The sequence below is a fragment of the Microbacterium sp. FW305-3-2-15-F-LB2 genome, assembly GCF_058787255.1.
Map to the genome: position 1 here is coordinate 3260364 of NZ_JBYSZO010000001.1, position 55685 is coordinate 3316048.

Sequence of the window (55685 nt, forward strand, 5' to 3'; positions counted from 1 at the left end):
CGCACGGGGTGGACCGCTCCGACGGCGGGGTACCCGACCGGCAGGCAGTGGATCGACCGCTACCTCGCTCCGCTCGCCGCCGAACTGGGCGACCGCGTGCGATACGACTCCCGCGTCGTGGGCGTCTCGCGCCTCGGCCGCGACCGCCTGATCGACGCGGGCCGCGCGGACCAGCCGTTCACCGTGCACGTGCGACCGGCCGACGGCGAGGAATTCCGGCTGCAGGCACGTGCCGTCATCGACGCGTCGGGAACATGGTCTTCGCCGAACCCCGCGGGTGCGGACGGCCTGCCGGCGCTCGGCGAGAGGGCCGCGGACGGCCTGCTGACCTACCGCATCCCGGACTTCCGCGACCGCGAGGGCTTCGAGGGGAAGCACACCGTCGTGATCGGGTCCGGGCACTCCGCCCTCACGGCGGTTCTCGCGCTCGCACGGATGGCCCGCCGCGACCCGAGCACCACGGTGACGTGGGCGCTGCGCCGCGCCACCGCCGGCAACGCCTTCGGCGGCGGCGACGCGGACGAACTCCCCGCACGTGGCGCCCTCGGCATCCGGGCGAAAGAAGTCGTGGATGCCGGACTGGTGTCGCTCGCGACGGGCTTCCGCGTCGAACGCGTGAGGGTGGATGCCGGTCGGCCGACGCTGATCGCCGAGGACGGGCGCACGCTCACCGCCGATCGCGTGGTGGTGCTGACGGGGTTCCGCCCTGATCTGTCGTTCCTGTCGGAGCTGCGTCTGGAGTTGGACCCCACGCTGCAGGCTCCCGTGCGCATCGCCGCAGAGATCGACCCGAACGTGCATTCCTGCGGTTCCGTCGCGGCGACCGGCGCGGCCGACCTCGCACAGCCCGAGCCCGACTTCTACCTCGTCGGGGCGAAGTCGTACGGGCGGGCACCGACCTTCCTCGCCCTCACCGGGTACGAGCAGGTGCGGAGCGTCGTGGCAGAGCTCGCCGGCGACCATGAAGCGGCCCGTCGCGTGGAGCTGGCACTCCCCGACACGGGCGTGTGCGGCGGCGCGGGTCTCTTCGATGCGTCCGGCGCCTCGCTGGGCGGCGCGTGCTGCGCCCCTCCCGCGCGGGTATTGCAGATCGGCCGCGCCCCGGCATCCGTCTGACCGATCGACCCGCGAGACTTCATCGCGCCGACAAGTCCCTTGCAGCCTGCAAGGGAGACGTCAGCGCGATGAAGTCTCGGCGAACCGCGGCGAACCACGGCGGGCCACGGCGAACCTCGGCGGCGAACCGCGGCGGCGAACCGCGAGGGGCCGGGGGCCTCAGAACACGTACTCCATCAGCTCGACGCCGAGCACGCGGAAGGCGTCGTGCGCGCGCAGGCGGTGGGCGATCGACAGGTCGTCGAAGTTCACGATCATCGAGAACGCCACGCCGGCGCGCGGCCCGCCGAGCACACCCGCCTCCGCCCGCACCCCCTCGGAACGCCCCGTCTTGTTGATGAACAACAGGCCGTGTCGGTCGTTCTCGTGTGCGAACGGATCGAGGCCGGTGGCGGATGCCACGAGCGACAGGTCGTGATTCAGGCTCAGCCACTCGGCGACCTGGGCACTCACCCCCGGTGACACCACCGTGGAGTTGACCAGCCCGGCGAACACTGCCGCCATCTCGCGCGCGGTCGACAGCGCGACGTGCGGCGCGTCGTCGGGTCCGCGGTCGTCGCGGAACCGGTCGAGCAGCGCCGTACGGCGCAGGCCGAGCTGTTCGATACGGGAGCGGACCGCGGGCAGCCCCACCCGCTGCAGCAGCGCGTTGGCCGCGAGCGCATCGCCGGTCGAGGCGGCGAGCACCGCCACGTCCGAGAGCGGGAGCGCCGGTGCCTTCAGGTGCTGCCACACTCCCCCGGCGGACGCCGAGTCGACGGTCGAGCGATCGACGATCTCGAGCGCGTCGACGCGCCCCGCCTCGATCGCCGCGGCCACCTCGATGAGCAGCGGCACGACGCCGAGCCCCGCGACGGGAAGCGTGACGAAGTCGTCTCCTTCGAGCACCGCCGAGCCGCCGTCGAGGTCGTCGATGCGCACCGAGACCTTGGCACCGGATGCCGCGAGCTCATCGAGCGCCCGGAGCGTCGCCGTGAACGACCGGCGACCGGCGGCCGCCCTCCGGGGCAGACGTCGGGGTCCTTTTCGGGCCGACCCGCGGAGGGCCGGGGCGTCGCGTCGCGACGACTCCACGGGCCCTCCGGCGGGTTCGGGTGTTGCGGGCTCGGGAACCGGTGGCATGCCCACGAGCGTGGCTCCTTCCGGGTCAGGAGAGCAACAAACGCGACCTCACCAAATGGTGACGCGCTGGTCTGCGTCCAACCAGAGGGCGTCGCCCTCGGTCACGTCGAACGCACCGTAGAACGCGTCGATGTTCCGCACGATCTGGTTGCAGCGGAATTCGTTCGGCGAGTGGGGATCGATCGTCAAGAGGCGGATCGTCTCGGCATCCCGCCCCTTCTGCTGCCAGATCTGCGCCCAGCTGAGCAGGAGCCTCTGGATGCCGCTGAACCCGTCGACCGAGGGACCGTCGGCGGGCTCGTCCTCGCCGAGAGAGAGTCGGTACGCGCGGATCGCGATGCCCAGGCCTCCGAGATCGCCGATGTTCTCGCCGATCGTGAGGGCGCCGTTGACGTGGTGCTCGGGGCTCAACCCTTCGGGGACGAGCTCCTCGTACTGGGCGATGAGCGCCTTCGTCCGCTGCTCGAACGCCGCGCGGTCGGCGTCCGTCCACCAGTCGCGCAGCGACCCGTCGCCGTCGAAGCGGCTGCCCTGGTCGTCGAATCCATGGCCGATCTCGTGACCGATCACGGCGCCGATGCCGCCGTAGTTCGCGGCGGCATCCCGGTCGGCGTCGAAGAACGGGTACTGCAGGATCGCCGCCGGGAACACGATCTCGTTCATCAGCGGGTTGTAGTACGCGTTCACCGTCTGGGGCGTCATGTACCACTCGTCGCGGTCGATGGGTTGCCCGACCTTGGCCAGCTGACGGTCGTGCTCCCAGACGTGCGCACGTCGGACGTTACCGACGAGGTCGGCAGCGTCGACCTCGAGCGCGGAGTAGTCCTTCCACTTCACGGGGTAGCCGATCTTCGGCGTGAACGCGTCGAGCTTCGCGAGCGCGCGCTCCCGCGTCTCGGGCGTCATCCACTCCAGCCCGGTGATCGACTCACGGTACGCCTCGATGAGGTTCGTCACGAGCACGTCCATGGCATCCTTCGCCGCGGGCGGGAAGTGACGCTCGACGTAGACCTTGCCCACGGCTTCGCCCAGCGCCGCCTCGACGAGGCCGACGCCGCGCTTCCAGCGCTCGCGGTTCACCGGGACACCGGTGAGCTGCGTCCCGTAGAACGCGAAGTTCTCGGCCACGAACTCCTCGGACAGGAACGCCGCGGCCGAGTGCACGATCGCGAAACGCAGCCACGCCTTCCAGTCCTCGATCCGGTCGTCGACCAGGAGCACCGAGAGGGACTCGAGGAAGCTCGGCTGGTAGACGACGACCTCGGCGAAGGCGTCCTCGTGGCCGGGCGCGACTCCCTCGCGCCACGGCACGAGGTCGATCCCGGCGAGGCCCACGGTCTCATCCCACGAGCGGAGGTTGTAGGTCTTCACCGCGTCGCGGCTGTCTTCCCGCGACCAGTGGTGCGTGGCGAGATCGGTCTCGAGCGCGAACACGCGATCGGCGGATGCCGCGGGCTCGGCGACACCGGCCAGCTCGAACATGCGCTCGATGTGCGCCCGGTAGGCGGTGCGCGTCTCGGCGAAGTTGTCGAGGCGGTAGTAGCTCTCGTCGGGCAGCGACAGGCCGCCCTGGTAGATCACCGGCACGTAGCGCGTGGGGTTGCCGGGGTCGGGCTCGACGAAGAGGGTCAACAGGCCGCTGACGCCGTCGCGCTCGAGTTCGCCGACGAGCCGGAGGAAGCCGGGCACGTCGCTCACGGCGTCGACGCGCGCGAGCTGGTCGCCCAGCGGTGCCGCTCCCGCCTCCTCGATGCGGGCGGTGTCCATGAAGCTCGCGAACAGGTCGCCGATCTTTCGGGCTTCGCTGCCCGGTTCGGCCTCCTGCGACTCCTCCACGATGGTGCGCACGTCCTTCTCGGCCTGCTCGGCGATGAGATGGAAGCTGCCCCATCGGGCTTTGTCGTCGGGGATCTCGGTGCGCTCAAGCCAGCGGCCGTTCACGTGGCGGAACAGGTCGTCCTGCGGGCGGATCTCGTCGCTCAGTTCTTCGAGCGCGAGACCGGAGCGGGGGGTCTCGGTCATGGAGACAGGATAATTGCCCCGGCTCCGTCCCGGCTCCGGATGACCTGTCGCCGTCCGCGACGAAGGAAGATCGCGCCGCCCCCCCAGCCCGGGGCGTCGACCCCGCGGGCCACCGCACGGATCTCCTTCGGAGTGTTCCGGATGCCACGGCCACCCCGCCCGTGTCGGCGGCCCGCCGTAGGCTCGAACGGTGACCACACCCGCACCGGCGACCCTGAACCGCGCGATCATGCGGCTCGCCGTACCCGCGCTGGGCGCCCTGGTCGCCGAGCCGTTGTTCCTCATCGTCGACGGCGCCATGGTGGGTCACCTCGGGGTGGCGCCGCTGGCCGGCCTCGGCATCGCCAGCGCCGTGCTGCAGACCGCGGTCGGGCTGATGGTCTTCCTCGCGTACTCCACGACCCCCGCGGTCGCCCGACGCTACGGCGCGGGCGAGTTGGGGCGAGCGGTCTCGGTCGGCATCGACGGCATGTGGTTCGCGCTCACGATCGGGGCGGTGCTCGCCCTGGTGGGCGTGCTGGCGACGCCGGTGCTCGTCGGCGTGTTCGGTGCGGCACCCGACGTCGCCGAGAACGCCCGCGTCTACCTGTCGATCTCGATGTGGGGCCTACCTGCGATGCTCGTGGTGTTCGCCGCGACGGGGCTGCTGCGCGGCATGCAGGACACCGTCACGCCGCTGTGGATCGCGGGGCTCGGCTTCGGCGCCAACGCGCTGCTCAACGCCCTGTTCATCTACGGCTTCGGCTGGGGCATCGCCGGTTCGGCGGTGGGCACGGTCGTCGCGCAGTGGGGGATGGTGGGCGCCTACGTCGTGATCGCAACGCGCCTGGCGCGGAGGCACGCGGCGTCGCTGCGCCCCGAAGCCGGCGGACTTCGCGGCACGGCGCGATCGGGAGGGTGGCTGTTCGTTCGCACGCTGAGTCTGCGCGCCGCGTTCCTCGCGACGGTGGCGGTGGCCACCGGGGTCGGCTCAGCGGAACTCGCCGGATGGCAGATCGCGTTCACGATCTTCTCGACCGCCGCGTTCGCGTTGGATGCGCTCGCCATCGCGGCGCAGGCGCTCGTCGGCAAATCACTGGGCGCCGGCGACGTCGCCGGAGCGCGTCAGGTCCTGTCCCGCACGGTGGCGTGGGGCCTGTGGTTCGGGGTTGCCGTCGGGGCGCTCGTGGCCGCGGCATCCGGAGTCCTCGGTCTCGTCTTCACGGGTGACCCCGAGATCGCCGCCCTCATCCAGCCGGCGCTCCTCGTGCTCGCGGTCGCCCAACCTCTGGCGTCGTTCGTCTTCGTCCTCGACGGTGTCCTCATCGGCGCCGGCGACGCGCGGTACCTCGCGATCGCGGGGCTGCTCAACCTCGTGCCGTACGTCCCGGCGCTCGTTCTGGTGGCGATGTTCGCGGGCGGGGGCGCCACGGGCCTCGCATGGCTCGCCGCCGCGTTCTTCGGCGTGTACATGCTCGCCCGCGCCGTCACCCTCGGACTCCGGGTTCGTGGGAGAGCGTGGATGACATCGGGTGCCTGAGACGCGCACGCGCCTCGGGGGACGCGGGTGCCTCGACAGGGGCGAGCCATCGCCTGCACTCATGCCCGCAGATCATGTCCGTTCACGACGTGCGCCCGCGTTCCCGCACGGACTTCGCGAGATCTTCACACGCCCGTCACCGGGAGTCCCTATCCTGGTCGCATGCGGGGGCATGTGGTGGCGACGGTGATCGTGGCCGCCGCGCTGATTCTGGCCATGGCCATTTTCTGCGCGGGCGGCTTTTATTTCGTCGAGTACGAGGTGTGGGATGCCTCGACGTCGGCGTACGTGTATCGCAACAGGCCGTTCTCGGGTGCGGTATTCGGAGTCTCGGTGATCCTCAGCGCCGCTGTTCTGTACGCCGCGGCGCTGATGCTCCTGCGGACGGGTCGGGTCCACGGATCGCGCCCCCTCGACGAGTGCCCGCAGCGCACCGAGGTGCACTGACCGTGGGGTTCACGCCCAGCGTCGACACCACTCGTACATGACGACGGCGGCCGCGGAGGCCGCATTGATCGACCGCGTCGACCCGTACTGGGTGATCTCGATCACGCTCGACGCGGCGGCGAGTGCGTCGGGAGAGAGTCCCGGCCCTTCCTGACCGAACAGCAGCACGCAGGCCTCGGGCAGCTCGGCCCGATCGACCGGAACCGATCCCTCGACGTTGTCGATCGCGAGCACGGGGAGGCCCTCCCGGCGCGCCCACTCGACGAACGCGGCGACGTCCTCGTGGTGCCGCACGTGTTGATACCGATCGGTGACCATCGCGCCCCGACGGTTCCAGCGCCGCCTGCCGATGATGTGGACCTCGGCCGCGAGGAAAGCGTTGGCGCTGCGGACGATCGACCCGATGTTGAGGTCGTGCTGCCAGTTCTCGATCGCGACATGGAACGGATGCCGCCGCGCATCGAGGTCGGCGACGATGGCATCCATCGTCCAGTACCGGTACGCGTCGACGACGTTGCGTCGATCACCCTCGGCCAGCAGCTCGCGGTCGTAGCGCGGGTCGTCGGGCCACGCGTCCGGCCCGCCCGGCCACGGCCCCACCCCGTGGAGGGGCGCGGGTGCGTCATCCCCCGGCGTCGCGTCGTCAGGCACCGGTGTCGCGTCTTGGGCGCCCGGCGTCGCGTCTTCGGCGCCCGGCGTCGCGTCTTCGGCGCCCGGCGTCGCGTCTTCGGCGCCCGGCGTCGCGTCGTCAGGCACCGGGGTCGCGTCGCCGTGGGTCACCGGTCCAGGCTATCCGCGGCAGCGGCGCGGCGTTCGGTCGCGCCAAGTTGCACCACCGAACCACCGCACGCGCACTTCCCCGCGACCCAAGCCTCACCCAGCTCCGCTCCACCGCCTCCATCGCGCCAAGTTGCACCACCGAACCACCGCACGCACACTTTGCCGCGACCGAAGAAGTCACCGGCCGCGGCGCTGACCTCGTGCCATTCGGCGCGACGGAACCCCCAGTCGTGCCATCCGGCGCGACGGAACCCCCAGTCGTGCCATTTGGCGCGACGGGACTCCGCGCAGCACCACGTGACGCGACCGTGCGCGACTTCCGACGACATGCCTCATTTTTCGGTGGCCCGAAATATCGCTAAGGTTTCGGCATGCCGAAAACAATGGATGCCGCGCCCCCGCGCCGCGCCACGCGCCGTGCGGCATGGCTGCTCGGGCCGGCGATGGTCGCGGGCGTGGCCTACCTCGACCCGGGCAACGTCGCCAGCAACATGACGGCCGGGGCCGTCTTCGGCTACCTGCTCGTGTGGGTAGTGGTGCTCGGCAACGTGATGGCGTGGCTGATCCAATATCTGTCGGCCAAGCTCGGCATCGTGACGGGCGAAAGCCTTCCGCAGCTGTTGGGCCGTCGCATCCAACGCCCCTGGCTGCGGCGGGCCTACTGGGTGCAGGCCGAACTCGTGGCGATGGCCACGGACGTCGCCGAGGTCATCGGCGGCGCGGTCGCGCTCAACCTGCTGTTCGGCATCCCTCTGCTGTGGGGCGGGGTGATCACGGGAGTCGTCTCGATCGCGCTGCTCCTGGTGCAGTCGCGCCGGGGGGCGCGCACGTTCGAGACCGTCGTGATCGGACTCCTGCTCATCATCGCGGTCGGCTTCACCGCGGGTCTCTTCTTCGCGCCGCCCGACCCGGCGGGCGTCGTCGGCGGGCTGCTCCCCCGGTTCGACGGTGCGACGTCGGTGCTCCTGGCCGCATCGATCCTCGGCGCGACGATCATGCCCCACGCGATCTACGCCCACTCGGCGCTGAGCCGCGACCGTTTCGCGCCCGCCGAGCCCACCGCGGCCGCCGACCTCGAGGCCGCTCGGGGCGTGTCGACCCGGCGACTGCTGCGGGCGACGCGGTGGGACGTCACGATCGCCCTCGCCGTCGCGGGCACCGTGAACCTCGCGATCCTGCTGCTCGCCGCCGCGAACCTGACGGGAGTCGCCGGTACGGACAGCCTCGAGGGCGCCTACGCCGCTCTGCGCGACGGACTCGGGCCGCTGGTCGCGACGTTGTTCGCCGTCGGGCTGCTCGCGAGCGGACTCGCCTCGACGTCCGTGGGGGCGTACGCGGGCGCCGAAATCATGCATGGGTTGCTGCGCATCCGCGTTCCGCTCCTCGTGCGCCGCCTCGTGACGCTCATCCCGGCGCTGCTGATCCTCGGCGTGGGTCTCGACCCCACGGTCGCCCTGGTCCTGAGTCAGGTCGTGTTGTCGTTCGGCATCCCGTTCGCTCTTATCCCCCTCGTGGTGTTGACGTCCCGACGCGAGCTGCTCGGAGTGCACCGCAACCGCGCGCTCACGACCGCGGCGGGTGTGGCGGCGTCGGTGTTCCTCGTCGCGCTGAACGCCGTCCTCCTGTGGCTGGTGTTCACCGGAGGTTAGGCTGGGCGCGTGGAATCGCCCGTGGCCGACGACTATCTCAAGGCCATCTACCACCACACCGAGTGGCAGGACGACCCGATCACCCCCTCGCAGCTCGCCGCCGTGCTGAGCCTCGCTCCCTCGAGCGTCACCGAGATGGTGAAGAAGCTCGCCGCGCAGGGGCTCGTGAGCCATCGCCCGTACGGTCCGGTGTCGCTCACGCCTGCCGGTGCGCGGCGGGCGGCGTCGGTCATCCGCCGCCACCGCCTCATCGAGACGTGGCTCGTGCGCGAATTCCACTACTCGTGGGACGAGGTCCACGACGAGGCCGAGATCCTCGAGCACTCGCTGAGCGACCGTCTCCTCGAGGGCATCGACGAGCGGCTCGGACGCCCGCGGTTCGACCCGCACGGAGACGCGATCCCGGATGCCACCGGCGCCGTGCACCGTGAGCCGTTCGTGCTGCTGCAGGACGCCGCATCCGGTCATTCGGGACGCGTGCTGCGCGTCAGCGACCGCGATCCCGAGCTGCTTCGCGCGCTGGTGGCGCTGCGCATCGACGTCGGCCACGAACTCGAGGTCGTCTCACCCGACGTCGTCCGCGCCGACGGAGTCGAGGTGCCGCTGCCCGAGGGCGCCGGCGCCTCGGTCTGGCTCGCGCGCTGAGCGCCCCGCGCACGACGCTCCGCCGTTACGCTGACCCCACCGGCTCCCGCGGAGCCACCGAGGGGAGGCATCCATGACCAGCACCGTCGAGGTCCATCGACCTCTCCCCGTCACCGTCGCTGTCGTGCTCGTCTACGTCGGGGGGCTGGCGAACACGGCGCTGGGCGTCCTCGTCCTGCTCTCCCGGTACCAGGTGGATGCCGAAGAGGTGCTGCCCGTGTCGCTCGTGGGCGCCGCCACCATCTTGCTGGGCCTGCTCACCGTCGCCGGGGGCTCCTCGCTCGCCCGCGGCAGCCGCTTGGCGCGGAACCTCCTCACGGCGTACCTGTCGCTGCTCGTGATCCTGCAGGGGCTCGCTCTCGCCCTCACGGAACTCGAGCCGACGATCGTCATCGCGCTGCTGGCCGCGGTGGCGGTGCTCGCCGCGGTCTGGATCCCGCCGACGGCGCGGCGCTACTTCCGGCCCGACACCGTCCCGGTGACGGAGCCCTCACCGATGCTCTGAGCCGCGTCGGCGTCACGGCGAGCGGATGCCGGCATCCGGAGCATCCGCCGCACGAAGCGACGGTGCGCGAACCGCACGATCTCGATCGCGCCGACGGCCGCGATCACGACACCCGTCACGAGCCACGCGCCGGCTTCGCCCGGGTCCTGCAGCTGGAAGAACTGTCCCAGCGCCGGGATCGTGAAGATCGCTGTGAGCGCGATGAACATCGCTCCGATGACCAGCACTTTCACGCGCGTCACCGGGCGCGAGAGCACGGTCAACACCCAGATCGCGACGATCGCGAGAATGATCGTCGCGCCGGTACGCAGTTGCTCGACGCTGAGCCCGAGGGCCATCGCCGCGCGCGTGTACAGCGTCAGCGCGACGGCGATGACGAGACCGGCCGGGATCGCGAAGCTCAGCGACCGGCGGAGGAAACCCGGCACGTATCGCTGCGTGTTCGGAAGCAGCGCGAGGAAGAAGGCCGGGATGCCGATCGTCAGGCCGTCCGTGATCGACAGCTGGCGAGGCAGGAAGGGGAACTCCATGACGAGAGCCCCGAACAGCACCGCGAGGCCCGTCGCGTAGACGGTCTTCGTCAGGAACAGCATCGAGACCCGCTCGATGTTGGCGATGACCTGACGCCCCTCGGCGACCACCGAGGGCAGGTGCGAGAAGCGGCCGTCGAGCAGCACGAGGCGCGCGACCGCCTTGGTCGCCGCGGCGCCGGAGTTCATCGCGATGCCGATGTCGGCGGTCTTGATCGCGAGCGCGTCGTTGACGCCGTCGCCGGTCATGGCCACCACGTGTCCGCGGGCTTGCAGCGCCGAGACCATCCGCTTCTTCTGGTCGGGCGTCACGCGCCCGAAGACGGTGTGCTCCTCGAGGATGCGCCCCAGCTCGACATCGTCGTCGGGCAGGCCGCGTGCGTCGTAGCCCTCGTCGACGTCGAGTCCGACCTCGCGCGCGATCGCCGCGACCGTTCGGGGGTTGTCGCCCGAGATGACGCGCACGGCGACTCCCTGTGCACGGAAGTACGCGAGTGCCTCGGCGGCGTCCGGCCGCACGGCCTCGACGAAGGTCAGCACGGCGACCGCGATGGCGCCGGAGGGGAAGCGTTCGGCCGCGACATCGGCGTCGTCGAGCGCTGCGTCGGTGTGAGCCAGCACGAGGGTGCGACGCCCGGACGACGCCAGGCGGGTCACGGCCGCGCCGAGCTCGCTCGTGGCATCCGCGGCGGTGTCTCCGAACACCATCTCGGGCGCCCCGAGCACCCACGTCCCGGGCGCCGCGCCCTCGAACGAGACCGCGCTCCACTTACGGGCGGACGAGAACGGTATGCGCTGCGCCACCGTCAGCGGCGCCGCGACAGGAAAGGGCTCGCGCAGACACTGGGCGGTCGCGTTCGCGTCCTCCGCCGCGCCATACCAGGCGAGCGCGTCGCGCCACCCGCCGACCGTCTGCATCTCGAGGGCGGCGTCGAAGCGGATCTCGCCGGCGGTCAGGGTGCCTGTCTTGTCGAGGCAGATGACGTCGACGCGCGCGAGGCCCTCGACGGCCGGCAACTCGTTGACCAGCACCTTCTTGCCGGCCAGGCGGGCCGCGCCCACGGCGAAGGCGATGGACGTCATGAGCACGAGACCGAGCGGGATCATCGCCGTCAGCGCCGCAATCGTGTTCACGACGGCTTGCGACCACGTGCCCTGCTGCCACGCCTCGACCCATCCGCCGGCGACCATCATCTGGGCGTTCAGGACGAGGAGCCCGATCGGCCCGATGCCCCACCCCACCCACCGGAGCACGCGGTCTATCGAGGTCCGCAGCTCGCTCGAGACGAGCTGGAACCGCTTCGCCTCGGCCGCGAAGGCGTTGGCGTACGACTCCGCCCCGACGCGGGTGACCCGCGCCGTCCCCTCGCCCGCCACGACGATGGATCCCGACAGCGCCTCGTCGCCCGGCCTTTTGTCGACGGCATCCGACTCGCCCGTGAGCATCGACTCGTCGATCTGCAGCGCGCGCGTCTCGACGACCACGGCGTCGGCGGGCACCTGGTCGCCCGCGCGCAGCACGAGCAGGTCGTCGCGGACCACCTCGGCCGGGGCGATCTCGGCGTCGACGCCGTCGCGGCGCACGCGCGCACGGGGGGCGTTCAGCAGCGCGAGGCGGTCGAGCGCCGCCTTGGCGCGGAACTCCTGCACGCACCCGATGACCGCGTTCGAGAGAGAAGCGACGCCGAACAGCGCGTCTTGCCAGCGGCCGAGGACCAGCAACACCAAGAAGCACGCCGCGACGATCCCGTTGAACAGCGTGAAGACGTTGGCGCGCACGATGTTCCACGCCGACCGGCTGCTGTCGGCGGAGAACGCGTTGGTCTGGCCGGCGGCGACCCGCTCGGCGACCGCGGCGGCGGTGAGTCCTCGCGCGTCGCCGACGTCGACGGTCGCCTGCTCCATGCGTTCACTGTAGGGGCAGGGCCCGACATCGCGGGGGCGGATTCAGGATGCCGCGCGCCGCACCCTCTCGAACGGCCACCGCACGTGCGTCGCGGTCTCGCACGCGAGCCAGAGATCCGTACCGAGGGCGCCGTCGCGCGTCCGCCGCGCGGGAGTCGCCGGACGCGGGGTGCCGCGCACGACCTGCGCCGGCCCGTACATCGCACCGCCCTCGGCGAGCGGATCGGTCAGCGCGCGCACGAGAGCCCAGGCGCCCTCGTCCTTCGACTGTGTGAACGGCGCCTGCAGGTTGTCGACGAATCGCGTGAGGCGCGTAGGCTCGTTCACCCCGCGGATGCCACGAGTGCGGCCGCTCGTGGAGTACCCGGGGTGCGCGACGAGGCTCTCGACGGGCACGCTGTGCGCGCGCAGGCGGCGGTCCGCCTCGAGAGCGAGTGCCGTCGTGGCCGCCTTCGACTGCACATAGGCGCGCCAGGGCGTATACCCCTCGACGAGCTCCGGGTCGGTGGGAACGTGCTTCCAGAGCGAGGTGGACATGCTGCCCACCCACACCATGCGCCCGCGCGCGGTGGCCAGAGGCTTCAAGAGTTCGCCGCCGAGTGCGAAGTGCCCGAGCACGTTGGTGGCGAACACGCGCTCGTGCCCGCCCGCCAGCTCGCGCGTCTTGGGCGGGTGCACGATCCCGGCGTTCATGAGGAGGCCGTCGAGTCGACCCCGGGCGCGGACGGTCGCCGCGGCCGCCCGCACCGAGCCGAGGTTGCTCGTGTCGAGCAGGAGCGTCTCGATCGAGGCATCCGGATGCGTTCGACGCACGGCCGCCTTCGCCAGAACGAGCCGGTTCGGGTTGCGGCCCGTCAGCAGCACATGGGCACCCGCGCCGGCGAGCTGCTCGCATGAGAAGTAGCCGAGACCGCGGGTGGCCCCGGTCACGAGGTACGTGCGGCCCGAGAGGTCGGGAAGGTTCCGGGGGTCCCACTCGTCGCGCGCCACCCTTCGACCCTAACCAGATCCCTCGGCCCCGTCACGGGTGCATTCCGGATGCGGAATACCGATCTCGTGAACTTTTTCGCTCGGTCGTGTGACGAAGGCTCGTGTCGCTACGTCTGAGATGTGAGCACACCGGCTCCGCCGCGGCCATCACTCGGCGCGACGAACGTCATTTCAGGGAAGGAACCGATCATGGGTCTCGACGACAAGATCAAGAACGCCGCACAGGACATCGTGGGCAAGGCGAAGGAAGCGATCGGTAACGCCACCGACAACGACAAGCTCGCCGCCGAGGGCAAGGCCGACCAGGTCAAGGCCGACGCGAAGAAGGCGGGCGAGAACGTCAAGGACGCGTTCAACAAGTAACGCCTCGCCGTGAAGGGCCGCCGCGCTTCGCGCCGGCGGCCCTTTCCGCGTCCACCCCCTCGCCGTGTCGGACCCCGGCGATAGGCTGAGCCCATGCGAACCCGTGGCGACGTGGAGTGCTGGCTCACCGACATGGACGGCGTGCTCGTCCATGAAAACACCCCTGTGCCGGGTGCCTCCGAGCTGCTGGCGCAGTGGCGGGCAGAAGGAACCCCATTCCTCGTGCTCACCAACAATTCGATCTTCACCCCGCGCGATCTGAGCGCTCGCTTGCGCTCGTCGGGTCTCGTGGTGCCCGAGTCCTCGATCTGGACCTCGGCACTCGCGACGGCGGATTTCCTGCAGTCGCAGATGCCGGGCGGCTCCGCTTTCGTCATCGGCGAGGCGGGGCTCACCACCGCCCTCCACGAGGCCGGCTTCATCATGACCGAGACCTCGCCCGACTACGTCGTGGTCGGCGAGACGCGTAACTACTCGTTCGAGGCCATCACCAAGGCCATCCGCTTCATCCGCGACGGTGCCCGCTTCATCGCCACGAACCCGGATGCCACGGGCCCCTCCCACGAGGGCGTGCTGCCCGCGACAGGCGCGATCGCCGCCCTCATCACGAAGGCCACCGGCAAAGAGCCGTACATCGTGGGCAAGCCGAACCCGATGATGTTCCGCTCCGCCCTGAACCGCATCGGCGCGCACTCCGAGAACACCGGCATGATCGGCGACCGCATGGATACCGACATCGTGGCCGGCATCGAGGCGGGGCTGCACACGGTCCTCGTGATGACCGGCATCAGTGACCAGAACGAGATCGAGAAGTACCCGTTCCGGCCCGATGAGATCCTGGCATCCGTCGCCGATCTCGTCCGCGACGAGCCCATCGAAACCGACCTCGCCGACGGCGAAGAGGGTCTGAGCGAAGGCCTGTGACATGGGTGTGCTCGACGACGGGGTGAAGGTCGCGGCGATCGACGCCGTCGAGTGGAGCCTGTGGCTCGAAGAGAACCACACCGTGTCGAAGGGCGCGTGGCTGCTGCGCGGCCGCGGAGCCGAAGCGGGCCGCTACATCGAGTACGAGGATGCCATCTGCGAAGCGCTGCGCTTCGGGTGGATCGACGGCCCCGTTCGCGTGTTCGATGAACTCAGCTCGGGGCTGTGGTTCGCGCCGCGCAAGCCGAAGAGCGGGTGGGCGGCCACGAACAAGGCCCGCATCGCGCGGCTGGAGGCGGAAGATCGGCTGCGTCCCGCCGGCATCCGCGCGCTCGAGGTGGCCCGCGCCAACGGCGCATGGGAGCTGCTCGACGGACCCGAGGCGGGTATCGAGCCGCCCGAGCTCACTGCGGCGCTGAACGCCGTGCCCGCCGCGCGAGCGAACTGGGACACGTTCCCCCCGTCGAGCCGCAAGTTCGGACTCACGCAGATCGCGATGGCAGTGCGACCGGAGACGCGCGACTCGCGGATCGCGAAGATCGTCGCCGACGCCGCCCAGGGGAAACGCCCCGTCTGATCGGAGAGGATCGACCCGTGGACGATCGCACACTCTGGCTGGGAACGGCCTTCCTCATCACCGCCGGCACGCTCGTGGCGTTCATCGTGCAGTGGCGCCGCTCCCGGCGGGGCAACCGCCGCGACCCGTTCGACGGCCCGGGCGACGACGGCGACTGACGGCTGGCAGCGGCGGGGCGAGGCGCCGATGCACCATGGCGGTAGGGGCTCGGTATCCCGCGCCGGCACCGCACACCGGCCCCGCCGCACGCGCGGCAGGCGTGACGGATTACTGCGGCTGCAGGCCCAGGTCGTCGAGGTCGATGGAGGCCAGCCACTGCAGGCCCTCGGCCTCGATCGCGGCCTGCGCGCCGGTCTTGCGGTCGACGATCACGGCGACCGCGACGACTTCGGCGCCCTCGCGGCGCAGGGCCTCGACGGCCTTGAGCGCGGACTGACCGGTGGTCGAGGTGTCCTCGACGACCACGACGCGCTGGCCCGCGACATCCGCGCCCTCGACCTGGCGGCCGCGGCCGTGGTCCTTGGGCTCCTTGCGCACGACGAACGCGTCGAGCGGGCGACCGGCGTGCACCGACTCGTGCATCACCGCGTTGGCGATCGGGTCGGCGCCGAGGGTGAGCCCACCGACGGCGACGACGCCGTCGAGGTCCTTCACGAGGTCGAGCACGAGGCGGCCGATCGCGGGGGCGGCGCGGTGGTCGAGCGTGAGCTTGCGCATGTCGACGTAGTACGTCGCCTTCTTGCCGCTCGAAAGGGTGAAGTCGCCGTGGAACACCGCCTCGGCGTTGATGAGGCCGATGAGGGCCTGACGGTCGGCTTCGAGCTCGGGCGTGGAGGCGGCAGTCACGGCGACGATTCTATTTGCCTCCATGGACAACATCTGCCGTGATCAGAGCAGATCAGCCTCCTCCGCCACGTCAGGCCCGGGCGCACGCAAGAGCATGTCCCCGGCCGAAAGTAGGCTGGATGCCATGCGCTTGGCCACCTGGAACGTCAACTCCGTCCGCGCCCGCGTCGCCCGCACCGTCGAGTTCGCCGTGCGCGAGCACATCGACGTTCTGGCGATGCAGGAGATCAAGTGCAAGACGGAGCAGTTCCCGTACGCCGCGTTCGAAGAGGCCGGGTACCACGTCGTCGCCCACGGTCTGAACCAGTGGAACGGCGTCGCGATCGCGAGCCGTGAGCCGATCGAGGACGTCGAGATCGGCTTTCCCGGAATGCCCGGGTTCGAGAAGGGCAAAGAGGGTCCTGACCTTCCGAAAGAGGCGCGCGCGATCGGCGCGACGATCGACGGTGTGCGGGTGTGGAGCCTGTACGTGCCGAACGGCCGCGGGCTCGACGACCCGCATTATCGCTACAAGCTCGACTGGCTCGAAGCCCTGCGCCGCCACACCGAGGACACTCTCGCAGCAGACCCGGGCCTGCCCCTGGCCCTCACCGGCGACTTCAACATCGCGCCGACGGATGCCGACAACGGCGATCCCACGGTGATCGAGGGCGTGACCACCCACGTCTCGCCGCCCGAGCGCGCCGCGTTCGCGGCGTTCGAATCCGCGGGGCTCACCGACGTCGTGCGTCCGCTCATCCCCACCGGCTACACGTACTGGGACTACAAGCAGCTGCGCTTCCCCCGCAACGAGGGGCTGCGGATCGACTTCATCCTCGGCTCCCCGGCGTTCGCCGACGCGGTGCAGGGCGCCGAGATCCACCGTAACGAGCGCAAGGGCGAGGCCCCCAGCGACCACGTGCCCGTCGTCGCCGACCTCGACCTCTCGCGGAACGAGGACGACGACGATCTGCCGATGATCTTCGGCTGACGGCATCCTCAGAACTATTCTCGTCGCCCTGTCGATTCCGGTGAGTGCCGTTCGACGCGATAGTAGGGGCAGGCATTCGCTCCCCGAAGGCGCTCGACCGAGCACACGACGAGAAGAGTTCACGATGAAGTACATGCTGATCATGCGCGGCACGGACGAAGCGTACGCGGCCTACAAGAAGATCCCCTTCGAGCAGATCATCAACGACATGGGCGCGTACAACGAGTCCATGATCAACGCGGGTGTCCTCGTCGCCGGCGACGGCCTCGCGGAAGACATGAGCCAGAACTTCGTCGTCGAGTTCGGGGGCGAGGAGCCCGTCGTCACCGACGGCCCCTACGGGGAGACGCACGAGCTCTTCAACGGGTTCTGGATCATTGAGGTGTCCAACCGCGATGAGGCCATCGAGTGGGCCCGACGGGCGCCGCTCATCGCCGGCAACAAGCTCGAGGTGCGCCGCGTCACCGACGAGACCGATTTCGCCGCCTTCGCCGACAACGAGTACATCCAGAAGGAAGAGGGCTGGCGCGAGGAACTCTCCGGGCGGTGAGCCCCGACACCGACCTCTCGCGCCGCGTCGCGGCGATCTGGCGCATCGAGGGTGCGCGGATCGTCGCGGCGCTGGCGCGTGTGGTCGGCAACCTCGGTACGGCCGAAGACCTCGCGCAGGACGCCCTCGTCGAGGCCGTCGAGCAATGGGAACGAGACGGCGTGCCGCGAAACCCCGGGGCGTGGCTCACGGCGGTCGCGAAGCGCCGCGCGATCGACGGGTGGCGGCGCGAGCAGCGCCTCGGCGAGAAGTACCGCCTCCTCGCCGCCGATCTCGACGAGGTGGCCGACGACGTCTGGGAGCCCATCGACGACGACGTCCTGCGCCTCGTCTTCGCCGCTTGTCATCCGGTGCTCTCGCGCGAAGCGCAGGTGGCGCTGACGCTGAAGGTGGTGGGCGGGCTCGACACCGATGCCATCGCGCGCCTCTTCCTCGTGCCCCTGCCGACAATGCAGCAGCGGATCGTCCGGGCGAAGAAGGCGCTGAGCGCGGCGCGCGTGCCGTTCGCCGTGCCCGAGCCCGCGGAGTGGCCCGCGCGGCGCACCGCGGTACTGACCGTCGTGTACCTCATCTTCACCGAGGGCTATGTCGCGAGCACCGGCGACGCGGTCCTGCGCACCGAGCTCGCTCATGAGGCCCTGCGGCTCGGGCGCGTTCTCTGCGGGCTGCTCCCCCACGAGCCCGAGGTGCTCGCCCTCTCGGCCCTCATGGAGCTGCAGGCCTCCCGCTTCGCGGCCCGCGTCGATGCGAACGGGGATGCCGTGCTCCTGGCCGACCAGGATCGGCGGCGCTGGGATCGCTCGGCGATCGCTCGCGGCTCCCTGCTTCTGGACCGGGCTGATGCCCTCGGCCGCGGACGGGGTCCTTATGCGCTGCAAGCGGCGATCGCCCTGTGCCACGCCCGGGCGGAGAGTGTGGATGCGACGGACTGGGATCGCATCGTCCTGCTGTACGAGATGCTCGGGCGCCTCAGCCCGAGCCCCGTGGTGGACCTGAATCGTGCCGTGGCGGTGTCGATGGCATCCGGTCCCGCCGAGGCTCTCTCGATCGTCGACGCCCTCGCGGAGAACGGCGCGCTCCGCGGATCCCACTTGCTCCCGTCCGTGCGCGGCGAGCTGCTCGCGCGCTCCGGGCGCACCGAGGAGGCGCGGGCACATCTGCGCGAGGCCGCCGCTCTCACCAGCAATGCCCGGGAGGCCGCCCTCCTGCGACGAAAGGCCGACGCCCTCGGCGCGTGAGTCGCGCGATCCTCGGCGCGGCGCGGCCGGCGGGGCACCAGGCGAACGGCATCCCGCCTCATCTCCGTCCCGCGGGGGAGGTGGAGGCGCTGATGGCCTTCGTACGCTTCCGGGGAGAGGAGCGAACTCCATGACATCCCCGAACGAGGATCAGCGGGACTCCACGGCGGTCTGGTACTTCATCGCGGCGGTCTTCCTCCTGACTCTTCCGAACCTGCTCTTCGCCGACCTGCACGTCGGCTTCCGCATCGCGATCGCTCTCGTGGGCATCGGCGTCCTGTCCGTCGGATTCGTGCGCTTCCGGCACGAGGTCGCGGAGCGGCGTGACCCTCCCGATCAGGGAATCCCGCCTCGCGGGGACGACTGATCGCCGACGTCGCTCGCACGAGAGCCGACGCCATCGTGCGCCCGGCGGGCCCGGACGCACGACGGCGGGGCCGGGGAACGCCCCGACCCCGCCTCGTGCGAAACCTCAGGCCGCGGGAACCTCCGCGGGAGCGGTGCGCTTCACCAGGGTCACGAGTGCCTCGATGATCGAGCGGAGGAACGCCGCGGTGCCCTCGTCGTTGACGGTGCCGTCCTCGTCGAAGAGGCCCGGCGTCGACTGGATGTAGCCCTCGGGCTGACCGAGCACGAGAGCGTTGTAGTGCAGGAGGACCGAGCGCAGGTGCTGCTGGCCGGCGGCGGTGGCGATGCCACCCTGGGACGTGCCGATGACCGCGGTGGGCTTGTCGTTGAATGACGCCTCGCCGTAGGGGCGCGCCGACCAGTCCAGCGCGTTCTTCAGCACGCCCGGGATCGAACGGCTGTACTCCGGGGTGACGATGAAGACCGCGTCGGCATCCTCGATCGCGTTCTTGAAGTCCGTCGCGACCTGAGGGAAGTTCTCGTCGTAGTCGGGCGAGTAGAACGGGAGGTCCTTGATCGGGATCTCCTTGAGCGTCACGCCCTCGGGCGCGACCTTCTCGAGCGCCTTCGCCAGGCGACGGTTGATCGAGGTGCTGGAGATGCTTCCGACGATGTAGCCGATCGTGTATTCGGTCACGATGATCCTTCCTGTGGTGCCGGGGGCGCGGGGGCGCCCGGGTGCATTCATGTGCAAGCTTTTCGTTCCGCGGCCCATTCCCCGCGGGGGTTGACTCCGTCTCGAGGGGGATGCCGAGCAGGCGGAGCCCCCATAACGTGGAGGGATGCCGAATCTCACCCGCGCGCAGTGGCGCAGCGACATCGTGCTCGCGGCGGTGCTGTTCGTGGGCGGGCTGCTCAGCGCGGTGCTGTCGGCCGTCGCGGGACTCTACGGGGATCAGCAGGCCGAGTTCGTCCTCGCGGTCGTCTACGTCGCCGTGCTGTCCGTCCCGCTCGCGTTCCGGCGACGGTGGCCGTCCATCGTGGCCGTGATCGTCTCGGCGGCGTACTTCTTCGCCGTGACCCTGCGGGTCCCCGAGGTGTACGCGGGCAACATCGCGATGTTCATCGCGATCTACACGGTCGGCGCGTGGTCGACGAACCGTCGCCGGGCCACGATCGTGCGGGTGGCCATCATCCTGGGGATGTTCGCCTGGTTGTTCGTCGTGATGTTCCAGGACGCCACGATGCCGGTGGACCAGGTGCCCGAGGGCTTCCCGTCCCGCACCGGCGCATTCTCGCCCTTCGTCGCCTCACAGCTGCTCGGGCTGGGGATCAACGCGCTGTTCTTCGGCGGCGCCTACTTCTTCGGTGAGCGCTCATACCAGCAGCGCCTTCAACGCACAGCGCTCGAGGAACGCACCGCCGAGCTCGAGGCCGAGCGCGAGATCACGGCCGCCCAAGCGGTGGCGCTGGACCGGGTGCGGATCGCGCGCGAACTCCACGACGTCGTCGCGCACCACGTCTCGCTCATGGGCGTGCAGGCGGGTGTCGCCCGCTCGGTGATGGACCGCGACGCCGAGAAATCCCGCGAGGTGCTGAGCGGCATCGAAGAATCGGCGCGGACATCGCTGCGCGAGCTCCGCCAGCTGCTCGAGACGTTGCGGACACCGGATGCCAGTCACGGAAGCGAGCCGAGCACCGACACCGCTCCGACGACCCACGGGCTGGCATCCATCCCCGCGCTCGTCGCGGAGACGTCGGCGGCGGGACTCCCGACGACGTTCGCCGTCATCGGGGAGCCGGTGGCCGAGCCGTCCCCGGTCGTGCAGGTCAACCTGTTCCGTATCGCCCAGGAGGCGCTCACGAACGCCCGCCGGCACGCGGGGCCGGATGCGACGGCCGACGTGCGCGTCCGCTACGAGGGCACGACCGTCGAACTCGAGGTGACAAACACGGGTCGCCGCGGCTCCGGTGCCCCCGGTCTCGGCCAGCGCGGTATGCGGGAACGCGCCGCCGTGTCGGGCGGCAGCATCGAGATGGGCCCGCGCACCCGCGGCGGGTATCTCGTGCGGGTCCGGGTGCCGCTGGTCGACGCGGAGGTCCAGCATGCCTGAGCTGCGCGTGCTGCTCGTCGACGACCACGCGATGATGCGGGCGGGGTTCCGCACGATCCTTTCGCTCGAGGACGACATCGAGGTCGTCGGCGAAGCGGGGACGGGCGTCGAGGCGATCGCGGCCGCTGCGGCGCTACGACCCGACGTGATCTGCATGGACGTCCAGATGCCCGACATGGACGGGCTCGAGGCCACCCGGCGTATCGTCGCCGATCCCGCCTCTGCCGCCGCCGTCCTCATCGTCACGACCTTCGACCGCGACGATTACCTGTTCGACGCTCTCGCGGCCGGAGCCAGCGGCTTCCTGTTGAAGAACGCCGGGCCCGAAGAGCTCGTGGGCGCGGTCCGCGTGGTGGGCGCGGGCGATGCCCTGCTCGCACCGGAAGTCACGCGCCGCGTCATCGCGCGGTTCGCGGGACAGGGCGGCGGTGCGCCCGCCCGCGAGCCCTCGACCCCGCCGGCCGAGGGGCTCGTCCTCGCCGAACCCCTGACCGAGCGCGAAGCCGAGGTGCTCAAGCTCGTCGCCGAGGCACTGAGCAACGCCGAGATCGCGGCGCGCCTGTTCATCGGTGAGGCCACGGTCAAGACGCACGTGTCGAACCTGCTGCAAAAGCTCGGCGCACGCGACCGGGTCCAGGCCGTGGTGCTGGCGCACCGCCACGGCCTGGCCTGACCGCACCGCGCGACCGCGGCGGGCCCGGACTCCCCCTCAGGGAGGAGGGGCGCAACCCGCCCCGGGACGGATGCCGCGTCGTGTCGGCCTCCGTAGCGTGGAGTCCATCACCAGAAAGGGGTGGACCGTGCTCGAACTGAACGGCATCACCAAGAGCTACGGCGGACGCCGCGTGCTCGACGACGTGAGCTTCACCGTGGCCCCGGGGCGGCTGACCGGCTTCGTCGGCGGCAACGGCGCGGGCAAGACCACGACCATGCGGATCGCGCTCGGCGTTCTGGGCAAGGATGCCGGCACCGTTTCCATCGACGGGGCCGAGCTCACCGCCTCCGACCGACGCCGCTTCGGCTACATGCCGGAGGAGCGCGGCCTCTACCCGAAGATGAAGGTGGCCGAGCACATCGCCTACCTCGCGCGTCTGCACGGGTTCGGCAAGGCCGAGGCCACCGCCAAGGCCACCGCGCTCCTGGAGCGTCTCGGCCTCGGCGAGCGCCTCGGCGACCTGGTCGAGACGCTGTCGCTCGGTAACCAGCAGCGGGCCCAGATCGCCGCCTCGCTCGTGCACGAGCCGGACGTGCTGATCTTGGACGAGCCCTTCTCGGGACTCGACCCCCTCGCCGTCGACGTCGTGGCGGGCGTGCTGCAGGAGAAAGCGGCAACCGGCACGGCGGTGTTGTTCTCGTCGCACCAGCTCGACGTCGTCGAGCGGCTGTGCGACGACCTGGTCATCATCGCGGCGGGCACGATCCGCGCGGCGGGGAGCCGCGAGGCCCTCCGCGCGCAGCACGCGACCCACCGCTACGAGCTCGTCTCGGGCGGGGACGCGGGGTGGCTGCGCGACCGGCCGGGGGTCACGGTCATGGACTTCGACGGTGGGTACGCCGTCTTCGACGCCGCCGACGACGCTGCGGCGCAGGCGGTCTTGCGCGAGGCGGTGGCCCGCGGCGACGTCGCGAGCTTCGCGCCGCAGCGACCGAGCCTCGCCGACATCTTCAAGGAGGTCATCCAGTGAGCACCACAGCGACGTCGCAGGGAACGACCCGCGGTACCCCCAGCGAGCTCAAGAGCGTGTGGCTCGTCGCCGAGCGCGAGATCGGCTCGAAGCTGCGCAGCAAGGTCTTCGTGATCTCGACGGCGATCCTCGTCGTCGCCGCCCTCGCGTCGGTATTGTGGGGCGGTTTCGCCGCGCGCGACGCCGGGGGCAGTGGCATCCCCGTCGCCGTGACGAACCAGACGCAGCCGGCTCTGTCGGGGCTGGCCGGAGTCGACGCGACGGTGGCTGACTCGGACGACACCGCCCGCGCGCTCGTCGAGGACGGGACGGTGGATGCCGCCCTGGTGTCCGGGTCGACCAACCCGGCGTTCGACTACACCGTCGTGGTCAAGGACGGGGTGCCCGCCGCGCTTCTCCAGCTGCTCAGCGAGACCCCGGAGGTCGAGACGATCGACCCCGGCGCGGGTGCCGCGGATGCGCTCCGCTACCTCATCGCGCTCGGCTTCGGCATCGTGTTCTTGATCGCGGCGAGCACCTTCGGCGGCACCATCGCTCAGAGCGTCGTCGAGGAGAAGCAGACGCGGGTCGTGGAGATCCTGATCTCGGCGATTCCAGTGCGGGCCCTGCTGGCCGGAAAGGTCTTGGGGAACACGATCCTCGCGATGGCCCAGATCGTTCTGCTCGCGGCGGTGGCGGTGATCGGGTTGGCGGTCACCGACCAGGTCGGGGTGCTCAGCGCCCTCGGCGCCCCGATCGCGTGGTTCGCGATCTTCTTCCTCTTCGGGTTCATCCTGCTGGCGTCGCTGTTCGCCGCCGCGGCCGCGATGGTGTCGCGCCAGGAGGACATCGGCGCCACGACCACCCCGATCACGATGCTGGTGATGGCGCCGTACTTCCTCGTGATCTTCTTCAACGACAACCCCGTCGTGCTGACGATCATGTCGTACGTGCCGTTCTCGGCACCGGTGGGGATGCCGCTGCGGATGTACCTCGGTGACGCCCAGTGGTGGGAGCCGGTGCTCTCGCTGCTGATCCTCATCGCCTCGTGCATCGCGGCGATCGCGATCGCCGCCCGCATCTACCAGAACTCCCTGCTGCGCATGGGGGCCCGCGTCAAGCTGGCAGAGGCGCTGCGGGGCTGACCGGCTCGGGCCCGGTCACCGGCGGGATGGATGCCACGGCTTCTGGCATCCATCCCGCTTTCCGTCACTCCTCGAGGACGGCGAGGACGTTCCCCGCGGGGTCGCGGAACCAGGCGATCAGCGGGCCGCCCTCGCGCATGATTCCGCGCGAGTCGGTGGGGAAGTCGGCGTCGTCGTAGATCTTCGTCTCGACGCCGCGCGCGTGGAGGTCGTCGACGGCGGCCTCGACGTCTGCCACGGGGAAGTTCAGCACCGTGAACGTGGCCGGGACGTGATGCGGTTTGCCATAGACGAGCACGCTCCCCCCGGATGCCAGATGGAGTCGGAGGAAACCGGACCCCTCGAGCACCTCCACGCGCAGGCCGAGGGTATCGGCGTAGAAGCGGTGGGCGGCGTCGAGGTCGTCGACGGCGAAGCCGGAGAAGGCCCCCTCGGAGTGGAACATGGTCGTGCCCTTTCCCTAGTTCGGCCTCACATAGGCCGTGACGCTCTCGGACAGTCGGATCGGGGTGCCCGCGACGGTGTCGTCGGCCGGGTCGTCGATGGCGACGGTGAGCTTTTCGTCCACGCCGAAGACCGCCGCGCCGGGCTGTGCGCCGCTGGCGCACCCCGCCGACCAAGGCCGATTGTCGCTGGAGGTGAAGACCGCGACGCAGCGACCGTCGCCGTCGTCGGGCAGGGCGAGGTAGATACGGAAATCGCGGATCGTGGCGATGTAGCGGATGCTCGCCGGGTCGATGCCGCTGTCCGAAAGGATGTCGCCGGAGATCACGTCCTCCGCGGTCTGGACGAAGGCGAGTTCGGGCAGGTCGGCCGCGGACGAGTCCGCCGATACCGGAGCGTTCGCCAGCCCGTACCCGGTCGCGACGCCGAGACCGACCAGGGCGACCGCGGCGAGGGCCGTGAGGATGCCGCGGAGGACGGGGCGGGAGGTGGAGCGAGGCGGCTCGTCGGCTCCTGACGCGTCGGTCTCGGGGTACCGCGGCTCGGCCCCACCGGCGAGAGGGGGCTCGTTGACTCGGGTCGCCGTGCGGGCGCGGTCCTCGAGCGCGCCCAGCCGCGCGATGTCGTCGGGCGTGGGTGCACTCCCCCGCCCGCCGTACACGCGCTCGCGCAACCGTGCGAGCTCGACGTCGTCGTCGCTCATGCGACGACTCTAGGCGCGTGTCGGACCTCGCGGCGTGCGCTCAGCGATCTGCAGCGGCTCAGTGGCATCCGCCGAAACCCACTGACTTTGCGCAGATCACGGAGCTTGTGCAGCGCCAGCCGGGGCCGCCTGCGCCGCGGCACACCAGCGGCCGCCCCGTCAGTCGCTGACGTACGCCGTCACCGACTCCGAAAGCCGCACGGGCGTGCCGCGGACCGACATGCGCGACGTGTCGCCGAGCGCGATATTCAGGTTCCTGTCGACGCCGAACACCGCACCGTCGTCGAACGGTCCCCCGGTCGTGCATCCCGCCGACCACGGCTGGTCGTTCACGACGATGAGGGTCACCACACAGACGCCCCCTCCCCGTTCCCGCTGAGCCAGGAAGACGCGGAAGCCGCGCATCACGGCGATGTACCGGGTGCTCGTGGGGTCGATGTTGCTGTCGTCGATGATGCTGACCGGGATCACGTCGTCGTCCGTCTGCGGGAAACGCAACTCCGGATATGGCGCCCCGGAGGTCGGTGACGGCGTGGGCGAGGCTCCGACGAACGCGGGCATGCCGACGCCGGCGGCGTACCCCGCCCCCAGCAGCACTCCCGCCGCGGTGAGTGCCGCGATGACTGCGAGCGCGCGGTGGGGGTGGGCCCTGGCATCCGTCTGGCCGTCCTCGACGGGCTGCGGCAGATCCGTCGGGACGGTGGGCGGAGCGGACGCTCCGGATCGGGGCTGCGTCTCGGGAGTCGGAGCCGGCGAGCGCCGGGCGCGGATCCCCTCTTCGAGGGCGGCCAGCCGGGAGATCTCCTCCGCCGTCGCCGGGGTGTCATTGTCGCCGTACACGCGCTCGCGCAGGCGGGTCAGCTCGACGTCATCGTCGCTCATGCCCCGACTCTAGAACCGTGGCGACCCGGGTGGGGCGGTTGTCAGGAAGCCGTCGCCCCCAGGGCGTCCGCCGCGCCGACCAGCGCGAGATGCGACAGCGCCTGCGGGGTGTTGCCGGCTTGCCGCTTGCCTCGCGGGTCGTACTCCTCGGACAGCAGGCCGACGTCATTCGCCACAGCGGTCAACCGGCGCATCAGGGCGACGGCGTCGTCGCGGCGGCCCGTGTGCGCGTACTGGCCGACGAGCCAGAACGAGCATGCCAGGAACGGGTACTCGTCGCCCGCGAGACCGTCGACGCCGGTCGTGCGGTACCGCAGCAGCCAGCCATCGGGCATGAGGGTCTGCTCCATGCGCTCCACGGTGGCGAGCATCCGCGGATCGTCGTACGCGCAGAACCCCACCTGCGGGAGGATCAGCAGCGAGGCGTCGACCTCGTCCGTGTCGGCGTGCTGCGTGAACCACCCGCCGACGTGCACCCCGTGCGCGTCGATGTCGGCCCGCACGCGGTCGCGCATCTCCCGCCACGTGTCGACCTCGCCGTCCAACCCGTTCTGCTCGACGGCCCGGATGCCACGATCGAACGCCGCCCACACCATCGCGCGCGAGTGGGTGAAGAAGTGCGGGTCGCCACGCATCTCCCAGATGCCGTTGTCGGGGCGGTCGAACCACTGCGTGAGCTGGTCGAGCAGCGCCCGCTGCAGCGCCCACGAGAACGACGTCTCCTCCACGCCCGCGTCGCGCGCGGCCTCGAGCGCGACCATGACCTCACCGATGACATCGGCCTGGTACTGGTTGACCGCGCCGTTGCCGATGCGCACCGGCTGGGCACCGTCGTACCCGGGGAGGCTCGTGATCTCGCGCTCGGGAAGGTCGCGCTCCCCCGCGACGCCGTACATGATCTGCACATCGGCGGGGTCGCCGGCGATCGCGCGCAGCAGCCACGTCCGCCACCGGTGCGCCGCGTCGAGGTACCCGTGGTCGATGTACGCGCTCAGGGTGAGGGCGGCGTCGCGGAGCCACACGTAGCGGTAGTCCCAGTTGCGTTCGCCTCCGAACGACTCGGGGAGCGACGTCGTGGCCGCGGCGACGATGCCCCCGGTCTCGGCGTGCGTCAGCGCCCGCAGAACGAGGAGCGAGCGGGTGACGAGCTCGGCGTGCTCGCCCGCCGCCTGCACGCGCCGCGCCCACGCGGCCCACCATTCGACGGTGTGTTTGAGCGTGGCATCCACGTCGATCGGGGCGGGCGCCGGACGCCACGACGGCCCCCACGACAGCACCGAGTCCACGCTCTCCCCCGCCACGGTCGTCCACAGCGCGCGGTGCGCGGTGTCGACGGCGATCAGGCGCGGACCGCGCAGGATCACGGCATCCGGGCCCGCCACGGCGAGGATCGCGTGCTCGTGACCCTGACCGACCTGACGGACCCACGGCACCGCGCGGGCGTAGTCGAACCGGAACCGGACCTCGCTGACGAAGTCCACCTCGCCGGAGATCCCGACCACGCGCCGGACGAGCGCCTCGATCCCCTCGTCGATCGGCATCGCGTCGTGCACCTCGGCGACGCCGGTCGACGTCTCCCAGCGCGTGACGAGCACGAACGTGTCGTCGTCGTAGCGGCGGGTGACCGTGGCATCCGGGTCGGTCGGACGCAGCGACCACGCCCCGTGCGACTCGTCGCCCAGCAGCGCGCCGAACATCGATGCACTGTCGTACCGGGGCAGGCACAACCAGTCGACACTGCCGTCCCGGGAGACGAGGGCGGCGGATCGACAGTTGCTGAGGACGGCGTAGTCCTCGATCGCGGTACTCACCCTCGTGATTGTGGCAGGGATGCCGGCTTCACGGCCGAGCATCTCGCTAGCGGCATCCGTGTGCCCGCTGCAAGCGACCGTGAGTGTCGCAGGGGAGCGCTACGGTGGCCCCATGCCTGCGGACACCACCCTCATCATCCTGGGCGCTTCGGGCGACCTCACCTCGCGCCTCCTGCTGCCCGCCCTCGGGCAGCTGCTCACGCGCGAGCCGAACCGCTCGCTGCGGTTGCACGGCGCAGGCATGGAGGACTGGACCGACGACCACTGGCGTGACGTCGTGCGCGCGTCGTTCGCGACGATGGGCGCGGAGGGAGCCTTCGACAAGGTCGCCGACACCACCTACACCCGGGCCGACATCACGAAGGCGGCCGACCTGCAGGCGCTCCTGGATGCCGCGGAGGGCCGGCCCGCGCTGTACTTCGCCGTCCCGCCGGCAGTCGCCGAGAAGGCCTGTGTGGCGCTCGGCGACGTCACGATCCCCACGGGCACGATCCTGGCGCTCGAGAAGCCCTTCGGCACCGACGAGGCGAGCGCCCACGCCCTCAACGTGCAGGTCGCGCAACACGTGCCCGAGAACCAGGTGTTCCGCATCGACCACTTCCTCGGCCGGTCGACGGTGCTGAACCTCCTCGGCGTGCGCTTCGCCAATCGCCTCGTCGAGAGCGTGTGGTCGGCCGACGACATCGCCGCGATCACGGTGGACTACCCCGAGAAGCTCGGGCTCGAGGGACGCGCGGGCTACTACGACCAGGCGGGCGCCCTGGTCGACATGATCCAGAGCCACCTGCTGCAGGTCATGGCCTTCGTCACGATGGAGCCGCCGGCCTCGCTCGACCAGCTCGACCTCCGGGATGCCACCGCCGCGGTGCTGCGCGCCACCCACGTGTGGGACGACGACCCCGTGAAGAACTCTCGCCGCGCGCGCTACACCGAGGGCACGATCGGCGATCGGCACTTCCCGTCGTACGTCGACGAGCCCGGGGTCGACCCGTCGCGCCAGACCGAGACGCTCGCCGAGATGACGGTCGAGGTGCGCACGGCCCGCTGGCAGGGAGTCCCGATCGTCCTGCGTTCGGGTAAAGCTCTGGGGCCGGATGCCGGTGACCCGGCGGTGACCGTCACGTTCAAGCCCGTGCGGCATCTGCCCCACGGCTTCGTCGGCGAGAGCGACCCCTCGGTGCTGACGTTCTCGCTCGGCCCCGACACGATGAGCCTCGGACTGAACGTCAACGGCGCCGACGACCCGCTCGAACTCGAGCGCGTGACGCTCGCGGCCGACCTCGGCGAGGGCGGCATGAAGGCCTATGGCGAGGTGCTCTCCGGCATCCTGGACGGCGATGCGATGCTCGCCGTCCGTGGTGACGCCGCCGAGCAGTGCTGGCGGATCGTCCAGCCGGTGATCGACGCGTGGCGTGCCGACGAGGTGCCGCTCGACAGCTACCCCGCGGGGACCGCGGGGCCGGCGGACTGGAGTCTGTGACGGGCGGGAGTCTGTGACGGGCGGGAGTCTGTGACGGGCGGGAGTCTGTGACGGGCGGGAGTCTGTGACGGGCGGGAGTCTGTGACGGCGACTTTCTCCGTCACACGGGAACACCGGGGTCCGTAAGCGCGTTCGATGGACTGGGTCAACGGCGCCCCGGCATCGTTCTTACCCCCAGGAGTACCCCATGTCACACGTTCTCGACCGCACCGCTCAGACCGACGTCCCGATCCTCGACGTCCTGGCCGAGCGCTGGAGCACCCGCGTCTTCGACGCCGAGACCCCCATCGACGAAGAGGCACTGCGCGCCGCCCTCGAGGCAGCCCGCTGGTCGCCGTCCGCCAACAACACGCAGCCGTGGCGCTTCCTGCTCGCCCGCCGCGGAACCGATGCGCACGCGCACGTCGTCGACGCGCTCGTCGGCTTCAACCAGGGCTGGGCTCCGACGGCGGGTGCGCTGCTGGTCGTCTTGGCCGAGACCGTCGACGCCGAGGGCAACGCCCGCCCGTGGGCGACCTACGACGCGGGTCAGTCCGCCGCGTTCTTCACCGTCGAGGCCCACGCCCGCGGCCTCGCCACCCACACCATGGGCGGCTTCTCGGGCGATGCCCTGCGTACCGCGTTCGACATCGACCCGCGCTTCACGCCCGTGACCGTGATCGCGGTGGGCGCCTTCGGCGATCCCGCCGCCGCAGACGAGGCCGTCCGGGCCCGCGAGTCCGCTCCCCGCACCCGCCGCCCGATCGCCGAGTCGCTGCTCCTCGACGCCTGACGCCCCTGCGGTCTGAGGCATCCATCCGCCCCCGCGCCCCGTCGCGCGCGTCCCGCGCCCAGGTCACAGGATCTCGCCGAGATCACTCGCTTTTCGCCGAAACGTCCGGTGATCTCGGCGAGGTCATAGGATCTCGCGGTTGACCGGCACCCCACCGGCCCAACGCGACGATGACCTCGCGCAACGCCTCGCCCCGCTCGGTCAGGGCGTAGGCGCGGGTGTTGTGCTTGAGAGGGAGCCGTCGCAGGACCCCCGCCTCCTCGAGTTCGCGCAGCCGCACCGCGAGGATGTTCGTGCCGACGCCGAGGTCGCGCTGCAGGTCGCCGTAGCGCTGAGGACCGTCGAGCAGCCGCGCCACGATGAGCAGCGCCCAGCGCGCACCAACGACGTCGAGGGCCGCGGCGAGATCGCTCACTCGGCCGCTTCGGCGTCCGGCTTCATCCAGAACGGTGAGTAGTGGTAGCCGTCGGGGTCGTCGAACTGGCGCTGGTACATGAAGGGGTAGTCGTCGGTGTCGCCTATGCGACCGCCCGCCGCGCCCGCGCGCTCGACGAGCTCGTCGACGGCCTCGCGGCTGCCGAGGTCGAACGACACCGTGATCTTCGACGGGGTGTCGGGCCCGCCGATCAGGTCTTCGGTGCCGCCGACGGCGGCGTACATCTCCCGCGAGCCGAGCATGACGTACTGCTCGGGCGCGATGGCGAAGCACGACACGTTGTGGTCGGACATCTGCTCGTTCAGCGTCCAGCCGAGGGCGGTGTAGAACGCGGTCGCCCGTTCGACGGACTCGACCGGGCACGTGAGGAAGAGGCTCATGGCCGTGATACTTCCAAAAGTGAAGTACGCCGTCAAGACCCCGTCAGCGCTCGACCAGCACGCCGTCCGCGTCCGCCCACACCTTCCGTCCCGGAGTGAAGACGACCCCCGCGATCGTGACGGGCACATCGACCTCGCCGACGCCGTCCTTCGCGCTCTTGCGCGGATTGGAGCCGAGGGCCTTCACGCCCAAGGGCAGGGATGCCATGGCCGCGCGGTCGCGTATCGCGCCGTGCACGATGACCCCGGCCCACCCGTTCTCGACCGCGGACGCCGCGATCAGGTCGCCGACCAGCGCGGACTCGAGCGATCCTCCGCCATCGACGACGAGCACGGCCCCCTCGCCGGGCGTCGCGAGCACCCGCTTCACGAGGGCGTTGTCGCGGTGACAGCGCACTGTGCGGATGGGGCCGTCGAAGGCCACGCGGCCCCCGAGGTCGAGCAGTTGCAGGGAGAGCGAGTCCAGTTCGTCGCCGCGCTCGTCGTAGAGGTCGGCCGTCGCGATCGTCATGCGGCCAGGGTAGCGACGCACCCCACGACGGCACGAAGAAGGGGATGCCACGCACCCGGCGCGGCATCCCCTCTCAGCATCCGTCTACTCGACGATCTCGGCCTCGATGACGTCGTCGTCGAGGTCGCTCTGTTCGGCGGCGGGACCGGCGCTCGTGAGCACCAGGGACTCGCCGTCGCTCGCGACGTCGACCTTCACCACATCGCCGTCGTGGACGCCGCCGGCGAGGATCGCCATCGCGAGGCGGTTCTGCACCTCGGACTGGATCAGGCGGCGGAGCGGACGGGCTCCGTACACCGGGTCGTACCCGCGCTCGGCCAGCCACGACCGGGCATCGGGCGTGACCGCGAGCGTCAGACGGCGTTCGCGGAGGCGCTTGTGCAGCGCGTCGACCGCGAGCTCGACGATCTGGGCGAGGTCGTCCTCGGTGAGCGCCTGGAAGATGACGATGTCATCGAGACGGTTCACGAACTCGGGCTTGAACGCCTGCCGTACCAGCGCCTGCACCTGCTCGCGCTTGGTCTCGATCGAGAGCGTCGGGTCGATGAGGATCGGCGAGCCGAGGTTGGAGGTGAGGATCAGGATGACGTTGGTGAAGTCGACCGTCCGCCCCTGGCCGTCGGTCAGCCGACCGTCGTCCATCACCTGCAGCAGGATGTCGAACACTTCGGGGTGCGCCTTCTCGACCTCGTCGAGGAGCACGACGCTGTACGGGCGTCGCCGCACGGCCTCGGTGAGCTGGCCACCCTGCTCGTAGCCGATGTACCCCGGAGGGGCACCGACGAGCCGGGCGACGGAGTGCTTCTCGCCGTACTCGGACATGTCGATGCGCACCATGGCGTGCTCGTCGTCGAACAGGAAGTCGGCGAGCGCCTTGGCGAGCTCTGTCTTGCCGACACCGGTCGGGCCGAGGAACAGGAACGAACCGACCGGGCGGTTCGGGTCGCTGATGCCCGCACGCGAGCGCCGCACCGCGTCGGACACCGCCTTCACGGCATCCCTCTGGCCGATCAGGCGCTTGCCGAGCTCGCGCTCGAGGTGCAGCAGCTTCTCGGTCTCGCCCTGCAGCAGACGACCCACCGGGATGCCGGTCCACGCGGCGATGACAGCCGCGATGTCCTCCTCGGTGACCTGGTCGTTGACCATGCGGTCACCGGCGGGCTCTTCGCGTTCGGCCGTCATCAGTTCGCGCTCGAGCGCCGGGATGTCGGCGTACAGAAGCCGCGACGCGCGCTCGAGGTTGCCCTCGCGCTGGGCGCGCTCGGCATCCACGCGGGCGGCGTCGAGTCGCGTCTTCAGGTCGCCGACGCGGTTGAGCGACGCGCGCTCGCGCTCCCAGCGCGCCTGCAGCTCGTCGAGCTTCGACTGCTCGGCGGCGAGGGTCTCGCGCAGGGCCGCCAGACGCTCCTTCGAGGCCGCGTCCTTCTCCTTCTTGAGCGCGAGCTCTTCGAGCTTCAGGCGGTCGACGTGCCGACGCAGTTCGTCGATCTCGAGCGGGGCCGAGTCGATCTCCATGCGCAGCCGCGACGCGGCCTCGTCGATGAGGTCGATGGCCTTGTCGGGCAGCTGGCGCGACGGGATGTACCGGTTGGAGAGGGATGCCGCGGCGACCAACGCCGCGTCCGCGATCGCGACCTTGTGGTGCGCCTCGTACCGCTCCTTGAGACCGCGGAGGATCGCGATCGTGTCTTCCACGGTCGGCTCGCCGACGTACACCTGCTGGAAGCGGCGCTCGAGGGCGGCATCCTTCTCGATGAACTCGCGGTACTCGTCGAGCGTGGTCGCGCCGATCAGGCGCAGCTCACCGCGGGCGAGCATCGGCTTGAGCATGTTGGATGCCGCGACCGAACCCTCACCGCCACCCGCGCCCATGAGCACGTGCAGCTCGTCGATGAACGTGATGATGCGTCCGTCGGACTCGGTGATCTCTTTGAGGACGCTCTTCAGGCGCTCCTCGAACTGGCCGCGGTACATCGCACCGGCGACGAGCGCCGAGATGTCGAGAGCGACGAGCTCTTTGTTCTTGAGGCTCTCGGCGACGTCGCCCGCGACGATGCGCTGCGCGAGGCCCTCGACGACAGCGGTCTTGCCGACGCCGGGCTCGCCGATGAGGACCGGATTGTTCTTGGTGCGGCGGGTGAGCACCTGGCTGACGCGCCGGATCTCGCTGTCGCGCCCGATGACGGGGTCGAGCTTGCCCTGACGGGCCCGGTCGGTGAGGTTGATGCCGAACTGCTCGAGGGCGCTCCGCGCGTCCTCCTGCCCCGGCTGCTGGGTGGCGTTCATGGTGTCTCCTGGAAATCTTTCGCAAACTTGAGTTGCGTTGACTCAAGTTTAGCAGCGCGGGATGTGCGTGGCAATGGGGGCAGCGTCGCCGCAAGGCCGCGCCGACCACGCGGCCTTCGTCGCGGCGCACGCCCTGGCCCGCGCCCCTCGGAACCCGCGAGACTTCATCGCGCCGACAAGTGCAGCGCAGGCTGCAAGGGACATGTCGGCGCGAGGAAGTCTCGCGGACCAGGTCAGGCCGGCACGGCCTCGAGGGATGCCACGGGCTCGAGGGATGCCGCGGCCTCGAGGGATGCCGCGGGCTCATCCGCGCACGAGAACCGGGCGCGGTAGGCGGTCGGGGTGAGTCCCATCGTGCGGGCGAAGTTCTGCCGCAGCACGGCCGCGGAACCGAAGCCGCACTCGGCGGCGATGCGATCGAGGCCGAGGGTCGTCTCCTCGAGGAGGCGCTGCGCGTGCAAGAGTCGCTGTCGCGCCAGCCATGCCGCGGGTGTGGCACCGAAGTCGGCCTTGAAGCGGCGCGCGAACGTGCGCGGCGACATGTGTGCGCGTGCGGCGAGCCGCTCGACCGGAAGGTCGGCGTGGAGGTTCTGCAGCATCCACTCGGTGACCGGCGCGAGAGACAGCGACGTGTCGACGGGGAGGGGCGCGGCGATGAACTGGGCCTGGCCGCCGTCACGCTGCGGCGCCACCACCATCCGCCGCGCGATGCGGTTGGTGAGCTCGGCGCCGAGCTCCTGGCGCAGGAGGTGCAGGCACGCGTCGAGCCCCGCAGCGGTGCCCGCACTCGTGATGATGTTGCCCGCCTGGACGTAGAGCACGTCGGGATCGACCTCGATCCGCGGGTACATCCGGGCCATGGTCTCGGCGTATCGCCAGTGCGTGGTGGCACGGCGACCGTCCAGCACGCCGGCGTCAGCGAGGACGAACGAGCCGCTGCACACGCTCAGCAGCCACGCGCCCCGTGCGTCGACGCGACGGACGAGCTCCGTCACGCGCTCGTCGATGGCACCCCATTGAGCCCGCGGCACGGGCGCGAGCACCAGGACGTCGACGTCTTCGGCGGCATCGAGGCCGAGCTCGACATTGATCGAGAAGCCGATGTTCGACGGTACGACCCCCGGGTCCGGACTCACGATCCGGAAGTCGAAGTTCGGGATGCCGTCATCGCTGCGGTCCAGTCCGAACGCCTCGCACGCGAGACCGAACTCGAACGGCGCGAAGCCGGGCTGGACGACGACGGCGACCGAGCGCATGAATCCTCCGGGTGGCAGAAATACGACGAATGACGTCCATCATGCCACTCGTGGGCATGATTCGTACAGACGTAGCTTATCTGCCATGGCATACTTCATCGCTCTCGGCATCCTGTCCCTCCTCGGTATCGTCGCAACGCTGTGGCTGATTCGTACCGACGGCTACGGCCGCATCCCCGTCGACCCTCGCCGCCTCCCCGGTGGGGCGGACAGTCACGCCGCTCGCGCGCCCACCGCATCCCACGATCGCGCGACGTTGGGGACGGACATGTCGCATGAACGCGCCAGCGCGACCCCGACCGCGCTCCCCTCCGTGCGTCGCCCTCAGCGCGACACGGCGCGGGCGTAGACCTCGACCATCGCGGCTGTGCGCGACGACTGCCGGAACCGCTCCCCGATGGTGGGATCCACCGCGACCGGCGACCCCGCCGCGATGTCGGCGGACGCGCGACGCAGCGCCTCGGCGAGCGCCGGGACCGTGGCATCCGGAACACTCCAGACACCCGCGCCCAGTTCAGCGGCGATGTCCGGGTCGCTGACGACGGCCGGCGTCCCGAGCGACGCCGCCTCGAACACCGTCATGCCCTGCGTCTCGAAGCCGATCGACGTCTGTACGACCGCGTCGGCCTCGGCGAGACGCTCAAGCGTCTGGGCGTACGGCATCCGGCCCGAGAACCGAATGGATGCCACCGGCCGCGAGCGCTCCACGAGGCGTCGCGCCGTGCGGAGCTGCGCTCCGCCGCCGATCACCTCGACATCCGCGTCGATTCCGGACGCGGCGACCGCCTCGAGGAAGGGCAGCAGCCGCTTCTCGGGACTCATCCGGCCGATCCACACGAAACGCGGACGTCCCGGGCGGCGTCCGGCGGGACCGGCGGCAAGCGCCGCATCGAGGATGTCGTCGTCGATGCCGTTCCACACGACGTCGACTCCCGAGGCCGTGCCGACGCCCGGGGCGGGCGCGCGGCCGCTCCCCGACGCGCTGCCGACCCCGGACGCTGAGCCACCGGCCGGAAGGGCGCCGTGCGCCTCGAGGCGTCGGGCGAAATGCGCCGAGGGTGCCGTGACCGCGGTCGAGAGCCGCGCGAGGCGCCGTAAGTAGGCCCAGCCGTCGTGGCCACCCTCGCCGCCGCGGCCCGGAATCGCCGGGCGCAGAGCGCGCCGCGCCCACGCGTTGAGCACTCGCAGCACCAACCCCGGAAACGGCGCCGTCGCCTCGATCCCGACGTCGACGCGGTTGTGCATGGTGTGCACGACGGGCAGCCCGTGCCGCGCGGCGTAGCGGTGGCCGATGAACGCTCCCCAGAAGTCGGCTTGCACGTGCACGACGTCGACGGGGGGACGGCCCGCCATCGCGGCATCCACGAAACGATCGGTCCGGATGCCGGGCCACGACAGGGCGTACTCCCGGTCGGGGGTGACCGGGATCGACGGGAGATCGACGTAGGCCGTGTCGGCGGGGGCGGGACGGTGAATCCGCGGGGCGACGACGGTGACGGTGTGCCCGGCGCGCTCGAGGAACCGCCGCTGCAACCGCATCGACACTTGCGCACCGCCCAGCGACTCCACGTGCTGGTCGGCGAACATCACCACGTGCACGGGGTCACTCCGGCAGGGGGCGTCCGCGGTACAGTGCCTCGAACGTGTCGAGTGTGCGGCCGATGTCGTGCACCTTCACCCCTTCGAGCGAGGCCTGCTGCATGCGGCGGCGGTCGTCGGGCGAGGCGGTGAGGACGTCGGTCAAGCGCGCGGCGAGCTCTTCGACGTTCCCGGGCTCGAACAGGTAGCCGTTCTCGCCGTCGTGGACCAGGTGCGGCAGGGCGACGGCGTTCGCGGCGACGACCGGGAGACCGGATGCCATCGCTTCCATCGTCGCGATGGACTGCAGCTCGGCGATCGAGGCGATGGCGAAGACGCTGGCCCGCGTGTACAGGGCGCGTAGCTCTTCTTCGGAGGCGTGCCCGTGGAACGTGACGCGGTCGGCGACACCCAGCTGCTCGGCGAGCTGCTCGAGGGTGCGACGCTGGTCGCCGCCGCCGACGATGTCGAACGTGGCGTTCAGTGCGGGATCGAGCTGAGCGAGCGCGCGGAGGACGATGTCGATCCCCTTCTCGGTCGTGAGGCGTCCGACGAAGAGGATGCGGTTCGCGTCGCGCGGCTCGAAGTCAGGGGTGTAGTTGGAGCGGTCGATGCCGCACGAGACCGGGATGACGCCCGTGATGTCGATCGTCGACTCGAGGAAGTCCGCCGCGCGGCGCGTGGGGGTGGTGACGGCGCGCGTGAGGGCGAACGTGCGCTGGGCGTCGGCCCACGCGAGCTTCACGAAGATGCGGTCGAGGGAGTCGGGGAGCGTCGTGAAGTCGAGGATGTTCTCAGCCATCACGTGGTTCGTCGCGACCACCGGGATGCCACGCTTCCGCGCCTCGCGCGCGAGTCCGCGCCCGATGATGATGTGGGACTGGATGTGGACGACGTCGGGCTTCACCTCGTCGAGCACCCGCCGGGCGTAGTGCTTCGACCGCCACGGCAGGACGAACGTGAGCCAGTCGTGCGGCAGGAACCGCCAGGAGGGCAGCCGATGCATCGTCATCGGCTCTCCCTCGATCACTTCGGTGAAGACGCCGGTGTTGCGGTGGCCGGCGCTCGGGGCCATCACGTGGACGTCGTGGCCGCGCGCCACGAGCCCCGCGGCGAGGCGCTCGGCGAAGCGTGCCGCACCGTTGACGTGCGGGAGGAAGGTGTCTGCTCCAATGAGGACCGTCAGAGGGCGGTCATCCGAAGATGAGGGGGCGGGCGTCGCAGGAGTGGTCACGGGTGGTGAGGCCTATCTGTGCGGCGGAACGGGTCGCACTGTGCGGTGCATGCGCCCCTCAACTGTACCCGAGGGGGTTCGGGGGACCCCGGATGCCGAGGCGCTGAGGCATGGGCGATACCGGGACGCGTCCGGTTCCGGGGTGGCTGCCTTGGGCACGCGCCGCGTCGTGTTCGGGCGGGTCGCGCGCCGCGTCATGTGTGGAGCGGGGCACGCGCCGCGTCGCGTTTGGGGCGGAATTCTCCGTTGGGGCGGAGAAATCACGCCCCAAACGAAGAATCCCGCCCCAAACCCACCGCCGCGAGGTCAGCTGCGCGCGACGCTCGGGTCGAGTTCGGGTGCGGCCGCCTCGTCGCCCGCGGCGCTCTCGAACTGCGACTGGTACAGGCGCCAGTAGGCGCCGTGCGCCGTGATGAGCTCGTCGTGCGAGCCCTTCTCGACGATGTCGCCGTGCTCCATCACGAGGATGAGGTCGGCGTCGCGGATAGTGGAGAGCCGGTGCGCGATGACGAACGACGTCCGGCCCTCGCGGAGCGCGGCCATCGCCTGCTGCAGCAGCAACTCGGTGCGGGTATCGACAGACGAGGTCGCCTCGTCCAGGATCAGCACCGACGGTCGCGCGACGAACGCCCGCGCGATGGTGATGAGCTGCTTCTCGCCCGCGGAGACGTTCGCGGCATCCTCGTCGAGGACCGTGTCGTACCCCTCGGGCAGCGAGTGCACGAACTGGTCAACGCGGGTGGCCACGGCGGCCTCCACGATCTCGTCGTCGGTCGCCGACTCGCGGCCGTACCGGATGTTGTCGCGGATGGTGCCCGCGAAGAGCCACGGATCCTGCAGCACCATTCCCGTGCGAGAGCGCACGTCATCGCGGCGCAACTCGCCGATGTCTTGCCCGTCGAGGAGGATGCGTCCGCCGTCGAGTTCGTAGAACCGCATGATGAGGTTCACCAGCGTCGTCTTACCGGCACCGGTCGGGCCGACGATGGCGACTGTCTGGCCCGGCTCGACACGGAACGACAGGTCACGGATGAGCGGCCGATCGGGCGTGTACGAGAAACGGACCGACTGGAACTCGATGACGCCGCGTCCTTCGACATGCGCGGAGGCGTCCGCAGCATCCGGCTCCTGCTCGTCGGCGTCGAGCAGCGCGAAGACGCGCTCGGCCGAGGCGGTGCCGGACTGGACGACCGCGGCCATGCCGCCGAGCTGCGACAGCGGCTGCGTGAACTGCTGCGAGTACTGGATGAACGCCTGCACGTCGCCGAGGCGGATCTGGCCGCCGGCGACCATGAGACCGCCCAGGACCGCGATGCCGACGTACGTGAGGTTCCCGACGAACATCATCCCGGGCATGATCATGCCCGACAGGAACTGGGCGCGGAAGCTCGCCTCGAACAGCTCGTCGTTCTCGACCTCGAACTTCTCGCGCGCGTCTTTCTCGCGGCCGAAGACTTTCACGAGCGCGTGACCCGAGAACGACTCCTCGACGCGGGCGTTGAGGCGGCCGACCTTCTTCCACTGCTCACCGAAGGCCTTCTGCGAGCGCGGGCCGATGACGCCGAAGATCACCGCCATGAGCGGCAGCGAGACGAGCGCGACCAGCGCGAGCTGCCAGGAGATGCTGAACATCATGATGAGCACGCCGACCACGGTGAGCACCGAGGTGAGGGCGCTCGAGAGCGACTGCTGCATCGTCTGAGTGATGTTGTCGATGTCGTTCGTGACGCGCGAGATCAGCTCGCCGCGCTGCACCTTGTCGAAGTACGCCAGCGGCAGACGGTTGATCTTGGCCTCGACGTCTTCGCGGAGGCGCCACATGGTGCGCACCATGATCACGTTGATGACGTAACCCTGGATCCACGACAGCAGCGACGAGCCCACGTAGATCGCGAGGACGGTCACGATGACGACGCGCAGGGCGTCGAAGTCGACACCGGCGCCCACCTGGAAGTTGTCCATCGCCGAGACGATGTTCGCGACGTCTCCCTGACCCGAGGAGCGGAGGGCGTCGACGACCGTCTCTTTCGGCGTCCCCTCCGGGAATCCCTGGGCCAGCGACTTCGAGACCACTCCCTCGAAGATGATGTTGGTGGCGTTGCCCAGGATGCGCGGCGCGAGCACCGCGAGCACGACACCAACGGCCCCCAGGAACGAGACGAAGGCGAAGGTCCATGCGTGAGGCCGCAGCAGGCCGATGAGTCGCCGGAAGCTCGGCCCGAACGCCGACGCCTTCCCCGGCGCGACGCTGTTCCAGTCGCCGGAGTTCTGGCGCGCCTGCTCGGCGAGTTCGAGCTCGGCGCGCTCCTCTTCCGTGAGGGCATCGGGAGTGCTCATGCTTCCACCCCCAGCTGCGACTCGACGATCTCGCGGTAGGTGGGGCTCGTCTGGACCAGCTCGTCGTGCGTGCCGAGTCCGACCATGCGCCCGTCTTCCAGGACGACGATGCGGTCGGCCCCGGTGATCGTGGAGACGCGCTGCGCCACGACGATCTTCGTGACGTCGGGTAACTCGTCCCACAGCGCTTTTCGCAATCGCGCGTCCGTCGTGAGGTCGAGGGCCGAGAACGAGTCGTCGAAGACGAGCACGCGGGGGCGATGAACGATCGCTCGGGCGATGGCGAGGCGCTGGCGCTGCCCACCCGAGACGTTCGTGCCGCCCTGCGCGATACGGGCGTCCAGGCCGCCCTCCATCTCTCGGACGAAGTCGCTGCCCTGCGCGATCTCGAGCGCGCGCCACAGCTCGTCGTCGGTGGCGTCCTCGCGGCCGAAGCGGAGGTTGGAGGCGACCGTGCCGCTGAAGAGGAAGGGCCGCTGCGGCACCAGACCGATGCCCCGCCACAGTTCGTCGAGGTCGGCCTCGCGCACGTCGACCCCGCCGACCCGCACGGCGCCGCCGGTGACGTCGAACAGGCGCGGGATGAGGGAGATGAGGGTGGTCTTGCCGGCACCCGTGGAACCGACGATCGCGACGGTCTCGCCCGGGGCGGCCGTGAAGCTGATGCCCGACACGACGGGGGCTTCGGCACCGGGGTACGAGAAGGCGACGTCGTCGAACACGACCTCGCCGGGGGCGGGGAACGCGGCGACCGGGTTCGCGGGGCGCTCGAGCGTCGAGGTGCTGTCGAGGACCTCGCCGATGCGCTCGGCCGACACCGCGGCGCGCGGGATCATCACCGTCATGAAGCTTGCCATGAGCACGCCGCCGAGGATCTGCGCGACGTACTGGATGAAGGCGAACAGCGTGCCGATCTCGACACCACCGGCATCCACCTGGATGCCACCGAACCAGATGACGCCCACCACGGTGACGTTCAGCACGAGCATCGCCAGCGGGAACAGGAGGACGAAGAGCGACCCCACCTTGCGTCCGACGACGAGGATGTCGGTGTTCGCCCCGCGGAAGCGCTCCTCTTCGATGCGCTCGCGCACGAACGCCCGCACGACGCGGACGCCGGTCAGCTGCTCGCGCATGACGCGGTTCACGGCGTCGAGCTTGGTCTGGTAGCTGCGGAACAGCGGCACCATGCGCGCGATGATCAGCGCGACGAGCACGAGCAGCACCGGGACGGCGACGCCGATCAGCCAGCTCAACCCGACGTCCTGCTGCAGGGCCATGATGATGCCGCCGATCGCGAGGAGCGGCGCGCTCACGAGCATCGTCGCGCCCATCATCGCCAGCATCTGCACCTGCTGGACGTCGTTGGTGTTGCGCGTGATGAGCGAGCCGGCGCCGAACTGCGACAGCTCGCGCTCGGAGAACCCGCTCACACGTTCGAACACGTCACGGCGGATGTCGCGCCCCGCGGACATCGCGGCCCGCGCGGCGAAGTAGGTGGCGATCACGGAGGCCACGATCTGGCCGAGTGATATGACCAGCATGAGCGCCCCGCGCGACCAGATGTAGCCCGTGTCACCCCGGGCGACGCCCTGATCGATGATGTCGGCATTCAGGCGCGGCAGGTATAGCGTCGCGACGGCCGACGCCGCCTGGAAGAGGAGGATGGCGACAAGCAGCCAGCGATATCGCGAGAGATAGCGGATGAGGAGCTTTCCGAGCACGGCGTTCTCCGGGTGTCAGATCGGTGCGGTGCGACCACCGCGAGATAAGAGTGGCACGAACCTCCGACATCGCGAGAGTGCTTCCGCGGAAGGCGTACGTCGGCCCCGGCAGGCTGGCATCCAGGCTCGTAGGCTAAGTGTCATGCCTCGACTCCAGGCCGACGCCCCCGCCGACCTCTGGGTGCCCGTCACCGGCTCGCTCGGCCTGCGCGGACGCCGACACCGCAAGGCCGCGATCCGCATGCTGCTGACGCAGGCGAACCGCGCCGTCGGCGCAACCGAGCGCCCCGGCAGCGGGCTCTTCGCCTGGGTGGCGAGCCAGGCCGCACCGTTGCTCATGCGCCGAGCCGCGGGCCGCGTGCTCGTGTGGGTGTGGCGGAGCGACCCCGACCTGCTCGTCGTGATGGCGCAGCTGCAGGAGGCGACGCCGCAGCTGCGCGCCGCCCGCGCGATGATGCCGATGGAGTACGACGACACCGAGGCCTTCCGCAATCCTCACCTGGGGGTCGGCGAGAAGCTCGCGATGCCGCTCCCCTCCGACGCGCGCACGCCGCCGTTCGCGACCTACACGTGGGACACCGGAGCCCACTTCGTCACCGTCACCGCGGTGTGCGCCGACCGCCAGCGCTTCGGCACGGTCATCGGCGCCGTGGACGACCTCGCCCGCACCCTGCGCGTGGTCGACGACCTGCGGGTCGGTGAGGCAGCGACCGTCCTGCGACTCGATCCGGCGTGAGCGCGCCGCGCTGAACGGAGCGCGTTCGTGATGTCGCAGAACCGGTGGCGGTATCGGTCGGGGCGGCTCATCGGAGACCCTCGCGGTGACGGCTCGGGCTGATCCCTCGAGCAGAGAGAGATCGGAGAGAGCCGTACCGCGAGGGCAACGGTGCCGCCGCCTAGAGAGCGACGCGACCGACGAGATTGACCTTCACGCCGATGTGGTCGAACATCGCCGCCTTGGCGAGGAGCGCACGGTCGGCGGTTTCCGCATCCGGGGCGTAGACGACCTGGGCGTGGTTGGCCTTGTGCCGAGCCATGAACTGATCGCGGTCGATGTCGTGCAGCACGACATGGGCGATCGGCCATTCGGGGTTCGTCATCTCCTTGCGGCGACGGGTCTCTTCCTCGGGCAACTCGATCACCGAGCCGCGAAGGAGGTCCACCTGCAGGATGCCGTCCGCGAGGAACACCCGCGAGATCACCACCTCGCCGGGCCGGGAGACACCGTTGATGGTCGCCCCGCCGGCGGGGAAGAACACCTCACCCTGGCGCCATCCCTCGGCGTGGTCCCATCCACCCAGGTGCGAGGCCGGGACCGACCCCGAGATCTCGTAGACCCAGACGAACTGGCCCTCGTAGTCTTCACCCCACCGCACGTCGTGCAGCGTGTTGTCGGGTACCAGGCCCATCGCGCGCCAAATGCGGTCGGTGATCAGCGCATCGACGGCGACACCCTCGTCGGCCTCGTTGAAGTGCGGGAGGGCTCGTCCCGCGAAGAGTTCACGCTGCCCATCGCGGGAGAACACCGGCGGGCGGTCCGTCGTGTTGAGGATTCCCTCCGCCAGATCCGAGGCGGGCACGAGGTCCTTGAGCCCCTGCTGGTACTGGATGCCGACGGCATCCACACCGAAGTCATCCGCGATGCGCACCGCGGCGATGTACATCTTCAGCTGCCACTGCACCTGATCGCGCGTGAGCTCGGTCGCGGGGTCGGCGCCGAACCGGAACACCATGCCCGCCGACGTCAGCCAGTCGAACGTGGCGTCCGCCTCGGCATCCTCCACACGCAGCATCTCGGCGTAGAGCGCCGACTGCGACAGCCGCTCCTTGTAGATGCCGATCGGGTTGAGCAGCTCGTCGTCGAAGATCGCGTTGTACATGCCCATGCAGCCCTCGTCGAACACGCCGATGATCGCCTTGTCCAAGAGCAGTTCGGCGCCCAGCGCGCGGCCGAGTTCCACCTCCGGAGTCTCGGGGAGGGCGGGGAGCGTCCGGACGTGCGAAACGTCGTGGGCGATGCGGCCGGTCGCGATCCACTCCCGGAGACGGGATCGGAACCAGTCGTCCGTGAAGTCGACCGACCACAGTGTCGAGTGCTCCTTGCCCATCTTCGCCAGCCCCGCGTTGAGTCCCAGCAGGCCCACGAGTCCCGGCCACTCGCCGGCGAAGTTCGCCAGCGTGAGGACGGGTCCGCGGTGGGTCCGGAGTCCGGCGAGAACGTGGTGCGAGTACTGCCACACCGCCTCGGCGACGATCAACGGCGCATCGGTCGGGATGCCGGTGAAGACCTCGAGGCCCATGCGCTGGCTCGAGATGAAACCGTGTCCGGTCGCGGGATCGACGTCGTTGGCGCGCACCACCGTCCATCCCTCCTCGGCGAAGGCGGCGCTGATGGCTCGCTCCATCGCCTCCTGCGTCGGCCAGCCGGCGACGTTCGCCGACTCGCGCAGATCGCCCGAGGCGATCAGATAGGCGGTGGATGCCGGCGCCTCGGGGCGGGGGCGGAGTTCGGGCAGGGTGTAAGGGTTCAACGCGTAGTCCTTTCTTCGGGAGGCGCGGGGATGCACGGCGGGGCTCGTCGTCAGTGCACGCCTGCGAAGCGCTCGATCTGTTCGCGGGTGCCGTATGACGCGGCGGCTCCGCGGTGGGCGACCGCGTATGCCGCGGCCTGGGTGGCCACCGCAGCGGAGGTGGCCAGATCCGCCCCGGCGGCGAGCCGGGCGGCGAGGGTGCCGACGAACGCGTCGCCGGCCCCGGTGGTGTCGACGACCTCGACCGAACGGGCGGGCAACCGCTGCGTGCCGGCCGCCGTGCGCACGACCGCTCCGTCGGCACCGAGAGTGACGACGAGGGAGCATGCGGGCAATGCCCCGGCCTCCGCCGTCGGATCGATACCGAGTTGTGCGGCCTCGATCTCGTTGACGACCAGGGGATCCGCGGTCGCAAGCGTGTCACCGCCCACCTCGACGAAGGGCGCGAGGTTCAGGACGAACCGGGCACCGACTGCGCGGCACGCGGCGGCGACGGCGTCGATGACCGCCCGCGACACCTCGCCCTGCACGAGCACGACGGTCTCGGCGGCCCAGTGGCCCGCGGCCTCGCGAACCATCTCGGCGTCGATCACGGCGTTGGCCCCGGGATCGACGAGGATCAGGTTCTCGCCGCGGGGGTCGACGACGATGAGCGCGCGCCCCGTGGACCCGGGGACCGTCCGCACGCCGTCCACGTCGACGCCGTGGCCGCGGAGGCTCCGCAGGGCGTCGTTGCCGGTGGCATCCTGACCGACGGCCCCGACGAGGGCGACGTCCGCCCCGGCGAGGGTCGCGGCAACCGCCTGGTTCGCCCCCTTGCCTCCGAGACCGCGGAGGACAGGGCCGGTGAGCAGCGCCGTCTCCCCCGGTACGGGCCACGACGCCACGGGCAGTGTCTCGTCGGCGTTGATGGAACCGACGACGACGACCGTCGCGGTCACCGGTACGTGGCCACGACGCGCTCGATCTCCGCGAGCGCGGCGTCATCGGGCGCGGCCAGCGCCATACGGCAGACTCCGTCCGCGACGCCCATGATCCGGTAGGCGGCCTTCATCCGCGCCATGTCACCGCCGATGACGGCCACGACATCGTCGACCGCGGCCTGCGCACGAGCGAGCGCGTCCGCGTCGTCTCCGTCTGCGGCGCGGGCGAGATCGCGGAACGGCTTCGGCAGCACCGACGACACCCCGGACACGACGCCCTGCGCCCCCGACTCTCCGGCGGCCACGAGCTCACGGTCGGCACCGGTGTACAGCACGAAGTCGTCGGGCACGACCGCGCGGTACGCGGCGAGCTCGTCGAGCGAGAGCTCGCTGACCTTCGCTCCGACGACCGCGGGCAGTTCGGCCAGGCGCGCCAGCAGGGCTGGCGAGACCGGGATGCCGCTGCGCTTCGGGTACACGTAGACGTACAGCGATCCATCGCCCACCGCGTCGGCGACCTGCGTGAAGTAGTCGTAGACCGCTTCTTCCGTGGCGGGGAGGTAGTACGGGGTGAGGGCGGCGAACTCCGTCACCCCGAGCTCGCGCGCGACACGGACGCGGCGGACGGCCTCGTAGGCGCTGGGCTGCCCGACATGCGCGATGACCCGCAGGTGGCCGGAGAGCTCGTCGACGGCCATCGACACGAGCGTGCGGAACTCGTCGTCGTCCACGGCGGGGAACTCCCCGGTGGTCCCGAGGACGAACGCGCCCTCGTTTCCCGACCGGGCGACGTAGCGGAAGATCTCGCGGCTCCCGTCGACGTCGAGGGCGCCGTCGGGGCGGAAGCTGGTGGGGATGGCGGTGACGATGTCACGACGGGACATGGTGGACCTTTCGGCTCGGATCAGGCGTAGGAAGAGTTGGCGGCGGGGGTGACGACGAGCTCGTTGACGCACACGCGCGCGGGCAGACCCGCAAGCCAGGCGATCGCCTCGCCGAGGTCGTCGGGACGCAACATGAGCCCGCGCGCTTCGGCGGAGGGCGGGTCGGGGCGGGTGTCGAGGATGTCGGTGGACACCTCACCGGGGCACAGGTGCGTCGCCGTCACGCCACCGCGTCCTTCCGCGGCGTTCAGGGTCTCCGCGAGAACGCCGAGCGCCGCCTTGCTCGCCGAATAGGCGGCGCCGGCCCCCGGCGAGAAGCGCCATGCCGCCCACGACGAAACGAGGACGATCCTGCCTTCACGTCGTTCCCGCATCGCGGGCAAAACGGCGTGGATCGCACGAACGGCACCGTGGAGGTTGGCATCCATGACGTTCTCGATGTCCGCGGGCTCGACCGAATCCCAGAACCGCTGCCGCACGTTCGTCCCGGCGCTGTAGACGAGCGTGCCGACGGGGCCGTGACGGTGGGCGATCGCCTCCGCCGTCGCGAGAACCGCGGACGGGTCCCCGACGTCGAGGGCCGCGGCGGAGGCGGACCCGCCCGCGGCGCGCACCCGGTTCACGACGCGGTCGAGTTCACCTTGGCGTCGCCCGGACACGATCACATGCCGGTCTGCCAGGGCCAGCGCCCACGCGGCGGCCTCGCCGATGCCGGAGCCGCCCCCGATGATCCAGGCGGTTGATCGAGGCACGCGTCAGCCCTTCGTTGCGCCGGCGGTGAGACCGCTGACGACGTACTTCTGCGCGATGAGCGCCACGATCATCACGGGCACCGTGATGACCACCGCGGCCGCCATGAGCCCGCCCCAGTCGACGGCGGCGTAGCTGGTGAAGTTGACGATGGCGACGGGGAGCGTCCTGGTGCTCTGGCTGGAGAGCACGAGCGCGAAGAGGAAGTTGTTCCAGCTGAAGATGAACGACAGGATCGCCGCCGTCGCGACACCCGGCACCGAGAGAGGAAGGACGACCCGAACGAAGGCCCCGATCCGGCTGGTGCCGTCGATCTGAGCGGCCTCCTCGAGCTCGACGGGGATGCCATCGAAGAAGCTCGACATGATCGCCACGACGAGCGGCATCGTGACGAACAGGTGCGTGAGGATCAGCACGGTGTAGGTGCCCACCAGGTGCACCTGCGAGAACAGGAAGTACCAGGGGATGAGCAGGCTCACCCCCGGGATCACACGCGCCATCAGCAGGAACGCGGTCGTGCTGCGTGCCTTGTACCGGGCGATGCCGTACGCCGCGGGCACGCCGATGGCCAGGGCCAGCAGCGTCGCCCCCGCGCCGACGAAGATGCTGTTGCCGATGATGGGCAGGAAGTTCTGCGCGCCGAACACGGTCCCGTAGTTGCCAAGGGTGGGTTCGAAGGAGAACGTCTTGGATGGGTCGACGACGTCGAGGTTGCGCTTCAGGCTCGCCAGGAACATCCAGATCAGCGGGACCAGGAACGACAGGACGACCACGGCGATCGCGACGACGCGGGCGACACCGCCGACCACGGCGGCCGGCCGAGGGCGGCGGCGCTTCGGGATGGGGGACCCCGCGGTCGAGGGCGATGCGGATGCCGAACGACGGGTGGTGGCGGAGGGAGTCAGGGTGGCGCTCATGAGCGGGCTCCTCGATTTCGCAGGATCGCGAGGGCGAGCAGGACGACGATGATCAGGACGAAGAAGAGCATCAGCAGGGCCGATGCCTTGCCGTACTGGGAGAACTGGAACGCCTGCCCGTAGGCCAGGATGTTCAAGGTCTCGGCCTCGTGGCTGGACCCGCCGCCGATGCCCTTGGTGGCGTAGATGATGTCGAAGGTCTTCATCGCGTCGATGGACCGCAGGATTGCGGCAGCGGCGATCACCGGAGCCAGGAGCGGCAGGGTGATGTGGCGGAAGCGCTGCCAGGCGTTCGCGCCGTCCACGCGGGCCGCCTCGTCCGGCTCCTCGGGCAGAGTGGACAGCCCCGCGAGCAGGATCAGGATGACCATCGGAGTCCATTGCCAGACATCGATGAAGATCAGGGTGTTCAGCGCCATCGACGGGTCGGAGAGCCATCCCTGCGGCGGCAGTCCGAGGAAGCGCATCACGACGTTGGCGAAGCCGATGGAGGGCTCGAAGATGAGCAACCACATCATGCCGACCGCGACGGGCGTGGCCACCAGGGGCAGGAGGATGAAGACGCGCACCAGGCTCTGACCGCGGAACGTCTTGCGTAGCAGGAGCGCGATGGCCAGACCGAGGACGATCTCGAGGGCGAGGGCCATGCCGGTGAAGTAGGCGGTGCGCCCGACGGCCGGCCAGAACCGCTCGGTGTCGGTCAGCCAGCCGATGTAGTTCTCGAACCCGACGAACCGGAACGGTCGTGAGACGGCTCCCGCGGAGTCGGTCATCGAGAGGAACACGGTGTAGCCGATCGGGAAGGCGATCAGCAGGGCGATGAACACCACCGACGGGGCGATGAGTATCCATTTCAGATGCGCGTCGATCCAGTCGACGGCTCGGGTCGCGGGGGTGACGCGACGGCGTGAGGCGGTGAGGGTCGCCATCGTTCCTCTTTCGGTCGGGGACGGGGCCCCGGCGGCGTCGCCGGGGCCCCGTCAGGTCACTTCTCGGAGTCGAGGAGGTCCTGGAACTGGGAGTTGGCGGATGCCGCTGCCCCGGCGACGTCCCCTCCTTCGATCGCGGTGATCACGGGGCCGCCGACGATCTCGCGCGCCGCCGCGACCTGCTCGAGGCGCGGACGGTCATGGCCGACGCCGTGGTCGGCGACGTTGCGGACGATGTCGACGAGTCCGGCAGGGAAGGACGCCACGGCGGCATCGTCGGCCCACGCCGACTGTCGCGCGCCCGGAACGGTCTCATTGGCGAGCAGCCACGTGGTGTTCTCCTCGTTGGTCACCCACTTGATGAAGTCCCACGCGGCATCCTTCTTGGTGGAGAACTCGTTGATACCGACCGTCTGGGGAACGATGTTGTAGAAGTGGGAGCCCGCGGGACCCGCCGGGAACTGAGCGAAGCCGACGGTGTCGACGACGCTGCTCTTGCTCGAGTCGAGGAAGGTATAGGCCTGGCTGTCGGCGTCGATGTAGAACGCCGCCTTGCCCTGGGCGAACAGCGCGGATGCCTCGACCCAGCCCATGTTGGTTGCTCCGGGAGGGCCGTACTTGCTGAGCAGGTCGCCGTAGAGCTGGATGGCCTCGACCGCCTCGGGCGTGTCGATGCTGGCGTTACCGTCCGCGTCCTGGAAGTCGGCGCCATAGCTGTACAAGAACGACGACAGTTGCGTCACCAGCGGCACGCGCGAGCCGCGCATCGCGATGCCGTACACGCCGGCGTCGGGCTTGTTGAGAGCGGCGACGGCCGACTCGAGCTCGTCGAGTGTCTCCGGAACCGGGATGCCGGCCGCCTCCAGGAGGTCGGTGCGGTAGTAGACGATCTGGCGCTCGGTCATGACGGGGACTCCGTAGACGGTGCCGTCGAGCTGCACCGCGTCGCGGGCCGCCGGCTGGAAGTCTTCCCAGTTCCACGCGGCATCCGAGGAGACGTAGTCGGTCATATCGGCGAGCCAGCCGTTGCGCGAGAACTCCCGCATCACGTCCTGCACCTGGAACGCCATGACGTCGAAGTCGGAGGACGACGCGTTGAGCTTGACCTTGTAGTTGTCGTTGAGCTGCTCGTTGCCGTAGGCCTCGATGTTGACGGTGATCCCCGTCTCGTCCTTGTACTTCGTCGCGAGCGTCTTCACCCCCTCGACCCAGGGGCTGTTGGCGGCCACGACGGTGATCTCGGAGACGGGGGCGTCATCGCCGCCTGCTCCGCCGGCGCATCCGGTCAGCGCGAGTACGACGGCGCCTGCGGCGGCCAGTCCCGCGACGACGCGTCGGGTGTGCGGTGTAGTGAACATCGGTGTTCCTCTCGGGGTGTGTGATTGCAGCAGGAGTTATGCGACGAGCGCCTCGGGAAGGCGCCCGGCGAAGACGTCGACGATCGCCCGGGCCGTGGCCAGGCCGATGCGCTCGTACGCTTCGCGGCTGTCCGCCGCCGCGTGCGGCGCGACGACAACGTTCGGGTGAGCGAAGAGGGGGTTCTCGGCCGAGGCGGGCTCGACCTCGAAGACGTCGAGGCCCGCGCCGGCGACGCGACCGGATGCCAGACCCCGCACGAGCGCGGCCTGGTCGACGAGCCCACCGCGCGCGGTGTTGATCAGGATCGTGCCCTCGCGCATCGCGTCGATGAGGGTGTCATCGACGATGTGGTGGGTCGCGGCGGTGTGGGGCGCGTGCACGCTGACGATGTCGACGTCAGCGACCGCCGCAGCCGCGCTGTCCGCGAGGCGGACACCGAGTCGCGCGGCGGCGGCCTCGTCGGCGAACGGGTCGTACGCGGTGACCGCGACGTCGAAGCCGTGCAGACGGCGGGCGACGAGCTGAGCGATCGCGCCGAATCCGATGAGGCCGATGGACTTGCCTGCCAGTTCGCGTCCGACGAAGCGGTCCCAGCGGCCGGCCTTCGTCGCAGCATCCATCTCGGGCAGACGGCGCAGCACGGCGATCATGAAACCGATCGCCAGTTCGGCCACCGCGGCGGCGTTGCCGCCGGGGACGTTGACGACGTGGATGCCACGGATTCGCGTCTCGTCGAGGTCGATGTTGTCGAGGCCGACACCGAGGCGCGAGATGATCTGCAACCGGTCGGCGTGGGCGAGGGCGGCGCTGTCGTAGACCTCCACGCCCGCGACCGCGGCGTCGGCGCCGGCGAGAAGGGCGTGCAGCTCGGGCTGCGTCCACGGCACCGTCGCCTCGTTCTCGACGAGGGTGAACCCGTGGTCGAGCAGCAGCTGCCGACCGGAACCGCACAGCTCGGCGTAACGCACGGGTCCGACGATCACGGTGCGGCCGTCACCGACGGCGGAGGAGGCGGAGGTCATCTTGCGGAGCCCTTCTGGACGGCGAGGGGATCCGAAGAACCGATCACCATCGAACGATCTGTCTACTGTTAACAGTTACCATATGGGCGGGATCGGTGGGTGTCAATACGCGGTGCCGCCCCTTTGCGTCCGTCGCGCGAGGGCCCGCATGCGCGCGCGACGGCTGGGCGCGTCACCGTCGAACGGCGCGCGGAATCGTCGGACGAGCGGGGTGGCCTCCGCCGCGTCCGCACCGGGTGGGCGCGCGCGTCAGGCGGTGGAGCCTGCCGCGAGACCTCGCAGCACGTCGCGGACGTGCCCCTTCGCGAGCGTCAGATGGAGGCGCAGGCGGTGGACGGCGGCATCCACGTCTCCCGTCCGGATGACGTCGAGGAACCCCTGGTGGTCCTCGGTCGCGGAGGCGATGTCGGAGGTGTCGCTCAGTTCGAACAAGATCGCGAAGATGCGCTGGTACGGACGCCACGCGTCCACCAGACGGCGGTTCTGCGAGTTGGTGTAGAAGCTGGTGTGGAACTCCATGTCGAGCTCCGCGAAACGCTCGCCGTCGTCGCTGCTCGCGGCGGCCGACATGCCATCGACGATGCGCTGCACGCGATCCCAGTCGCTTGCGCTCGCGTTCTGGATGGCCAAGCGGATGGCGAGCGATTCCAGCGCCTCCCTCACGACGTAGAGCTCCTCCACGTCGCGCAGGTCCATGGCCCGCGCGTACAGGCGCTTGCGCCTGTCTTCGGCGAGACCCTCGACCTCCAGTTGACGGAGGGCGTCTCGCACCGGTCCGCGGCTCACGTCGAAGCGCGCGGCCAGGCTGTCTTCCGCCAGGTGCGTGCCCGGCGGGATGACGCCGCGGATGATCTCGACGCGCAGGCGATGCGCGATCTGGTCGCCCATGGCGAGGGGTCGAAGCTCCGACACGTCTGCTCCCAACTGTCGACCGTTGACAGACTACCTCGGACGCTCTTCACCCGATGATCGGTTCGTGCTGCGTCAGTCCTCGTCGTGATCGAAGACGCCGCGAGGACGCCACAGCACGATGTCCGTCGCACGCCGCACGCGCGCCCCGTGCGGCAGCGTCACGACCGAGCCGGTCGCCCCGGCGGCGAACACGCGCGCGCCCGGACGCGATTGACGCTCGGCGAGGAGCTGGCGTTCGAGATCGTTGACGCGGCGAGCGAGGTCGTGCACCTGCTCCTCGAGCGCGAGCAACCGCGCGATCGCGGGCAGGCTCATGCCCTCGCCCGACAGGCGAGCGACCTCGCGCAGCTGCTGCACGTGACGGCTCGAATAACGCCGGGATCCGCCCTGCGTGCGAGCGGGCACGACCAGACCGAGCCGGTCGTACTGCCGCAGGGTCTGCGGGTGCATGTTCGACAGCTCGGCTGCCACGGCGATCGCGAAGATCGGCGCGTCCTCGTCGATTTCCTTCTGGGACACGGCCTCTCCTCTCGCATCGATCGCCGGCTCCTGGCATCCGATTGTGGCGGATGCCAGGAGTCCAGCGTTACTGCCGCGCCTTGGCCATCAGGTCGGCGCGGGGATTCTCTTTCGGTTCGAGCGCGTGGAAGCGCTCGAGGGCCTCGCGGGCGGCGTCGTCGAGGTGGTCGGGAACGGCCACCTGGACCTCCGCGAGCAGGTCGCCCGTCCCCTTGGACGAATGGATGCCACGCTCCTTGACGCGCAGCACGCGGCCCGACGGAGTGCCCGGCGCCACGCGTAGCCGCACGGGCTCGCCCCCGAGGGTCGGCACCTCGATCGTCGCTCCGAGCGCCGCCTCGGTGAAGGTGACGGGGACCGTCAGCCGCAGGTTGAGCCCGTCGCGGGAGAACACCGGGTGGGGCCGCACAGCGACCGTCACCACGATGTCACCGCTCTCGCCGCCGTCCGGGGAGGGACGACCGCGACCGCGCAGCCGGATCTTCTGGCCGTCGGAGACGCCCGCGGGGATCTTGACCTTGAACGGCACGCCGTCCTCGCCCTGCAGGGTGATCGTCTCGCCCTTTGCGGCGGTGATGAAGTCGAGCGTCGTTCGCGCCGTGACGTCGGCGCCGCGCTGCGGACCGCCGAATCCGCGGTACCCGCCGGACGGCTGACCGAACCGGCCGGAGCCGAAGCCGCCGCCCTGCTGGTCGAACATCGAGAAGAAGTCCTCGAATCCGCCCGTCGCTCCCCCGCGCTGCTGCCCGAAGCGGCTGAACACGTCGTCGAAGCCGCCACCGCTCGCGGTCCCGGGTGCCGAGAAGCGCGCCCCCGAGCCCATGGCCCGGATCTGGTCGTACTCCTCGCGCTGCTCGGGGTCGTTGAGCACCGAGTAGGCCTCGCTGATCTCCTTGAACTTGGCCTCGGCCTTCGCGTCACCCGGGTTCGAGTCGGGGTGGTACTGGCGCGCGAGCTTGCGGTACGTCTTCTTCAGATCGGCAGCGCTCACGTCCTTGTCGACACCGAGGACCTTGTAGAAGTCCTTGTCGAACCAGTCCTGACTCGCCATGCGTCCTCCTACTCGACCGGCACGGCGACGACGACCTTGGCCGGTCGCAGCTCGACGGAGCCGAGGCGGTAACCGACCTCGACGACCTCGAGCACCGTGGCCTGGGTCACACCCGGAGTGGGCGCCTGGAAGATCGCCTCGTGGTGCTGCGGGTCGAAGGGCTCGCCGGCGGTGCCGTACGAGACGACGCCGAGGCGCTCGGCCACGGCCCGCACCTTGTCGCCGATCGCGGAGAAGGGGGTGCCCTCGACGAGGTCGCCGTGCTTCTCGGCACGGTCGAGGTCGTCCATGACGGGCAGCAGGCCCTTCACGGCCTCGCCCTTGGCGCGCTCGATCTCGCGCTCGCGCTGCTCTTCGGTGCGCCGCCGGTAGTTGGCGTACTCGGCCTGCAGGCGCTTGAGGTCGATCAGCAGCGAGGCCTCCTTGTCGGAGGAAGCCCCCTCTGCGGCGGCCTCGGGCGTCTGCTCGGCGCCGAGGATGTCTTCGATCGTCAGGCCTTCGGCATCCGGGGTCTGCTCGCCCGACGGCGCGGGGCCGGAGGTGTTCTCCTCCGGCCCCGTCGTCTCGTCAGGACCGGCGCCCGAGCCCTGGGGCTGTTCGTCGTCCTTGTGTGCCATGGGATCTGTCGCTTACTTCTTGTCGTCGGTGTCGTCGTCGACGACTTCGGCGTCGATGACGTCTTCCTCGGGGTTCGGCGTCTCGCCGTTGCCGGGCTGACCGACGTTGGGGTCGGCCGGTTCGCCCTGAGCTTGCGACGAGGCGTAGATGGCCTCGCCGAGCTTGCCCTGGCTGGCGTTGAGCTTGTCGAACGCGGTCTTGACCGCGTCGTCGTCGTCACCGGCGAGAGCCGTCTTGAGGGCGTCGACGTCGGCCTGGACGTCGTTCTTGACCTCTTCGGGCAGCTTGTCCTCGTTCTCCTTGATCAACTTCTCGATCGAGTACGACAGGGTCTCGGCCTGGTTGCGGGTCTCGGCGGACTCGCGGCGCTTCTTGTCTTCCGCCGCGTTCTCCTCGGCCTCGCGGACCATGCGCTCGATGTCCTCCTTGGGCAGCGACGAGCCGCCGGTGATGGTCATCGACTGCTCCTTGCCGGTGCCCTTGTCCTTCGCGGACACGTGCACGATGCCGTTGGCGTCGATGTCGAAGGTGACCTCGACCTGCGGGATGCCACGGGGAGCCGGGGCGATACCGGTGAGCTCGAAGGTTCCCAGCGGCTTGTTATCGCGGGTGAACTCGCGCTCGCCCTGGAAGACCTGGATCGCGACCGACGGCTGGTTGTCGTCGGCGGTGGTGAAGGTCTCGCTGCGCTTGGTCGGGATGGCGGTGTTGCGCTCGATGAGCTTGGTCATGATGCCGCCCTTGGTCTCGATGCCGAGGCTCAGGGGGGTGACGTCGATGAGAAGGACGTCCTTGCGCTCGCCCTTGAGGACACCGGCCTGCAGGGCTGCGCCCACGGCCACGACCTCGTCGGGGTTGACGCCCTTGTTCGCGTCGCGACCGGTCTCCTTCTTCACCAGCTCGGCGACCGCGGGCATGCGGGTCGAGCCACCGACGAGCACGACGTGCGCGATGTCGTCGACCTTGACGCCGGCTTCGCGGATGACGTCTGAGAAGGGCTTGCGGGTGCGGTCGAGGAGGTCCTTGGTGAGGTCCTCGAACTTGGCGCGCGTCAGCGTCTCGGACAGCGACACGGGGCCCGAGTCGGTGAGCGAGAGGTAGGGCAGGTTGATCGAGGTCGAGGTCGAGCTCGACAGCTCCTTCTTGGCCTGCTCCGCGGCCTCCTTGAGGCGCTGCAGGGCGATCTTGTCGCCCGAGACGTCGACGCCCGTGGTGTCCTTGAACTGCTTGATCAGGTAGTCGACGACGCGCTGGTCCCAGTCGTCTCCACCGAGGCGGTTGTCACCGGCGGTCGAGCGCACCTGGATGGTCGAGAAGTCGTCGTCCTTGCCCACCTCGAGGAGGGAGACGTCGAAGGTTCCGCCACCGAGGTCGAAGACGAGGATGAGCTCGTCCTCCTTGCCCTTGTCGAGACCGTAGGCCAGAGCGGCCGCGGTGGGCTCGTTGATGATGCGCAGGACGTTCAGG

The 55685-nt window shown here is 70.1% G+C and carries 56 protein-coding genes (2 of these 56 cut by a window edge); 22 read left to right on the plus strand and 34 right to left on the minus strand.

Annotated elements, in window-relative coordinates; genetic code table 11:
* A protein-coding gene (locus AC3WLZ_RS15685) for an FAD-dependent oxidoreductase (RefSeq protein ID WP_492470684.1) crosses the window boundary here: on the plus strand, positions 1-1116 show its 3' portion. Its footprint begins 204 nt before the window's first position; only the last 1116 of its 1320 coding nucleotides appear in the window; its start codon lies off the left edge, out of view; it ends in the stop codon at positions 1114-1116.
* A gap of 159 nt (positions 1117-1275) precedes the next feature.
* Here the strand turns inward: AC3WLZ_RS15685 and AC3WLZ_RS15690 are convergent, their stop codons facing one another.
* Complete coding sequence (locus AC3WLZ_RS15690; protein ID WP_492470685.1) at positions 1276-2238, minus strand: serine hydrolase; 963 nt, start codon at positions 2236-2238, stop codon at positions 1276-1278.
* A 48-nt stretch (positions 2239-2286) separates the two neighbouring features.
* On the minus strand, positions 2287-4260 hold the full coding sequence (locus tag AC3WLZ_RS15695) for a M13 family metallopeptidase (RefSeq protein ID WP_492470686.1): 1974 nt from the start codon (positions 4258-4260) through the stop codon (positions 2287-2289).
* A gap of 229 nt (positions 4261-4489) precedes the next feature.
* Between AC3WLZ_RS15695 and AC3WLZ_RS15700 the strand changes: the two genes are divergently transcribed.
* Together AC3WLZ_RS15700 and AC3WLZ_RS15705 are read left to right on the plus strand one after the other, a co-directional pair.
* On the plus strand, positions 4490-5779 hold the full coding sequence (locus tag AC3WLZ_RS15700) for an MATE family efflux transporter (RefSeq protein WP_492470999.1): 1290 nt from the start codon (positions 4490-4492) through the stop codon (positions 5777-5779).
* 162 nt (positions 5780-5941) lie between these two features.
* Positions 5942-6226 (plus strand): hypothetical protein, encoded by a 285-nt coding sequence (locus AC3WLZ_RS15705; RefSeq protein ID WP_412925844.1) that lies wholly within the window; start codon positions 5942-5944, stop codon positions 6224-6226.
* A 9-nt stretch (positions 6227-6235) separates the two neighbouring features.
* On the opposite strand, the gene AC3WLZ_RS15710 is transcribed toward AC3WLZ_RS15705, so the two are convergent.
* A complete protein-coding gene (locus tag AC3WLZ_RS15710) occupies positions 6236-6877 on the minus strand; it encodes a TrmH family RNA methyltransferase (RefSeq protein WP_412926182.1) in 642 nt (213 codons plus the stop codon).
* A gap of 125 nt (positions 6878-7002) precedes the next feature.
* Positions 7003-7335, minus strand: a complete 333-nt coding sequence (locus AC3WLZ_RS15715) for a hypothetical protein (protein ID WP_492470687.1) — start codon at positions 7333-7335, stop codon at positions 7003-7005.
* A gap of 42 nt (positions 7336-7377) precedes the next feature.
* Between AC3WLZ_RS15715 and AC3WLZ_RS15720 the strand changes: the two genes are divergently transcribed.
* The 3 genes from AC3WLZ_RS15720 (at position 7378) to AC3WLZ_RS15730 (ending at position 9805) form a co-directional block, all read left to right on the plus strand.
* Positions 7378-8655, plus strand: coding sequence for an Nramp family divalent metal transporter (locus AC3WLZ_RS15720; protein ID WP_492470688.1), 1278 nt, complete (start codon positions 7378-7380; stop codon positions 8653-8655).
* A gap of 9 nt (positions 8656-8664) precedes the next feature.
* A complete protein-coding gene (locus AC3WLZ_RS15725) occupies positions 8665-9300 on the plus strand; it encodes a metal-dependent transcriptional regulator (RefSeq protein WP_492470689.1) in 636 nt (211 codons plus the stop codon).
* Between the two features lie 73 nt (positions 9301-9373).
* Positions 9374-9805, plus strand: coding sequence for a hypothetical protein (locus AC3WLZ_RS15730; protein WP_412925847.1), 432 nt, complete (start codon positions 9374-9376; stop codon positions 9803-9805).
* Here the strand turns inward: AC3WLZ_RS15730 and AC3WLZ_RS15735 are convergent.
* Complete coding sequence (locus AC3WLZ_RS15735) at positions 9754-12240, minus strand: HAD-IC family P-type ATPase (protein ID WP_492470690.1); 2487 nt, start codon at positions 12238-12240, stop codon at positions 9754-9756. The two genes, AC3WLZ_RS15730 and AC3WLZ_RS15735, sit on opposite strands and share 52 nt — an antisense overlap.
* Positions 12241-12282: 42 nt before the next feature.
* Positions 12283-13230: an SDR family NAD(P)-dependent oxidoreductase gene (locus AC3WLZ_RS15740; protein ID WP_492470691.1), complete on the minus strand. Its 948-nt coding sequence runs from the start codon at positions 13228-13230 to the stop codon at positions 12283-12285.
* Between the two features lie 189 nt (positions 13231-13419).
* Between AC3WLZ_RS15740 and AC3WLZ_RS15745 the strand changes: the two genes are divergently transcribed.
* The 4 genes from AC3WLZ_RS15745 (at position 13420) to AC3WLZ_RS15760 (ending at position 15252) form a co-directional block, all read left to right on the plus strand.
* Complete coding sequence (locus AC3WLZ_RS15745; RefSeq protein WP_412925850.1) at positions 13420-13593, plus strand: CsbD family protein; 174 nt, start codon at positions 13420-13422, stop codon at positions 13591-13593.
* A 93-nt stretch (positions 13594-13686) separates the two neighbouring features.
* Positions 13687-14517 (plus strand): HAD-IIA family hydrolase, encoded by an 831-nt coding sequence (locus AC3WLZ_RS15750; protein ID WP_412925851.1) that lies wholly within the window; start codon positions 13687-13689, stop codon positions 14515-14517.
* Position 14518: 1 nt separating this feature from the next.
* The gene (locus AC3WLZ_RS15755) at positions 14519-15094 is read left to right on the plus strand and encodes a YdeI/OmpD-associated family protein (protein WP_492470693.1); all 576 of its coding nucleotides are present in this window, start codon (positions 14519-14521) and stop codon (positions 15092-15094) included.
* Positions 15095-15111: 17 nt separating this feature from the next.
* A complete protein-coding gene (locus tag AC3WLZ_RS15760; RefSeq protein ID WP_492470694.1) occupies positions 15112-15252 on the plus strand; it encodes a hypothetical protein in 141 nt (46 codons plus the stop codon).
* 109 nt (positions 15253-15361) lie between these two features.
* Here the strand turns inward: AC3WLZ_RS15760 and pyrE are convergent, their stop codons facing one another.
* Complete coding sequence (gene pyrE / locus AC3WLZ_RS15765) at positions 15362-15940, minus strand: orotate phosphoribosyltransferase (RefSeq protein WP_492470695.1); 579 nt, start codon at positions 15938-15940, stop codon at positions 15362-15364.
* Positions 15941-16064: 124 nt separating this feature from the next.
* Here pyrE and AC3WLZ_RS15770 point away from each other — a divergent pair, with 124 nt between their 5' ends.
* The 4 genes from AC3WLZ_RS15770 to AC3WLZ_RS15785 all read left to right on the plus strand — a co-directional run bounded on the left by AC3WLZ_RS15770 (position 16065) and on the right by AC3WLZ_RS15785 (position 19065).
* The gene (locus AC3WLZ_RS15770) at positions 16065-16910 is read left to right on the plus strand and encodes an exodeoxyribonuclease III (protein ID WP_492470696.1); all 846 of its coding nucleotides are present in this window, start codon (positions 16065-16067) and stop codon (positions 16908-16910) included.
* A gap of 124 nt (positions 16911-17034) precedes the next feature.
* Complete coding sequence (locus AC3WLZ_RS15775) at positions 17035-17460, plus strand: YciI family protein (protein ID WP_492470697.1); 426 nt, start codon at positions 17035-17037, stop codon at positions 17458-17460.
* On the plus strand, positions 17457-18698 hold the full coding sequence (locus AC3WLZ_RS15780) for an RNA polymerase sigma factor (RefSeq protein ID WP_492470698.1): 1242 nt from the start codon (positions 17457-17459) through the stop codon (positions 18696-18698). The genes AC3WLZ_RS15775 and AC3WLZ_RS15780 overlap by 4 nt, the downstream gene beginning before the upstream one ends.
* 130 nt (positions 18699-18828) lie before the next feature.
* Entirely contained in the window at positions 18829-19065 is a 237-nt protein-coding gene (locus tag AC3WLZ_RS15785) for a hypothetical protein (protein ID WP_492470700.1), read from the plus strand.
* 105 nt (positions 19066-19170) lie between these two features.
* Here AC3WLZ_RS15785 and AC3WLZ_RS15790 read toward each other — a convergent pair whose 3' ends face one another.
* The gene (locus AC3WLZ_RS15790; protein ID WP_492470701.1) at positions 19171-19743 is read right to left on the minus strand and encodes an NADPH-dependent FMN reductase; all 573 of its coding nucleotides are present in this window, start codon (positions 19741-19743) and stop codon (positions 19171-19173) included.
* 145 nt (positions 19744-19888) lie between these two features.
* Here AC3WLZ_RS15790 and AC3WLZ_RS15795 point away from each other — a divergent pair, with 145 nt between their 5' ends.
* The 4 genes from AC3WLZ_RS15795 (at position 19889) to AC3WLZ_RS15810 (ending at position 23969) form a co-directional block, all read left to right on the plus strand.
* Positions 19889-21160 (plus strand): sensor histidine kinase, encoded by a 1272-nt coding sequence (locus tag AC3WLZ_RS15795; protein WP_492470702.1) that lies wholly within the window; start codon positions 19889-19891, stop codon positions 21158-21160.
* Entirely contained in the window at positions 21153-21833 is a 681-nt protein-coding gene (locus AC3WLZ_RS15800) for a response regulator (RefSeq protein ID WP_492470703.1), read from the plus strand. Before AC3WLZ_RS15795 ends, AC3WLZ_RS15800 begins: the two co-directional genes overlap by 8 nt.
* 127 nt (positions 21834-21960) lie before the next feature.
* On the plus strand, positions 21961-22845 hold the full coding sequence (locus AC3WLZ_RS15805) for an ABC transporter ATP-binding protein (protein ID WP_412925860.1): 885 nt from the start codon (positions 21961-21963) through the stop codon (positions 22843-22845).
* Positions 22842-23969 carry an ABC transporter permease gene (locus tag AC3WLZ_RS15810; protein WP_412925861.1) on the plus strand — a complete coding sequence of 376 codons (1128 nt, stop codon included), beginning with the start codon at positions 22842-22844 and terminating at the stop codon, positions 23967-23969. Before AC3WLZ_RS15805 ends, AC3WLZ_RS15810 begins: the two co-directional genes overlap by 4 nt.
* A gap of 64 nt (positions 23970-24033) precedes the next feature.
* Here AC3WLZ_RS15810 and AC3WLZ_RS15815 read toward each other — a convergent pair whose 3' ends face one another.
* The 4 genes from AC3WLZ_RS15815 to AC3WLZ_RS15830 all read right to left on the minus strand — a co-directional run bounded on the left by AC3WLZ_RS15815 (position 24034) and on the right by AC3WLZ_RS15830 (position 27809).
* Positions 24034-24414, minus strand: a complete 381-nt coding sequence (locus AC3WLZ_RS15815; RefSeq protein ID WP_412925862.1) for a VOC family protein — start codon at positions 24412-24414, stop codon at positions 24034-24036.
* Between the two features lie 15 nt (positions 24415-24429).
* Positions 24430-25116: a hypothetical protein gene (locus AC3WLZ_RS15820; RefSeq protein WP_492470704.1), complete on the minus strand. Its 687-nt coding sequence runs from the start codon at positions 25114-25116 to the stop codon at positions 24430-24432.
* A 159-nt stretch (positions 25117-25275) separates the two neighbouring features.
* Complete coding sequence (locus AC3WLZ_RS15825) at positions 25276-25998, minus strand: hypothetical protein (protein WP_492470705.1); 723 nt, start codon at positions 25996-25998, stop codon at positions 25276-25278.
* A 41-nt stretch (positions 25999-26039) separates the two neighbouring features.
* A complete protein-coding gene (locus tag AC3WLZ_RS15830) occupies positions 26040-27809 on the minus strand; it encodes a glycoside hydrolase family 15 protein (RefSeq protein ID WP_492470706.1) in 1770 nt (589 codons plus the stop codon).
* A 112-nt stretch (positions 27810-27921) separates the two neighbouring features.
* Between AC3WLZ_RS15830 and AC3WLZ_RS15835 the strand changes: the two genes are divergently transcribed.
* Together AC3WLZ_RS15835 and AC3WLZ_RS15840 are read left to right on the plus strand one after the other, a co-directional pair.
* Entirely contained in the window at positions 27922-29289 is a 1368-nt protein-coding gene (locus AC3WLZ_RS15835; RefSeq protein ID WP_492470707.1) for a glucose-6-phosphate dehydrogenase, read from the plus strand.
* Positions 29290-29476: 187 nt separating this feature from the next.
* Positions 29477-30061, plus strand: a complete 585-nt coding sequence (locus AC3WLZ_RS15840) for a nitroreductase family protein (RefSeq protein WP_412925867.1) — start codon at positions 29477-29479, stop codon at positions 30059-30061.
* Between the two features lie 82 nt (positions 30062-30143).
* Here the strand turns inward: AC3WLZ_RS15840 and AC3WLZ_RS15845 are convergent, their stop codons facing one another.
* From AC3WLZ_RS15845 to AC3WLZ_RS15865, 5 genes are all read right to left on the minus strand, one after another.
* Entirely contained in the window at positions 30144-30476 is a 333-nt protein-coding gene (locus AC3WLZ_RS15845; protein ID WP_492470708.1) for a winged helix-turn-helix transcriptional regulator, read from the minus strand.
* On the minus strand, positions 30473-30877 hold the full coding sequence (locus AC3WLZ_RS15850) for a VOC family protein (protein ID WP_412925869.1): 405 nt from the start codon (positions 30875-30877) through the stop codon (positions 30473-30475). Before AC3WLZ_RS15850 ends, AC3WLZ_RS15845 begins: the two co-directional genes overlap by 4 nt.
* A gap of 43 nt (positions 30878-30920) precedes the next feature.
* Positions 30921-31388, minus strand: coding sequence for a ribonuclease E activity regulator RraA (rraA, locus tag AC3WLZ_RS15855; RefSeq protein WP_492470710.1), 468 nt, complete (start codon positions 31386-31388; stop codon positions 30921-30923).
* A gap of 84 nt (positions 31389-31472) precedes the next feature.
* On the minus strand, positions 31473-33674 hold the full coding sequence (locus AC3WLZ_RS15860; RefSeq protein WP_492470711.1) for an ATP-dependent Clp protease ATP-binding subunit: 2202 nt from the start codon (positions 33672-33674) through the stop codon (positions 31473-31475).
* A gap of 233 nt (positions 33675-33907) precedes the next feature.
* Positions 33908-34930 carry a GlxA family transcriptional regulator gene (locus AC3WLZ_RS15865; RefSeq protein WP_492470712.1) on the minus strand — a complete coding sequence of 341 codons (1023 nt, stop codon included), beginning with the start codon at positions 34928-34930 and terminating at the stop codon, positions 33908-33910.
* Between the two features lie 85 nt (positions 34931-35015).
* On the opposite strand from AC3WLZ_RS15865, the gene AC3WLZ_RS15870 reads away from it, so the two are divergent.
* Complete coding sequence (locus tag AC3WLZ_RS15870) at positions 35016-35279, plus strand: hypothetical protein (protein WP_492470713.1); 264 nt, start codon at positions 35016-35018, stop codon at positions 35277-35279.
* Here the strand turns inward: AC3WLZ_RS15870 and AC3WLZ_RS15875 are convergent.
* The 4 genes from AC3WLZ_RS15875 to AC3WLZ_RS15890 all read right to left on the minus strand — a co-directional run bounded on the left by AC3WLZ_RS15875 (position 35255) and on the right by AC3WLZ_RS15890 (position 41803).
* A complete protein-coding gene (locus AC3WLZ_RS15875) occupies positions 35255-36517 on the minus strand; it encodes a glycosyltransferase family 4 protein (RefSeq protein WP_492471000.1) in 1263 nt (420 codons plus the stop codon). The genes AC3WLZ_RS15870 and AC3WLZ_RS15875 overlap by 25 nt on opposite strands.
* Positions 36518-36533: 16 nt before the next feature.
* The gene (locus AC3WLZ_RS15880; protein ID WP_412925887.1) at positions 36534-37742 is read right to left on the minus strand and encodes a glycosyltransferase; all 1209 of its coding nucleotides are present in this window, start codon (positions 37740-37742) and stop codon (positions 36534-36536) included.
* A 306-nt stretch (positions 37743-38048) separates the two neighbouring features.
* On the minus strand, positions 38049-40079 hold the full coding sequence (locus tag AC3WLZ_RS15885; protein ID WP_492470715.1) for an ABC transporter ATP-binding protein: 2031 nt from the start codon (positions 40077-40079) through the stop codon (positions 38049-38051).
* Entirely contained in the window at positions 40076-41803 is a 1728-nt protein-coding gene (locus AC3WLZ_RS15890; protein ID WP_412925889.1) for an ABC transporter ATP-binding protein, read from the minus strand. The genes AC3WLZ_RS15885 and AC3WLZ_RS15890 overlap by 4 nt, the downstream gene beginning before the upstream one ends.
* 142 nt (positions 41804-41945) lie before the next feature.
* Here AC3WLZ_RS15890 and AC3WLZ_RS15895 point away from each other — a divergent pair, with 142 nt between their 5' ends.
* The gene (locus AC3WLZ_RS15895; RefSeq protein WP_412925891.1) at positions 41946-42539 is read left to right on the plus strand and encodes a hypothetical protein; all 594 of its coding nucleotides are present in this window, start codon (positions 41946-41948) and stop codon (positions 42537-42539) included.
* Positions 42540-42699: 160 nt separating this feature from the next.
* Here the strand turns inward: AC3WLZ_RS15895 and AC3WLZ_RS15900 are convergent, their stop codons facing one another.
* The 13 genes from AC3WLZ_RS15900 to dnaK all read right to left on the minus strand — a co-directional run.
* On the minus strand, positions 42700-44334 hold the full coding sequence (locus AC3WLZ_RS15900) for a fucose isomerase (protein WP_492470716.1): 1635 nt from the start codon (positions 44332-44334) through the stop codon (positions 42700-42702).
* Positions 44335-44384: 50 nt separating this feature from the next.
* Positions 44385-45275: a ribokinase gene (locus AC3WLZ_RS15905; RefSeq protein ID WP_412925893.1), complete on the minus strand. Its 891-nt coding sequence runs from the start codon at positions 45273-45275 to the stop codon at positions 44385-44387.
* Complete coding sequence (locus AC3WLZ_RS15910) at positions 45272-46141, minus strand: dihydrodipicolinate synthase family protein (RefSeq protein WP_412925894.1); 870 nt, start codon at positions 46139-46141, stop codon at positions 45272-45274. Before AC3WLZ_RS15910 ends, AC3WLZ_RS15905 begins: the two co-directional genes overlap by 4 nt.
* 20 nt (positions 46142-46161) lie before the next feature.
* Positions 46162-46893 (minus strand): SDR family oxidoreductase, encoded by a 732-nt coding sequence (locus tag AC3WLZ_RS15915; protein WP_492470717.1) that lies wholly within the window; start codon positions 46891-46893, stop codon positions 46162-46164.
* 3 nt (positions 46894-46896) lie between these two features.
* Entirely contained in the window at positions 46897-47808 is a 912-nt protein-coding gene (locus AC3WLZ_RS15920; RefSeq protein WP_492470718.1) for a carbohydrate ABC transporter permease, read from the minus strand.
* Entirely contained in the window at positions 47805-48737 is a 933-nt protein-coding gene (locus AC3WLZ_RS15925) for a carbohydrate ABC transporter permease (RefSeq protein ID WP_412925897.1), read from the minus strand. Before AC3WLZ_RS15925 ends, AC3WLZ_RS15920 begins: the two co-directional genes overlap by 4 nt.
* A 56-nt stretch (positions 48738-48793) precedes the next feature.
* Entirely contained in the window at positions 48794-50095 is a 1302-nt protein-coding gene (locus tag AC3WLZ_RS15930) for an ABC transporter substrate-binding protein (RefSeq protein WP_492470719.1), read from the minus strand.
* Positions 50096-50131: 36 nt separating this feature from the next.
* A complete protein-coding gene (locus AC3WLZ_RS15935; protein ID WP_412925899.1) occupies positions 50132-51118 on the minus strand; it encodes an NAD(P)-dependent oxidoreductase in 987 nt (328 codons plus the stop codon).
* A gap of 249 nt (positions 51119-51367) precedes the next feature.
* Positions 51368-52030, minus strand: a complete 663-nt coding sequence (locus tag AC3WLZ_RS15940; protein ID WP_412925900.1) for a GntR family transcriptional regulator — start codon at positions 52028-52030, stop codon at positions 51368-51370.
* 72 nt (positions 52031-52102) lie between these two features.
* Positions 52103-52549 (minus strand): heat shock protein transcriptional repressor HspR, encoded by a 447-nt coding sequence (locus AC3WLZ_RS15945; RefSeq protein ID WP_412925901.1) that lies wholly within the window; start codon positions 52547-52549, stop codon positions 52103-52105.
* A 67-nt stretch (positions 52550-52616) separates the two neighbouring features.
* A complete protein-coding gene (locus AC3WLZ_RS15950; RefSeq protein WP_412925902.1) occupies positions 52617-53600 on the minus strand; it encodes a DnaJ C-terminal domain-containing protein in 984 nt (327 codons plus the stop codon).
* 8 nt (positions 53601-53608) lie between these two features.
* Positions 53609-54217 (minus strand): nucleotide exchange factor GrpE, encoded by a 609-nt coding sequence (gene grpE, locus AC3WLZ_RS15955; protein ID WP_412925903.1) that lies wholly within the window; start codon positions 54215-54217, stop codon positions 53609-53611.
* A gap of 12 nt (positions 54218-54229) precedes the next feature.
* Positions 54230-55685, minus strand: the 3' portion of a protein-coding gene (gene dnaK / locus AC3WLZ_RS15960) for a molecular chaperone DnaK (protein ID WP_492470720.1). Its footprint extends 413 nt past the window's final position; only the last 1456 of its 1869 coding nucleotides appear in the window; the start codon falls outside the window, past its right edge; its stop codon occupies positions 54230-54232.

What these genes read in the sequence shown, in the direction of transcription:
- AC3WLZ_RS15865 (WP_492470712.1), bottom strand. Translation starts at nt 34,930, where the DNA reads ATGCGCTCGGTCGCCGTCGTCGTCCAGCCCGGCTTCGCGCCGTTCGAG.
- AC3WLZ_RS15930 (WP_492470719.1), bottom strand. Translation starts at nt 50,095, where the DNA reads ATGTTCACTACACCGCACACCCGACGCGTCGTCGCGGGACTGGCCGCC.
- AC3WLZ_RS15825 (WP_492470705.1), bottom strand. Translation starts at nt 25,998, where the DNA reads ATGAGCGACGATGACGTCGAGCTGACCCGCCTGCGCGAGCGCGTGTAC.
- AC3WLZ_RS15720 (WP_492470688.1), top strand. Translation starts at nt 7,378, where the DNA reads ATGCCGAAAACAATGGATGCCGCGCCCCCGCGCCGCGCCACGCGCCGT.
- AC3WLZ_RS15730 (WP_412925847.1), top strand. Translation starts at nt 9,374, where the DNA reads ATGACCAGCACCGTCGAGGTCCATCGACCTCTCCCCGTCACCGTCGCT.
- AC3WLZ_RS15700 (WP_492470999.1), top strand. Translation starts at nt 4,490, where the DNA reads ATGCGGCTCGCCGTACCCGCGCTGGGCGCCCTGGTCGCCGAGCCGTTG.
- AC3WLZ_RS15820 (WP_492470704.1), bottom strand. Translation starts at nt 25,116, where the DNA reads ATGAGCGACGACGACGTCGAGCTCGCACGGTTGCGCGAGCGCGTGTAC.
- grpE (WP_412925903.1), bottom strand. Translation starts at nt 54,217, where the DNA reads ATGGCACACAAGGACGACGAACAGCCCCAGGGCTCGGGCGCCGGTCCT.
- AC3WLZ_RS15920 (WP_492470718.1), bottom strand. Translation starts at nt 47,808, where the DNA reads ATGAGCGCCACCCTGACTCCCTCCGCCACCACCCGTCGTTCGGCATCC.
- rraA (WP_492470710.1), bottom strand. Translation starts at nt 31,388, where the DNA reads ATGACGATCGCGACGGCCGACCTCTACGACGAGCGCGGCGACGAACTG.
- AC3WLZ_RS15800 (WP_492470703.1), top strand. Translation starts at nt 21,153, where the DNA reads ATGCCTGAGCTGCGCGTGCTGCTCGTCGACGACCACGCGATGATGCGG.
- AC3WLZ_RS15770 (WP_492470696.1), top strand. Translation starts at nt 16,065, where the DNA reads ATGCGCTTGGCCACCTGGAACGTCAACTCCGTCCGCGCCCGCGTCGCC.
- AC3WLZ_RS15795 (WP_492470702.1), top strand. Translation starts at nt 19,889, where the DNA reads ATGCCGAATCTCACCCGCGCGCAGTGGCGCAGCGACATCGTGCTCGCG.
- AC3WLZ_RS15925 (WP_412925897.1), bottom strand. Translation starts at nt 48,737, where the DNA reads ATGGCGACCCTCACCGCCTCACGCCGTCGCGTCACCCCCGCGACCCGA.
- AC3WLZ_RS15785 (WP_492470700.1), top strand. Translation starts at nt 18,829, where the DNA reads ATGACATCCCCGAACGAGGATCAGCGGGACTCCACGGCGGTCTGGTAC.
- AC3WLZ_RS15840 (WP_412925867.1), top strand. Translation starts at nt 29,477, where the DNA reads ATGTCACACGTTCTCGACCGCACCGCTCAGACCGACGTCCCGATCCTC.
- AC3WLZ_RS15935 (WP_412925899.1), bottom strand. Translation starts at nt 51,118, where the DNA reads ATGACCTCCGCCTCCTCCGCCGTCGGTGACGGCCGCACCGTGATCGTC.
- AC3WLZ_RS15950 (WP_412925902.1), bottom strand. Translation starts at nt 53,600, where the DNA reads ATGGCGAGTCAGGACTGGTTCGACAAGGACTTCTACAAGGTCCTCGGT.
- AC3WLZ_RS15895 (WP_412925891.1), top strand. Translation starts at nt 41,946, where the DNA reads ATGCCTCGACTCCAGGCCGACGCCCCCGCCGACCTCTGGGTGCCCGTC.
- AC3WLZ_RS15735 (WP_492470690.1), bottom strand. Translation starts at nt 12,240, where the DNA reads ATGGAGCAGGCGACCGTCGACGTCGGCGACGCGCGAGGACTCACCGCC.
- AC3WLZ_RS15815 (WP_412925862.1), bottom strand. Translation starts at nt 24,414, where the DNA reads ATGTTCCACTCCGAGGGGGCCTTCTCCGGCTTCGCCGTCGACGACCTC.
- AC3WLZ_RS15910 (WP_412925894.1), bottom strand. Translation starts at nt 46,141, where the DNA reads ATGTCCCGTCGTGACATCGTCACCGCCATCCCCACCAGCTTCCGCCCC.
- AC3WLZ_RS15690 (WP_492470685.1), bottom strand. Translation starts at nt 2,238, where the DNA reads ATGCCACCGGTTCCCGAGCCCGCAACACCCGAACCCGCCGGAGGGCCC.
- AC3WLZ_RS15860 (WP_492470711.1), bottom strand. Translation starts at nt 33,674, where the DNA reads ATGAACGCCACCCAGCAGCCGGGGCAGGAGGACGCGCGGAGCGCCCTC.
- AC3WLZ_RS15835 (WP_492470707.1), top strand. Translation starts at nt 27,922, where the DNA reads ATGCCTGCGGACACCACCCTCATCATCCTGGGCGCTTCGGGCGACCTC.
- AC3WLZ_RS15715 (WP_492470687.1), bottom strand. Translation starts at nt 7,335, where the DNA reads ATGTCGTCGGAAGTCGCGCACGGTCGCGTCACGTGGTGCTGCGCGGAG.
- AC3WLZ_RS15885 (WP_492470715.1), bottom strand. Translation starts at nt 40,079, where the DNA reads ATGAGCACTCCCGATGCCCTCACGGAAGAGGAGCGCGCCGAGCTCGAA.
- AC3WLZ_RS15850 (WP_412925869.1), bottom strand. Translation starts at nt 30,877, where the DNA reads ATGAGCCTCTTCCTCACGTGCCCGGTCGAGTCCGTCGAACGGGCGACC.
- AC3WLZ_RS15695 (WP_492470686.1), bottom strand. Translation starts at nt 4,260, where the DNA reads ATGACCGAGACCCCCCGCTCCGGTCTCGCGCTCGAAGAACTGAGCGAC.
- AC3WLZ_RS15775 (WP_492470697.1), top strand. Translation starts at nt 17,035, where the DNA reads ATGAAGTACATGCTGATCATGCGCGGCACGGACGAAGCGTACGCGGCC.
- AC3WLZ_RS15875 (WP_492471000.1), bottom strand. Translation starts at nt 36,517, where the DNA reads ATGTTCGCCGACCAGCACGTGGAGTCGCTGGGCGGTGCGCAAGTGTCG.
- AC3WLZ_RS15705 (WP_412925844.1), top strand. Translation starts at nt 5,942, where the DNA reads ATGCGGGGGCATGTGGTGGCGACGGTGATCGTGGCCGCCGCGCTGATT.
- AC3WLZ_RS15745 (WP_412925850.1), top strand. Translation starts at nt 13,420, where the DNA reads ATGGGTCTCGACGACAAGATCAAGAACGCCGCACAGGACATCGTGGGC.
- AC3WLZ_RS15755 (WP_492470693.1), top strand. Translation starts at nt 14,519, where the DNA reads ATGGGTGTGCTCGACGACGGGGTGAAGGTCGCGGCGATCGACGCCGTC.
- AC3WLZ_RS15750 (WP_412925851.1), top strand. Translation starts at nt 13,687, where the DNA reads ATGCGAACCCGTGGCGACGTGGAGTGCTGGCTCACCGACATGGACGGC.
- AC3WLZ_RS15870 (WP_492470713.1), top strand. Translation starts at nt 35,016, where the DNA reads ATGGCATACTTCATCGCTCTCGGCATCCTGTCCCTCCTCGGTATCGTC.